This is a genomic window from Comamonas antarctica (assembly GCF_013363755.1).
GTDB classification, from domain to species: Bacteria; Pseudomonadota; Gammaproteobacteria; order Burkholderiales; family Burkholderiaceae_C; genus Comamonas; species Comamonas antarctica.
This window is the reverse complement of sequence record NZ_CP054840.1, coordinates 3,612,398-3,670,068: the sequence shown is the minus strand read 5'-3', so window position 1 is coordinate 3,670,068 and position 57,671 is coordinate 3,612,398. Positions and strand designations below refer to the sequence as shown.

General features: G+C 64.0%; 42 protein-coding genes, 2 tRNA genes and 5 rRNA genes (2 of these 49 running past the window's edge). 33 read left to right on the top strand and 16 right to left on the bottom strand.

All coding sequences use genetic code 11. The features are described 5' to 3' along the window. The 7 genes from HUK68_RS17050 to rrf (HUK68_RS17020) all read left to right on the top strand — a co-directional run. A 23S ribosomal RNA gene (locus tag HUK68_RS17050) occupies window positions 1–2,849 on the top strand (it extends 25 nt beyond the left edge of the window). Between the two features lie 124 nt (window positions 2,850–2,973). Continuing rightward, window positions 2,974–3,086: ribosomal RNA gene (rrf, locus tag HUK68_RS17045) — 5S ribosomal RNA — on the top strand. Between the two features lie 336 nt (window positions 3,087–3,422). Beyond that, window positions 3,423–4,955: ribosomal RNA gene (locus HUK68_RS17040) — 16S ribosomal RNA — on the top strand. A 75-nt stretch (window positions 4,956–5,030) separates the two neighbouring features. Beyond that, window positions 5,031–5,107: transfer RNA gene (locus HUK68_RS17035), tRNA-Ile, on the top strand. 132 nt (window positions 5,108–5,239) lie between these two features. Further along, window positions 5,240–5,315 (top strand) — tRNA-Ala (locus HUK68_RS17030). Between the two features lie 399 nt (window positions 5,316–5,714). Continuing rightward, window positions 5,715–8,590, top strand: a 23S ribosomal RNA gene (locus tag HUK68_RS17025). Window positions 8,591–8,715: 125 nt separating this feature from the next. Next, window positions 8,716–8,828, top strand: a 5S ribosomal RNA gene (gene rrf / locus HUK68_RS17020). The 16S, 23S and 5S rRNA genes sit together here with 2 tRNA genes alongside, the layout of an rRNA operon. A gap of 134 nt (window positions 8,829–8,962) precedes the next feature. On the opposite strand, the gene HUK68_RS17015 is transcribed toward rrf (HUK68_RS17020), so the two are convergent. From HUK68_RS17015 to HUK68_RS17005, 3 genes are all read right to left on the bottom strand, one after another. Continuing rightward, window positions 8,963–9,409, bottom strand: a complete 447-nt coding sequence (locus tag HUK68_RS17015) for a response regulator (RefSeq protein ID WP_175505274.1) — start codon at window positions 9,407–9,409, stop codon at window positions 8,963–8,965. A 16-nt stretch (window positions 9,410–9,425) separates the two neighbouring features. Beyond that, on the bottom strand, window positions 9,426–10,814 hold the full coding sequence (locus HUK68_RS17010; RefSeq protein ID WP_175505273.1) for an RAD55 family ATPase: 1,389 nt from the start codon (window positions 10,812–10,814) through the stop codon (window positions 9,426–9,428). A gap of 134 nt (window positions 10,815–10,948) precedes the next feature. After that, window positions 10,949–12,028, bottom strand: coding sequence for an MBL fold metallo-hydrolase (locus HUK68_RS17005; protein ID WP_175505272.1), 1,080 nt, complete (start codon window positions 12,026–12,028; stop codon window positions 10,949–10,951). A 102-nt stretch (window positions 12,029–12,130) separates the two neighbouring features. On the opposite strand from HUK68_RS17005, the gene HUK68_RS17000 reads away from it, so the two are divergent. The 11 genes from HUK68_RS17000 to HUK68_RS16950 all read left to right on the top strand — a co-directional run bounded on the left by HUK68_RS17000 (window position 12,131) and on the right by HUK68_RS16950 (window position 22,200). Further along, window positions 12,131–12,532 (top strand): MerR family transcriptional regulator, encoded by a 402-nt coding sequence (locus tag HUK68_RS17000; protein WP_175505271.1) that lies wholly within the window; start codon window positions 12,131–12,133, stop codon window positions 12,530–12,532. A gap of 81 nt (window positions 12,533–12,613) precedes the next feature. Next, entirely contained in the window at window positions 12,614–13,798 is a 1,185-nt protein-coding gene (locus HUK68_RS16995) for an isovaleryl-CoA dehydrogenase (protein ID WP_175505270.1), read from the top strand. 39 nt (window positions 13,799–13,837) lie between these two features. Next, entirely contained in the window at window positions 13,838–14,500 is a 663-nt protein-coding gene (gene can, locus HUK68_RS16990; RefSeq protein WP_175505269.1) for a carbonate dehydratase, read from the top strand. A gap of 24 nt (window positions 14,501–14,524) precedes the next feature. After that, on the top strand, window positions 14,525–16,342 hold the full coding sequence (gene aceK, locus HUK68_RS16985; RefSeq protein WP_175505268.1) for a bifunctional isocitrate dehydrogenase kinase/phosphatase: 1,818 nt from the start codon (window positions 14,525–14,527) through the stop codon (window positions 16,340–16,342). 48 nt (window positions 16,343–16,390) lie between these two features. Beyond that, a complete protein-coding gene (locus HUK68_RS16980; protein WP_175505267.1) occupies window positions 16,391–17,572 on the top strand; it encodes an acetyl-CoA C-acyltransferase in 1,182 nt (393 codons plus the stop codon). A gap of 47 nt (window positions 17,573–17,619) precedes the next feature. Next, the gene (locus HUK68_RS16975) at window positions 17,620–18,273 is read left to right on the top strand and encodes a pyridoxamine 5'-phosphate oxidase family protein (protein WP_175505266.1); all 654 of its coding nucleotides are present in this window, start codon (window positions 17,620–17,622) and stop codon (window positions 18,271–18,273) included. A 30-nt stretch (window positions 18,274–18,303) separates the two neighbouring features. Next, window positions 18,304–18,975, top strand: a complete 672-nt coding sequence (locus HUK68_RS16970; RefSeq protein WP_175505265.1) for an SDR family oxidoreductase — start codon at window positions 18,304–18,306, stop codon at window positions 18,973–18,975. Window positions 18,976–19,024: 49 nt separating this feature from the next. After that, window positions 19,025–20,152, top strand: a complete 1,128-nt coding sequence (locus HUK68_RS16965) for an acyl-CoA dehydrogenase family protein (protein WP_175505264.1) — start codon at window positions 19,025–19,027, stop codon at window positions 20,150–20,152. 114 nt (window positions 20,153–20,266) lie between these two features. After that, window positions 20,267–20,989 (top strand): DUF4197 domain-containing protein, encoded by a 723-nt coding sequence (locus HUK68_RS16960; protein ID WP_175505263.1) that lies wholly within the window; start codon window positions 20,267–20,269, stop codon window positions 20,987–20,989. A gap of 11 nt (window positions 20,990–21,000) precedes the next feature. Then, window positions 21,001–21,399: a YchJ family protein gene (locus HUK68_RS16955; RefSeq protein ID WP_244146195.1), complete on the top strand. Its 399-nt coding sequence runs from the start codon at window positions 21,001–21,003 to the stop codon at window positions 21,397–21,399. 135 nt (window positions 21,400–21,534) lie between these two features. After that, window positions 21,535–22,200, top strand: coding sequence for an HAD family hydrolase (locus HUK68_RS16950; protein ID WP_175505261.1), 666 nt, complete (start codon window positions 21,535–21,537; stop codon window positions 22,198–22,200). A gap of 6 nt (window positions 22,201–22,206) precedes the next feature. Here HUK68_RS16950 and HUK68_RS16945 read toward each other — a convergent pair whose 3' ends face one another. From HUK68_RS16945 to HUK68_RS16935, 3 genes are all read right to left on the bottom strand, one after another. After that, entirely contained in the window at window positions 22,207–22,893 is a 687-nt protein-coding gene (locus HUK68_RS16945; RefSeq protein ID WP_175505260.1) for a glutathione S-transferase family protein, read from the bottom strand. Window positions 22,894–22,958: 65 nt separating this feature from the next. Next, a complete protein-coding gene (locus tag HUK68_RS16940) occupies window positions 22,959–24,041 on the bottom strand; it encodes an AraC family transcriptional regulator (protein ID WP_175505259.1) in 1,083 nt (360 codons plus the stop codon). Between the two features lie 98 nt (window positions 24,042–24,139). Beyond that, window positions 24,140–25,885, bottom strand: a complete 1,746-nt coding sequence (locus HUK68_RS16935; protein ID WP_175505258.1) for a Na+/H+ antiporter — start codon at window positions 25,883–25,885, stop codon at window positions 24,140–24,142. Between the two features lie 103 nt (window positions 25,886–25,988). Here HUK68_RS16935 and HUK68_RS16930 point away from each other — a divergent pair, with 103 nt between their 5' ends. From HUK68_RS16930 to HUK68_RS16880, 11 genes are all read left to right on the top strand, one after another. Beyond that, on the top strand, window positions 25,989–27,596 hold the full coding sequence (locus HUK68_RS16930) for a carboxyl transferase domain-containing protein (RefSeq protein ID WP_175505257.1): 1,608 nt from the start codon (window positions 25,989–25,991) through the stop codon (window positions 27,594–27,596). Window positions 27,597–27,606: 10 nt separating this feature from the next. Next, a complete protein-coding gene (locus HUK68_RS16925; protein WP_175505256.1) occupies window positions 27,607–28,386 on the top strand; it encodes an enoyl-CoA hydratase/isomerase family protein in 780 nt (259 codons plus the stop codon). A gap of 29 nt (window positions 28,387–28,415) precedes the next feature. After that, window positions 28,416–30,428: an acetyl-CoA carboxylase biotin carboxylase subunit gene (locus tag HUK68_RS16920; RefSeq protein WP_175505255.1), complete on the top strand. Its 2,013-nt coding sequence runs from the start codon at window positions 28,416–28,418 to the stop codon at window positions 30,426–30,428. 59 nt (window positions 30,429–30,487) lie between these two features. Continuing rightward, window positions 30,488–31,408, top strand: a complete 921-nt coding sequence (locus tag HUK68_RS16915) for a 2-hydroxyacid dehydrogenase (RefSeq protein WP_175505254.1) — start codon at window positions 30,488–30,490, stop codon at window positions 31,406–31,408. Between the two features lie 51 nt (window positions 31,409–31,459). Beyond that, window positions 31,460–32,386, top strand: a complete 927-nt coding sequence (locus HUK68_RS16910; protein WP_175505253.1) for a hydroxymethylglutaryl-CoA lyase — start codon at window positions 31,460–31,462, stop codon at window positions 32,384–32,386. 43 nt (window positions 32,387–32,429) lie between these two features. After that, window positions 32,430–32,696, top strand: coding sequence for a DUF1289 domain-containing protein (locus HUK68_RS16905; RefSeq protein ID WP_175505881.1), 267 nt, complete (start codon window positions 32,430–32,432; stop codon window positions 32,694–32,696). A 156-nt stretch (window positions 32,697–32,852) separates the two neighbouring features. Further along, entirely contained in the window at window positions 32,853–33,497 is a 645-nt protein-coding gene (locus HUK68_RS16900) for a DsbA family protein (protein WP_175505252.1), read from the top strand. A gap of 186 nt (window positions 33,498–33,683) precedes the next feature. Further along, window positions 33,684–35,369, top strand: a complete 1,686-nt coding sequence (locus HUK68_RS16895; protein ID WP_175505251.1) for an MFS transporter — start codon at window positions 33,684–33,686, stop codon at window positions 35,367–35,369. Between the two features lie 212 nt (window positions 35,370–35,581). Further along, a complete protein-coding gene (locus tag HUK68_RS16890) occupies window positions 35,582–36,595 on the top strand; it encodes a porin (RefSeq protein WP_175505250.1) in 1,014 nt (337 codons plus the stop codon). A gap of 205 nt (window positions 36,596–36,800) precedes the next feature. Beyond that, the gene (gene uvrA / locus HUK68_RS16885) at window positions 36,801–42,806 is read left to right on the top strand and encodes an excinuclease ABC subunit UvrA (RefSeq protein WP_175505249.1); all 6,006 of its coding nucleotides are present in this window, start codon (window positions 36,801–36,803) and stop codon (window positions 42,804–42,806) included. Then, the gene (locus HUK68_RS16880) at window positions 42,806–43,135 is read left to right on the top strand and encodes a hypothetical protein (RefSeq protein WP_175505248.1); all 330 of its coding nucleotides are present in this window, start codon (window positions 42,806–42,808) and stop codon (window positions 43,133–43,135) included. The genes uvrA and HUK68_RS16880 overlap by 1 nt, the downstream gene beginning before the upstream one ends. Here the strand turns inward: HUK68_RS16880 and HUK68_RS16875 are convergent. Beyond that, on the bottom strand, window positions 43,132–44,025 hold the full coding sequence (locus HUK68_RS16875) for a LysR family transcriptional regulator (protein WP_175505247.1): 894 nt from the start codon (window positions 44,023–44,025) through the stop codon (window positions 43,132–43,134). The genes HUK68_RS16880 and HUK68_RS16875 overlap by 4 nt on opposite strands. Window positions 44,026–44,157: 132 nt before the next feature. Between HUK68_RS16875 and HUK68_RS16870 the strand changes: the two genes are divergently transcribed. Continuing rightward, a complete protein-coding gene (locus HUK68_RS16870) occupies window positions 44,158–45,150 on the top strand; it encodes a Bug family tripartite tricarboxylate transporter substrate binding protein (RefSeq protein WP_175505246.1) in 993 nt (330 codons plus the stop codon). Window positions 45,151–45,224: 74 nt separating this feature from the next. Continuing rightward, window positions 45,225–46,508, top strand: a complete 1,284-nt coding sequence (locus HUK68_RS16865) for a TolB-like translocation protein (protein WP_175505245.1) — start codon at window positions 45,225–45,227, stop codon at window positions 46,506–46,508. Between the two features lie 57 nt (window positions 46,509–46,565). Here the strand turns inward: HUK68_RS16865 and HUK68_RS23305 are convergent, their stop codons facing one another. Then, on the bottom strand, window positions 46,566–47,891 hold the full coding sequence (locus HUK68_RS23305) for a DUF2135 domain-containing protein (protein ID WP_244146194.1): 1,326 nt from the start codon (window positions 47,889–47,891) through the stop codon (window positions 46,566–46,568). Next, a complete protein-coding gene (locus HUK68_RS16855; protein WP_175505244.1) occupies window positions 47,884–48,438 on the bottom strand; it encodes a hypothetical protein in 555 nt (184 codons plus the stop codon). The genes HUK68_RS23305 and HUK68_RS16855 overlap by 8 nt, the downstream gene beginning before the upstream one ends. A 255-nt stretch (window positions 48,439–48,693) precedes the next feature. On the opposite strand from HUK68_RS16855, the gene HUK68_RS16850 reads away from it, so the two are divergent. Continuing rightward, window positions 48,694–48,891: a hypothetical protein gene (locus HUK68_RS16850; protein WP_175505243.1), complete on the top strand. Its 198-nt coding sequence runs from the start codon at window positions 48,694–48,696 to the stop codon at window positions 48,889–48,891. A 65-nt stretch (window positions 48,892–48,956) separates the two neighbouring features. Here HUK68_RS16850 and HUK68_RS23300 read toward each other — a convergent pair whose 3' ends face one another. The 7 genes from HUK68_RS23300 to HUK68_RS16815 all read right to left on the bottom strand — a co-directional run bounded on the left by HUK68_RS23300 (window position 48,957) and on the right by HUK68_RS16815 (window position 56,618). Next, window positions 48,957–50,093, bottom strand: a complete 1,137-nt coding sequence (locus HUK68_RS23300) for a DUF2135 domain-containing protein (RefSeq protein WP_244146193.1) — start codon at window positions 50,091–50,093, stop codon at window positions 48,957–48,959. Window positions 50,094–50,274: 181 nt separating this feature from the next. After that, window positions 50,275–50,817 (bottom strand): hypothetical protein, encoded by a 543-nt coding sequence (locus HUK68_RS16840; RefSeq protein WP_175505242.1) that lies wholly within the window; start codon window positions 50,815–50,817, stop codon window positions 50,275–50,277. 205 nt (window positions 50,818–51,022) lie between these two features. After that, on the bottom strand, window positions 51,023–52,309 hold the full coding sequence (locus HUK68_RS16835; protein ID WP_175505241.1) for a TRAP transporter large permease: 1,287 nt from the start codon (window positions 52,307–52,309) through the stop codon (window positions 51,023–51,025). A gap of 27 nt (window positions 52,310–52,336) precedes the next feature. Next, complete coding sequence (locus HUK68_RS16830; protein ID WP_175505240.1) at window positions 52,337–52,852, bottom strand: TRAP transporter small permease; 516 nt, start codon at window positions 52,850–52,852, stop codon at window positions 52,337–52,339. A gap of 149 nt (window positions 52,853–53,001) precedes the next feature. After that, window positions 53,002–53,988 carry a TRAP transporter substrate-binding protein gene (locus tag HUK68_RS16825; RefSeq protein ID WP_175505239.1) on the bottom strand — a complete coding sequence of 329 codons (987 nt, stop codon included), beginning with the start codon at window positions 53,986–53,988 and terminating at the stop codon, window positions 53,002–53,004. Window positions 53,989–54,165: 177 nt separating this feature from the next. Beyond that, a complete protein-coding gene (locus HUK68_RS16820; protein ID WP_175505238.1) occupies window positions 54,166–54,975 on the bottom strand; it encodes an HAD-IIB family hydrolase in 810 nt (269 codons plus the stop codon). A gap of 17 nt (window positions 54,976–54,992) precedes the next feature. Further along, complete coding sequence (locus HUK68_RS16815) at window positions 54,993–56,618, bottom strand: peptide chain release factor 3 (protein ID WP_175505237.1); 1,626 nt, start codon at window positions 56,616–56,618, stop codon at window positions 54,993–54,995. Between the two features lie 313 nt (window positions 56,619–56,931). Here HUK68_RS16815 and HUK68_RS16810 point away from each other — a divergent pair, with 313 nt between their 5' ends. Further along, on the top strand, window positions 56,932–57,671 hold the start of the coding sequence (locus HUK68_RS16810) for a hypothetical protein (protein ID WP_175505236.1). The gene runs 817 nt beyond the window's last position; 740 of the gene's 1,557 nt are visible here — the first part of the coding sequence; the start codon lies at window positions 56,932–56,934; its stop codon lies beyond the right edge, outside the window.

Below are 57,671 nucleotides of genomic sequence, written 5' to 3'. Positions count from 1 at the left end.
GGATGCCTTGGCGATTACAGGCGACGAAAGACGTGATAGCCTGCGATAAGCTTCGGGGAGCTGGCAAATAAGCTTTGATCCGGAGATTTCTGAATGGGGAAACCCACCCGCAAGGGTATCGCATACTGAATTCATAGGTATGCGAGGCGAACCGAGTGAACTGAAACATCTAAGTAGCTCGAGGAAAAGACATCAACCGAGATTCCGAAAGTAGTGGCGAGCGAAATCGGAACAGCCTTCTAGTGATACCTCGACTGTTAGCAAAGCGGCATGGAAAGGCCGACCATAGTGGGTGATAGTCCCGTATGCGAAAACAGACGAGCGGTACTAAGCTAGAGAAAAGTAGGGCGGGGCACGAGAAACCTTGTCTGAATATGGGGGGACCATCCTCCAAGGCTAAATACTCGTAATCGACCGATAGTGAACCAGTACCGTGAGGGAAAGGCGAAAAGAACCCCGGGAGGGGAGTGAAATAGATCCTGAAACCGCATGCTTACAAAAAGTAGGAGCCCGCAAGGGTGACTGCGTACCTTTTGTATAATGGGTCAGCGACTTACATTCAGTGGCAAGGTTAACCGAATAGGGAAGCCGTAGAGAAATCGAGTCCGAATAGGGCGAATCAGTCGCTGGGTGTAGACCCGAAACCAAGTGATCTATCCATGGCCAGGATGAAGGTGCCGTAACAGGTACTGGAGGTCCGAACCGACTAATGTTGCAAAATTAGCGGATGAGCTGTGGATAGGGGTGAAAGGCTAAACAAACTTGGAAATAGCTGGTTCTCTCCGAAAACTATTTAGGTAGTGCCTCAAGTATTACCTGCGGGGGTAGAGCACTGTTTAGGCTAGGGGGTCATGGCGACTTACCAAACCTATGCAAACTCCGAATACCGCAGAGTACAGCTTGGGAGACAGAGCACCGGGTGCTAACGTCCGGACTCAAGAGGGAAACAACCCAGACCGCCAGCTAAGGTCCCTAAAATTGGCTAAGTGGGAAACGAAGTGGGAAGGCTAAAACAGTCAGGATGTTGGCTTAGAAGCAGCCATCATTTAAAGAAAGCGTAATAGCTCACTGATCGAGTCGTCCTGCGCGGAAGATGTAACGGGGCTAAGCCAGTTACCGAAGCTGCGGATGTGCAATTCATTGCACGTGGTAGGAGAGCGTTCTGTAAGCCTGTGAAGGTGTCTGGTAACGGATGCTGGAGGTATCAGAAGTGCGAATGCTGACATGAGTAGCGTTAAAGGGGGTGAAAAGCCCCTCGCCGTAAGCGCAAGGTTTTCTACGCAACGTTCATCGGCGTAGAGTGAGTCGGCCCCTAAGGCGAGGCAGAGATGCGTAGCTGATGGGAAACAGGTCAATATTCCTGTACCGATCAATAGTGCGATGTGGGGACGGAGAAGGTTAGCTCAGCCAACTGTTGGATATGTTGGTTCAAGCCTGTAGTCGTGCCTGGTAGGCAAATCCGCCGGCTTAGATGAGGGGTGATAACGAGTCTGCTTGCAGACGAAGTGAGTGATACCCAGCTTCCAGGAAAAGCCACTAAGCTTCAGCTATTGACGACCGTACCGCAAACCGACACTGGTGCGCGAGATGAGTATTCTAAGGCGCTTGAGAGAACTCTGGAGAAGGAACTCGGCAAATTGATACCGTAACTTCGGGAGAAGGTATGCCGCAAGTAGGTGATCCTGTACAAGGGGAGCCCAAAGCGGTTGCAAAAAATCGGTGGCTGCGACTGTTTAATAAAACACAGCACTCTGCAAACACGAAAGTGGACGTATAGGGTGTGACGCCTGCCCGGTGCTGGAAGATTAAATGATGGGGTGCAAGCTCTTGATTGAAGTCCCAGTAAACGGCGGCCGTAACTATAACGGTCCTAAGGTAGCGAAATTCCTTGTCGGGTAAGTTCCGACCTGCACGAATGGCGTAACGATGGCCACACTGTCTCCTCCAGAGACTCAGCGAAGTTGAAATGTTTGTGATGATGCAATCTCCCCGCGGAAAGACGGAAAGACCCCATGAACCTTTACTGTAGCTTTGTATTGGACTTTGAACAGATCTGTGTAGGATAGGTGGGAGGCTTTGAAGCGAGGACGCTAGTTCTCGTGGAGCCAACGTTGAAATACCACCCTGGTGTGTTTGAGGTTCTAACCTAGGTCCCTTATCGGGATCGGGGACAGTGCATGGTAGGCAGTTTGACTGGGGCGGTCTCCTCCCAAAGCGTAACGGAGGAGTTCGAAGGTACGCTAGTTACGGTCGGACATCGTGACGATAGTGCAATGGCATAAGCGTGCTTAACTGCGAGACTGACAAGTCGAGCAGATGCGAAAGCAGGACATAGTGATCCGGTGGTTCTGTATGGAAGGGCCATCGCTCAACGGATAAAAGGTACTCTGGGGATAACAGGCTGATACCGCCCAAGAGTTCATATCGACGGCGGTGTTTGGCACCTCGATGTCGGCTCATCTCATCCTGGGGCTGTAGTCGGTCCCAAGGGTATGGCTGTTCGCCATTTAAAGAGGTACGTGAGCTGGGTTTAAAACGTCGTGAGACAGTTTGGTCCCTATCTTCCGTGGGCGCTGCAGATTTGAGGAAGCCTGCTCCTAGTACGAGAGGACCGGAGTGGACACACCTCTGGTGTATCGGTTGTCACGCCAGTGGCATTGCCGAGTAGCTAAGTGTGGAAGAGATAACCGCTGAAAGCATCTAAGCGGGAAACTCGTTTCAAGATGAGATCTGCCGGGGGCTTGACCCCCCTGAAGAGTCGTTCGAGACCAGGACGTTGATAGGTTGGGTGTGGAAGCGCAGCAATGCGTTAAGCTAACCAATACTAATTGCTCGTGAGGCTTGACCCTATAACTTTGATCCCAAAAGCGGATCGAAGACAGTTATGCCAGGCGCAATCAAAATATAATCTGATTTCTAGTCTATGAATTCGCTGAAGCGTCGACAAACTGAGCGCCAAGGCAAAAAGTTATGCCTGATGACCATAGCAAGTTGGCACCACTCCTTCCCATCCCGAACAGGACAGTGAAACGACTTTGCGCCGATGATAGTGCGGGTTCCCGTGTGAAAGTAGGTCATCGTCAGGCTCTTACAGCAAGAAACGCCCAGTCGAGCGACTGGGCGTTTTCTCTTCCCTTCAGAGGAACAACCAACTGGTTGATGCCTTCGAAGTGAAAAGAAAACGCAAGACGTTTGAGCGCAGTGAAAGCTGTGCTAGAATTCAAGGCTTCGCTGATCGCAGCGAGCCAGGTGAAAAGAAATTTTCACTGATCATTAAAAATATACAGCCGATAAGCGTGGGCGTTTGAAGGCGATTGCCAAGTTCTTTGGAACTAGTGCATTGCACTACAAATGCTCATGAAGAAGTGAAGTTCACTTCAATTCTTTTATGAGTCGCTCGAAAGAGCAAAAAAATCAAGATCGAACTATAGAGTTTGATCCTGGCTCAGATTGAACGCTGGCGGCATGCCTTACACATGCAAGTCGAACGGTAACAGCTCTTCGGAGGCTGACGAGTGGCGAACGGGTGAGTAATACATCGGAACGTGCCCGATCGTGGGGGATAACGGAGCGAAAGCTTTGCTAATACCGCATACGATCTACGGATGAAAGCAGGGGACCCTCGGGCCTTGCGCGAACGGAGCGGCCGATGGCAGATTAGGTAGTTGGTGGGATAAAAGCTTACCAAGCCGACGATCTGTAGCTGGTCTGAGAGGACGACCAGCCACACTGGGACTGAGACACGGCCCAGACTCCTACGGGAGGCAGCAGTGGGGAATTTTGGACAATGGGCGAAAGCCTGATCCAGCAATGCCGCGTGCAGGATGAAGGCCTTCGGGTTGTAAACTGCTTTTGTACGGAACGAAAAGTCTCGGGATAACACCCCGGGACCATGACGGTACCGTAAGAATAAGCACCGGCTAACTACGTGCCAGCAGCCGCGGTAATACGTAGGGTGCAAGCGTTAATCGGAATTACTGGGCGTAAAGCGTGCGCAGGCGGTTATGTAAGACAGATGTGAAATCCCCGGGCTCAACCTGGGAACTGCATTTGTGACTGCATAGCTGGAGTACGGCAGAGGGGGATGGAATTCCGCGTGTAGCAGTGAAATGCGTAGATATGCGGAGGAACACCGATGGCGAAGGCAATCCCCTGGGCCTGTACTGACGCTCATGCACGAAAGCGTGGGGAGCAAACAGGATTAGATACCCTGGTAGTCCACGCCCTAAACGATGTCAACTGGTTGTTGGGTCTTCACTGACTCAGTAACGAAGCTAACGCGTGAAGTTGACCGCCTGGGGAGTACGGCCGCAAGGTTGAAACTCAAAGGAATTGACGGGGACCCGCACAAGCGGTGGATGATGTGGTTTAATTCGATGCAACGCGAAAAACCTTACCCACCTTTGACATGTACGGAACTCGCCAGAGATGGCTTGGTGCTCGAAAGAGAACCGTAACACAGGTGCTGCATGGCTGTCGTCAGCTCGTGTCGTGAGATGTTGGGTTAAGTCCCGCAACGAGCGCAACCCTTGCCATTAGTTGCTACATTCAGTTGAGCACTCTAATGGGACTGCCGGTGACAAACCGGAGGAAGGTGGGGATGACGTCAAGTCCTCATGGCCCTTATAGGTGGGGCTACACACGTCATACAATGGCTGGTACAGAGGGTTGCCAACCCGCGAGGGGGAGCCAATCCCATAAAGCCAGTCGTAGTCCGGATCGCAGTCTGCAACTCGACTGCGTGAAGTCGGAATCGCTAGTAATCGCGGATCAGAATGTCGCGGTGAATACGTTCCCGGGTCTTGTACACACCGCCCGTCACACCATGGGAGCGGGTCTCGCCAGAAGTAGGTAGCCTAACCGCAAGGAGGGCGCTTACCACGGCGGGGTTCGTGACTGGGGTGAAGTCGTAACAAGGTAGCCGTATCGGAAGGTGCGGCTGGATCACCTCCTTTCTGGAAAACCGCAATCCAATTTGAACGCCCACACTTATCGGTTGTTGGAACAGTCCTCGTGACTGTCCGCAAAATGGGTCTGTAGCTCAGCTGGTTAGAGCACTGTGTTGATAACGCAGGGGTCGTTGGTTCGAGCCCAACTAGACCCACCATTTGCACCAACGAAGTAGAGGTTGAAACGATGGTTGGCTAGAGCCAAGTCCTGCAAGGCGCGAGGAGCGAAGCACACACCTCGTGTGTGAGCGACGAGCAACGCCGCAGGACGCCGGCTATAGACAACCAGCGGGGGATTAGCTCAGCTGGGAGAGCACCTGCTTTGCAAGCAGGGGGTCGTCGGTTCGATCCCGTCATCCTCCACCATTCGATTCGGGTTTGTTCTTAGCGTGCTTTTAGCATGCTATAATTTTTGACTCAACAAAAAAGCAGTTTTCAAAAAGACTGCTTTTTTGTTGATCGTTATCTAACGATCATCGGCTGTTCTTTAAAAATTCATAGAGTCGAAATCAGAGTTGTTAGCGGAAACTGCACATTCGTAAAGGTTTAGTGCAGACCGTGCCGCTAACGACATTTTTGATTGCGTCAAAACAAGATTTAACTTCTGTTATTTCTTAAGTAATGACGAATCATTCTCTAACAACCACCGAGCAATCGGTGGAAGCAAAAAGAATGTTCACATTACGGCATAACGCGCGAGGTGAGAGACCTCGCACAGTCTTTGATACAACCGCGATTGTCTTTAACGAGACGTCAAAGTTATAGGGTCAAGTGACTAAGAGCATGTGGTGGATGCCTTGGCGATTACAGGCGACGAAAGACGTGATAGCCTGCGATAAGCTTCGGGGAGCTGGCAAATAAGCTTTGATCCGGAGATTTCTGAATGGGGAAACCCACCCGCAAGGGTATCGCATACTGAATTCATAGGTATGCGAGGCGAACCGAGTGAACTGAAACATCTAAGTAGCTCGAGGAAAAGACATCAACCGAGATTCCGAAAGTAGTGGCGAGCGAAATCGGAACAGCCTTCTAGTGATACCTCGACTGTTAGCAAAGCGGCATGGAAAGGCCGACCATAGTGGGTGATAGTCCCGTATGCGAAAACAGACGAGCGGTACTAAGCTAGAGAAAAGTAGGGCGGGGCACGAGAAACCTTGTCTGAATATGGGGGGACCATCCTCCAAGGCTAAATACTCGTAATCGACCGATAGTGAACCAGTACCGTGAGGGAAAGGCGAAAAGAACCCCGGAGGGGAGTGAAATAGATCCTGAAACCGCATGCTTACAAAAAGTAGGAGCCCGCAAGGGTGACTGCGTACCTTTTGTATAATGGGTCAGCGACTTACATTCAGTGGCAAGGTTAACCGAATAGGGAAGCCGTAGAGAAATCGAGTCCGAATAGGGCGAATCAGTCGCTGGGTGTAGACCCGAAACCAAGTGATCTATCCATGGCCAGGATGAAGGTGCCGTAACAGGTACTGGAGGTCCGAACCGACTAATGTTGCAAAATTAGCGGATGAGCTGTGGATAGGGGTGAAAGGCTAAACAAACTTGGAAATAGCTGGTTCTCTCCGAAAACTATTTAGGTAGTGCCTCAAGTATTACCTGCGGGGGTAGAGCACTGTTTAGGCTAGGGGGTCATGGCGACTTACCAAACCTATGCAAACTCCGAATACCGCAGAGTACAGCTTGGGAGACAGAGCACCGGGTGCTAACGTCCGGACTCAAGAGGGAAACAACCCAGACCGCCAGCTAAGGTCCCTAAAATTGGCTAAGTGGGAAACGAAGTGGGAAGGCTAAAACAGTCAGGATGTTGGCTTAGAAGCAGCCATCATTTAAAGAAAGCGTAATAGCTCACTGATCGAGTCGTCCTGCGCGGAAGATGTAACGGGGCTAAGCCAGTTACCGAAGCTGCGGATGTGCAATTTATTGCACGTGGTAGGAGAGCGTTCTGTAAGCCTGTGAAGGTGTCTGGTAACGGATGCTGGAGGTATCAGAAGTGCGAATGCTGACATGAGTAGCGTTAAAGGGGGTGAAAAGCCCCCTCGCCGTAAGCGCAAGGTTTTCTACGCAACGTTCATCGGCGTAGAGTGAGTCGGCCCCTAAGGCGAGGCAGAGATGCGTAGCTGATGGGAAACAGGTCAATATTCCTGTACCGATCAATAGTGCGATGTGGGGACGGAGAAGGTTAGCTCAGCCAACTGTTGGATATGTTGGTTCAAGCCTGTAGTCATGCCTGGTAGGCAAATCCGCCAGGCTTAGATGAGGGGTGATAACGAGTCTGCTTGCAGACGAAGTGAGTGATACCCAGCTTCCAGGAAAAGCCACTAAGCTTCAGCTATTGACGACCGTACCGCAAACCGACACTGGTGCGCGAGATGAGTATTCTAAGGCGCTTGAGAGAACTCTGGAGAAGGAACTCGGCAAATTGATACCGTAACTTCGGGAGAAGGTATGCCGCAAGTAGGTGATCCTGCACAAGGGGAGCCCAAAGCGGTTGCAAAAAATCGGTGGCTGCGACTGTTTAATAAAAACACAGCACTCTGCAAACACGAAAGTGGACGTATAGGGTGTGACGCCTGCCCGGTGCTGGAAGATTAAATGATGGGGTGCAAGCTCTTGATTGAAGTCCCAGTAAACGGCGGCCGTAACTATAACGGTCCTAAGGTAGCGAAATTCCTTGTCGGGTAAGTTCCGACCTGCACGAATGGCGTAACGATGGCCACACTGTCTCCTCCAGAGACTCAGCGAAGTTGAAATGTTTGTGATGATGCAATCTCCCCGCGGAAAGACGGAAAGACCCCATGAACCTTTACTGTAGCTTTGTATTGGACTTTGAACAGATCTGTGTAGGATAGGTGGGAGGCTTTGAAGCGAGGATGCTAGTTCTCGTGGAGCCAACGTTGAAATACCACCCTGGTGTGTTTGAGGTTCTAACCTAGGTCCCTTATCGGGATCGGGGACAGTGCATGGTAGGCAGTTTGACTGGGGCGGTCTCCTCCCAAAGCGTAACGGAGGAGTTCGAAGGTACGCTAGTTACGGTCGGACATCGTGACGATAGTGCAATGGCATAAGCGTGCTTAACTGCGAGACTGACAAGTCGAGCAGATGCGAAAGCAGGACATAGTGATCCGGTGGTTCTGTATGGAAGGGCCATCGCTCAACGGATAAAAGGTACTCTGGGGATAACAGGCTGATACCGCCCAAGAGTTCATATCGACGGCGGTGTTTGGCACCTCGATGTCGGCTCATCTCATCCTGGGGCTGTAGTCGGTCCCAAGGGTATGGCTGTTCGCCATTTAAAGAGGTACGTGAGCTGGGTTTAAAACGTCGTGAGACAGTTTGGTCCCTATCTTCCGTGGGCGCTGCAGATTTGAGGAAGCCTGCTCCTAGTACGAGAGGACCGGAGTGGACACACCTCTGGTGTATCGGTTGTCACGCCAGTGGCATTGCCGAGTAGCTAAGTGTGGAAGAGATAACCGCTGAAAGCATCTAAGCGGGAAACTCGTTTCAAGATGAGATCTGCCGGGGGCTTGACCCCCCTGAAGAGTCGTTCGAGACCAGGACGTTGATAGGTTGGGTGTGGAAGCGCAGCAATGCGTTAAGCTAACCAATACTAATTGCTCGTGAGGCTTGACCCTATAACTTTGATCCCAAAGCGGACCAAAGACAGTTATGCCAGGCGCAATCAAAATATAATCTGATTTCTAGCTCTATGAATTCGCTGAAGCGTTCGACAAACTGAACGCCAAAGCAAAAAGTTATGCCTGATGACCATAGCAAGTTGGCACCACTCCTTCCCATCCCGAACAGGACAGTGAAACGACTTTGCGCCGATGATAGTGCGGGTTCCCGTGTGAAAGTAGGTCATCGTCAGGCTCTTACAGCAAGCAAACCCCCAGCGCCCCAAAGGCCTGGGGGTTTTGTTTTTTCCGGCGCAATCGCCGAACTTCCATGAAGACAAAAAAAGAGAGCGCTGCGCGCTCTCTTTTCATGGATGGGATTGCCTGCCGTCAGTCTTCGCTTGGCATGTGGATGCCCTTGAGCAAATGCCGCAAGGATTGCTCCACCTGAACGGTGCCTGGCTTGACCGGGCTGGTCTCGGTCAGCAAGCGGTTCATGACACGCAGCAGCGAGTCGAATTCAATAGGCTTGGCCAGGAAGGCGTCGTAGCCTGCATACGCGCGCCGCACAATGTCCTGGCTGGTGGCACTCATGAAGACAAATGGAATCTGGTTCAACGCCGGGTCTTGGCCCACCGCCTGCCCGAACTCGCCGCCATTCATGATCGGCATCATGAAGTCCGACAGTATCAACGCAGGTTTTTCGCCCGTCCTGAGAATTTCCAGCGCTTCCTTTCCGTTGGATGCCACAGCCACCCTGTAGCCTTCGGCTTCCAGCAGGAGCTGCAGGATCTCGGCGTTTCCATATTCGTCCTCGACGATCAGAATCAATTTCATCGGGACGTTCTTTCCTTTATTCAGTGAAGGGCGTATTGGCCCGGGAAGGCAAAACAAAGATATCTACCGAATTCTGGGCGGTTCCACGGGCCCGGACCTTGGCAATCGTCAGGATACGCTGGTTTACATTCCTGTTGCCAGCATCCTCGGGTGCAAAGCTCAAGACGTTGTCGAACCAACCCGTCACGCCATCGGCCAGGGACGTGCCGGCTGCAGCAGCCAGCGCGCCCGGATCGACGGTAAAAACAGAGGTTACCCCACGCCGGCGCAGTTCCACAAGAAGGCGCCCCAGAAAGCGATAACCGCGCTCGGGGAATGCCAGGGTGTCGGCCAGTCCTGCGAGGCCGTCGACGACTAGCCGCCGGATCTTCAGTTCATCGACCAGGCGCAGCAGTTTGTGGCCCATCTCGTCCATGGACTCGTCTTCCTGTCCGAGATTCTTGATCGACAGTGCACCCGAAGCCATGGCTGCCTCGATGGGCAGGCCCATCTCGGTGCCAAGCCGGCGCAGGTCTGCGCTGGATTCCGCGCAAGAAAGTATCAGCCCGGGCGCGTCGATTTCCGAGGCGGCGGCAAAAGCCAGTGCCAGCGTGGTCTTGCCGGTTCCGGTGAAGCCGACGATGGCGGTTGCGCTGCCCGATGTTAGGCCGCTGCCGTGCAGGGCATCATCGATTGCATGAAATCCGGTGGACAGGGTGTCGGTGCCCAGCTTGGCATTGCCTTCGGGCAAAGGCAGGCTTTCCAGGCGCGGAAAGAACTGCACCCCCTGCGTCGAGATGCAAAAGGTATGCTGGCCGCGGATCACCTGGCTGCCGCGGAATTTGCGCACCTGCATGCGACGCTCGGCGCGCCAATGGAAGCTGTGGTCCTCGAAAGCAAAGATGCCGTCCACCATGGTCTGCTCTGCGCTCAGGACATTGCCATGGCCGCTGGTGAGCACCAGGCCGGTGCAGGACATGGCGCTGACCAGGCTTTGGAGCTCGTGCACGAATTGGCGCACCGAGTCGTTGGTCATCGACTCCAGGCTGCCGACCACCAGGCCATCGATGACCAGCAGGGAGGCGCGGTGGCGCACCAGCTCCCCGCGCAGCAGGCTGACCACGGCCTTGAGCCCGCCCTGCTCCAGTTCGCGATAGCCACTGACGTAGAAGACCTTGGCACTGACCTCCTGCTGATCGAAGAAGATCTGCTGCTCCATGTGCTGCAGCATGCGCGCATGGGATTCCGCCAGCATGGTGACGTAGAGCGTGCGCGCCTCGCGTCGCGCCAGCGTGTAGGCGATCTGGTTGGCCAAGGTGGTCTTGCCCGCACCCGGTGGCCCTTCGAAGATATAGACACCGCCCTCGAACAGCCCGCCGTTGAGGATCTCGTCAAGGCCTTCGACAAGGGTTGGCAATCTTTTCATTTTTATCGCGATTCCAGAAAGCAGATGGCGGCAAGGCCACTGGGCGCGGCGGTGCCGCGGAACCCATGATTCTAGGGGAGGCGAGCCTGGTTTTCCGGCCGGTGCCTGGCCAGCGGCACGGCGTTTTCCGCCCCTCAGTCAGCCGTCAACGTGAATGTGCAGCGCCCGTCGACTTCATGGCGCGCGATCTCGCCACGGCGCCAGAGATAGTTCAGGTGGGCCAGGGCTTCGCCGAGCGCAAACGTCTGTTCGTGCGGGTTGAGCGGACGGCGGAACATGGCATGCATCACCTGGGCGGCATTGGTCGGGCCTTGGGCGCAGGCGGCGCGTACCTCGTCGAGCCGCTCGGCGTGGTGGTCGCCGAGTTGCCGTATGCGCGTGTGCAGGCCCTGGAAAGGCTTGCCATGCGACGGCAATACCAGCGCGTCCTCCGGCAGCGGCAGATAGCGCTGCAGGGAGTCGAGAAACCAGCCCAGGGGATCGCCCTGGGGCTCATGGGCATGCACGCTGACGTTGGTGGAAATGCGCGGCAGCACCATGTCGCCGCTGATCAGCACATTCAACTCGGCGCAGTAAAAGGCCATGTGCTCGGGCGCGTGGCCGTAGCCGACGATGCATTCCCAACTGCGGCCGCCGATCTGCAACCGCTCCCGGTCCATCAGGCGGCGGTAACTGCCGGGCAGGTCGGGCACCAGTTGCGCATAGTAGGCCGTGCGTTGCAGCACATGCTGCTGGAACTCGGCGTCGTCCAGCCCATGCTGTGCATAGAAGGCCGCGTACCGTGCGCCGCCCTCGGCATTGTGGTCTGCAGGTGGCTTGCAGGCCACGAGCGCCGCGTGGTAGTCGGTGGCACTGATCCACAGCGGTACCTGCCAGCGGCTGCAGATCCAGTGCGCGAGCCCGATGTGGTCGGGGTGCATGTGGGTGACGATCACGCGCACGATCGGCAGGCCTTCGAGCTCCCCGGCAAAGATCTGCTCCCATTGGGCACGGCTGCTGTCGCTGGCCACGCAGCAGTCGATCACGGTCCAGCCGTCGCGCGCGCCGGCGCCGTCATCGAAGCGGTCGCGCAGCAGCCAGAGGTTGATGTGGTTCAGCGCGAAGGGCAGGCCCATGCGTATCCATTTGACGCCCGGCGCCACCTCCAGGCACTTGCCCGGGCCCGGCATGACGTCCGCGAGGGGGTAGTGGATTTCGTGTTCAAGCAGATTCATGGTGCGGGCCGGGAGTTATGTTAACGTTGACGTAAACGTCAACTTTGCATTCTAGGGATTCACGCCCGCGCGCATGTCACTTGCGCGGCTCCCGCCCGTTCTATGTCCACCACCTACACCATCAGCGACCTCGCCAAGGAGTTCGACCTGACCACGCGCGCCATGCGTTTCTACGAGGACATGGGGCTGCTGCAGCCCGAGAGAAGCGGGCCCGCGGGGCGCAACCGCATCTACAGCGCGCGCGACCGTGCGCGGCTGCGCCTGACGCTGCGTGCCAAGCGCCTGGGGCTGTCGCTGAGCGAGGCCAAGGACATCATCGACGTCTATGACAGTCCGCGCGATACGGGCGCCCAGTTGCGCAAGTTCCTTGAGGTGCTGGGGCAGCATCGCCAGCAGCTCGAAGACCGGATGGCGGACCTGCAGATGAATCTGGACGAGGTGCGCGAGCATGAGGAAGAGGCCCGTCAGCTTCTCGCCAAGGTCGAAAGCGAAAATCATCCATAATTGACGTTTACGTAAACGTAATGCACGACGTATAAGATGCGCCGGCATGCCGGCCACCGCCATTCCAACGGAGACAAAACCATGACCGCTGACCTTCCAGGCCTCAATTTCCAGCTGGGCGAAGACATCGATGCGCTGCGCGATGCCGTGCGCGAGTTTGCACAGCGCGAGATTGCGCCGCGTGCCGCCGAGATCGACCGCAACGACCAGTTCCCCATGGACCTTTGGGAAAAGTTCGGCGCGCTGGGCGTGCTGGGCATCACCGTGCCTGAAACCTGGGGCGGTGCACAGATGGGCTATCTCGCGCACATGGTGGCCATGGAGGAGATCTCGCGCGCCAGCGCCTCGGTGGGCCTGTCGTATGGCGCGCACAGCAACCTGTGCGTGAACCAGATCAACCGCAATGGCACGGACGAGCAGCGGCGCAAGTACCTGCCGCGACTGATCAGCGGCGAGCACGTGGGGGCGCTGGCCATGAGCGAGCCGGGCGCAGGTTCGGACGTGATCAGCATGAAGCTCAAGGCCGAGGACAAGGGCGGCTACTACCTGCTCAACGGCAGCAAGATGTGGATCACCAACGGCCCCGATGCCGACACGCTGGTGGTCTATGCCAAGACCGAGCCGCAGATGGGCGCACGCGGCGTCACGGCGTTTCTGATCGAGAAGGGCATGCCCGGTTTCTCGGTCGCGCAGAAGCTCGACAAGCTGGGCATGCGCGGCAGCCATACGGGCGAGCTGGTGTTCGAGAATGTCGAGGTGCCCGCGGAAAACGTGCTGGGCGGCCTGAACAACGGCGCACGCGTGCTGATGAGCGGGCTCGACTACGAGCGCGCCGTGCTGACCGGCGGCCCGCTGGGCATCATGCAGTCCGTCATGGATGCGGTGGTTCCGTATATCCACGACCGCAAGCAGTTCGGCCAGAGCATCGGCGAGTTCCAGCTCATCCAGGGCAAGGTCGCGGACATGTACACCGTGCTGCAAGCAGGACGTTCCTTTGCCTATACGGTCGCTAAAAACCTCGATCTCCTCGGAAGCGAGCATGTGCGCCAGGTGCGCAAGGATTGCGCCAGCGTGATCCTGTGGTGTGCCGAGAAGGCCACCTGGATGGCGGGCGAAGGCGTCCAAATCTATGGCGGCAATGGGTATATCAACGACTACCCCCTGGGCCGGCTGTGGCGGGATGCGAAACTCTATGAAATCGGCGCGGGTACCAGCGAAATCCGCCGCATGCTCATCGGCCGCGAATTGTTTTCCGAGACCTGCTGAGCGGCCCGCGCCTGTCTTTTTGTTTAACAGGAATTCCACATGACGACCACTTCCATCGACGAACTCTTTGCCCACAACCGCGCATGGGCAGCCCAGGTGGAACACGAACGGCCCGGCTTCTTCACCGGGCTGATGGCCCAGCAGAAGCCGCGCTACATGTGGATCGGCTGCTCGGACAGCCGTGTGCCGGCCAACCAGATCACCGGCCTCGAGCCCGGGGAGGTGTTCGTGCACCGCAACGTGGCCAATGTGGTGGTGCCCAGCGATCTGAACTGCCTGTCGACCATCCAGTACGCCGTCGATCAGTTGCATGTCGAGCACTTGATGGTGGTCGGGCATTACGGCTGCGGCGGCGTGCTGGCCGCGCTCAACGACCTGCGCATGGGGCTGGTCGACAACTGGATCCGCCATGTGAAGGATGTGCGCGACAAGCACCGCGAGCTGCTCGAGTCGGTGCCCGCGGCCTGGCGCCACGATGCGCTGTGCGAACTGAACGCCATCGAACAGGTGATGAACATCTCGCACAGCACGGTCATGCAGGACGCCTGGGCGCGCGGCCAGAAGGTCACGCTGCATGGCTGGTGCTATGGCCTCAAGGACGGCCTGATCAACAACCTGCAGATGACGCTGCCGGGGGTCGAGGGCGCCGAGGCGGCTTATCGGCAGGCGGTGGCCCTGGTGGCCAGCCGCGAGCGCGGCTGATCCTGCCAAAAGGCAGCCTGCGCCATGTTTCCCCAGCGTCTCGATGCGCCGCAGGCGTTTGGCATTGCCCAGGCGATGATGGATGGTTTCAACCGCCATTACCGCCTGTTCCGTTCGGAGTCGGCGCGTGCCAAGCACCGCTTCGAGACCGCCGACTGGCATGGCCAGCAGCGCGCGCAGCGTGAGCGCATCGAGTTCTATGACCTGCGCGTCAAGGAATGCACGCGGCGCCTGGAAAAGGAGTTTGCCGCGGGCGGGCTGCCGATGGCGGTGTGGCAGCAGGTCAAGCTGCATTACATCGGGCTGCTGGTCGGCCATTTCCAGCCGGAACTGGCCGAGACCTTCTTCAACTCGGTGACCACGCGCATCCTGCACCGCACGCATTTCCACAACGATTTCATTTTCGTGCGGCCCGCGATGAGCACCGAGTACATCGAAAACGATGACCCGGGCGCGCGGCCCACCTATCGCGCCTACTATCCCGCGCAGCAGACGCTGGCCGGGGCGCTGCGGCAGATGGTCGAGGATTTCGGCTTGCAGCGCGCGTTCGAAGACCTGCCGCGCGACCTGGCGGCCGTGCAGCAGGCGATTGCCGCGCAGGGCATCCTGGAGCGCCAGCGCACGAATTTCCAGATCCAGGTGCTGTCGAGCCTGTTCTTCCGCAACAAGGGCGCGTACCTGGTCGCCAAGCTGATCAACGGCTATGCCGAGCTGCCGCTGGTGCTGCCGCTGCTGCACGGGCCGCGCGGCGGGCTGGTGATCGATGCGGCGCTGTTCGGCGAGGACGACCTGCAGGCGCTGTTCAGCTTCGCGCGCGCCTATTTCATGGTCGACATGGAGATTCCCAGCGGCTATGTGCATTTCCTGCGCAGCCTGATGCCGCGCAAGCCGCGCGCCGAGATCTATACCGCGCTGGGCCTGGCCAAGCAGGGCAAGACGCTGTTCTACCGCGACTTCCTGCACCACCTGCGCTTTTCCAGCGACCAGTTCCGCATTGCGCCCGGCATCAAGGGCATGGTGATGCTGGTGTTCGACCTGCCAAGCTTTCCCTATGTGTTCAAGCTGATCAAGGACCACTTCCCGCCGCAGAAGGAGACCACGCGCGAGCAGGTCAAGGCCAAATACCAGCTGGTCAAGCAGCACGACCGCGTCGGGCGCATGGCCGATACGCTCGAGTACAGCCTGGTGGCCTTCCCGCGCGAGCGCTTCGGCGACGCGCTGATTGCCGAGATCGAGAAGTTCGCGCCCAGCCAGCTCGAGATCAGCGACCGCGACGGCGACGGCCGCTGCGAGGTCATCATCCGCCACCTCTATATCGAGCGGCGCATGCTGCCGCTCAACCTGTACCTGCAGGAAGCGCTCGAAGCCGGGCCGCAGGACGAGCGCGCGCAGGCGCAGCTCGCGCGCAGCGTGGTCGAGTACGGCAATGCGATCAAGGATCTGGTCGCGGCCAATATCTTTCCCGGCGACATGCTCTGGAAGAACTTCGGCGTGACGCGCCACGGCAAGGTGGTGTTCTACGACTACGACGAGATCGAGTACCTCACGGACTGCAACTTCCGCGAGGTGCCCAAGCCGCGCAACGAAGAGGACGAGATGAGCGGCGAGATCTGGTATCCGGTCGGCCCGCGCGATGTCTTCCCGCAGAGCTTTGCACCCTTCCTGCTGGGCCACCCGGCGGTGCGCGAGGTGTTCATGCAGCACCATGCCGACCTGCTCGAGCCGGCTTTCTGGCAGGCGCACCAGCAGCGCATCCGCGCGGGCCATGTGCACGATGTCTTTCCCTATGAGCGCGAACGGCGCTTCGCGTGGAATGCCGAAGCCGAACTTCCCGCGCACTGAGCGCGGCCCCGACCCATCCGATTTTCAAACCAAGAGGAGACAAGAGAGATGACCGAAGCCATTGTGATCGTGGGCGCTGCCCGCACCCCCATGGGCGCCTTCCAGGGCGATTTTTCCGATCTCGCGGCGCATGACCTGGGCGGCGCGGCGATCCGTGCGGCCGTCGAGCGCGCCGGCGTCGCGCCCGAGAAGGTCGAGGAAGTGCTGTTCGGCAACTGCCTGATGGCGGGCCAGGGCCAGGCGCCCGCGCGCCAGGCCGGCTTCAAGGGCGGGCTGCCGCAAAGCACCGGCGCGGTGACGCTGTCGAAGATGTGCGGCGCGGGCATGGAGGCGACGATCCTGGCGCATGACCAGCTCGTGGCCGGCAGCCGCGACGTGATGGTCGCCGGCGGCATGGAAAGCATGACCAACGCGCCCTATCTGCTGAAGAAGGCGCGCGGCGGCTACCGCATGGGCCATGACAAGATCTTCGACCACATGATGCTCGACGGCCTCGAGGATGCCTACGAGCCGGGCCGCTCGATGGGCACGTTTGGCGAGGACTGCGCGGCCAAGTACCAGTTCACGCGCGAGCAGCAGGATGCGTTTGCCATCGCCAGCGTGCAGCGGGCCCAGGCGGCGGCGCAAAGCGGGGCATTCGATGCCGAGATCACGCCGGTCACCGTCGCCACGCGCAAGGGCGAGGTGGTGGTGAGCGTCGACGAAGGCCCGGCCAAGGCGCGCCTGGACAAGATCGCCAGCCTCAAGCCGGCGTTCAAGAAGGACGGCACGATCACCGCGGCCTCGAGTTCCAGCATCAACGACGGTGCCGCGGCGCTTGTGCTGATGCGCGAATCGACGGCCAAGGAGCTGGGCTGCAAGCCGCTGGCGCGCATCGTGTCGCATGCGAGCTTTGCGCAGGCGCCCGAATGGTTCACCACGGCCCCCGTGGGCGCGACGCAGAAGGCGCTGAAGAAGGCCGGCTGGAGCGTGGCCGATGTCGACCTGTGGGAAATCAACGAGGCGTTTGCCGTCGTGCCGCTGGCGCTGATGGCCGAGCTGAACGTGCCGCATGACATCGTCAACGTGCATGGCGGCGCCTGCGCGCTGGGCCACCCGATCGGCGCGAGCGGCGCGCGCATCCTGGTCACGCTGCTGCATGCGCTGCAGACGCGCGGCAAGAAGCGTGGCCTGGCCACGCTGTGCATCGGCGGCGGCGAAGCCACGGCGATGGCCATCGAACTGGTTTAAGCTGGCCGCGGGCCCGCGCACCGCGGGCCGTAGAGAGGAAACACGACGTGATCACCAATGAGGAGCAGCTGCGCGCGCTGTATGACGCGCCGACGGAGCGGGCCCTGCTCAAGCAGCAGGTGGATCTGGACCGCTACTGCCTGCGTTTCATCGCGCTGTCGCCGCTGTGCATCTTGTCGACCGCGGGCAGCGACGGCGCGCTGCTCGATGCGTCGCCGCGTGGCGGCAAGCCCGGTTTCGTCAAGGCGCCGGACAAGAACACGCTGCTGCTGCCCGATGCCGGCGGCAACAACCGGCTCGACAGCCTGAGCAATCTGCTGCGCGACCCGCGCATCGGCCTGCTGTTTCTGGTGCCCGGGTTCGACGAGACGCTGCGCGTCAACGGCACGGCGCGGCTGCGCGACGAGGCGCATTACACGGCGCTGTTTCGCAGCGACAGCGCGCGCACGCGGCTGGTGATCGAAGTGAGCGTGCAGGAAGCCTACCTGCACTGTGCCAAGGCGCTGATGCGCTCGCGCCTGTGGAGCCCGCAGGCGCAGGTGGCGCGCACGGCGATGCCCAGCATGAACCAGATGGTGCATGCACAGGTGGGCCTGCAGGCGCCGGCCGAAGCGCAGGAAGTCATGGTGGCGCGCTATGCCCATCAGATCGCGCAGGAGCAGGGTCCTGCACAGCTGGGCGAGGCCAGCGAAGCGCGCTGAGGCGCAGGCGTTTTTTACAGGGAGGGCGCCATGGCGCAGGTATTGGTGATTGGAGCGTCGCGCGGCATTGGTCACGAGCTGGCGCGGCAGTACATCGACAACGGCGACCGCGTGATTGCGACCGTGCGCCGCGCCGAGGACCGCGACGGGCTGCTGGCGCTGGGCGCGGCGGCGGTGCATCTGGTCGATGTGGCGCAGCCGCAGTCGGTCAGCGGACTGGCCTGGCTGCTCGACGGCGAGAAGTTCGACTATGCCTGGTATGTGGCCGGGGTGCTGGACCATCAGCGCTCGGCCAATCCGCCGACGCAGCAGGAATTCGACCGCGTCATGCACACCAATCTGCTGGGTGCGATGCAGGCCTTGCCGCAGGTCGCGCCCATGGTCGAGGCGGCGGGCGGCAAGTTCGCGTTCATCTCCAGCAGCATGGCCCAGATCGGCCATGTGGACAACGACCATTCCTGGCTTTATCGCTGCAGCAAGGCGGCGCTCAACATGGCCGTGGCCACGGCCCAGCACGGCTGGCCCGGCGCGCTGCTGCTGACCCTGGACCCGGGCTGGGTGCGCACCGCGATGGGCGGCGACAGCGCGCCGCTGTCGGTCGAGGAAAGCGTGCAGGGCCTGCGCGCCACGCTGGCTGGCGCACAGCCAGCCGATGCGGGCCGGCTGCTGCACCACAACGGAACGCGCGCCGACAGCTGGTGAAGCACGGCGGAGCTGAAACAACACAAGACACATAACGGAGACGAACGACATGCTGCTGACCCCCGACCAGGAAATGATCCGCGATGCGGTGCGCGATTTCGCGCAGACCGAAATCTGGCCGCATGCGGCACGCTGGGACAAGGAGCACCACTTTCCCAAGGAAATGCACCAGGGCCTGGCCGCGCTGGGCGCCTATGGCATCTGCGTGCCCGAGGCCTATGGCGGCGCCGGGCTCGACACGCTGAGCCTGGCGCTGGTGCTCGAGGAAATCGCGGCCGGCGACGGCGGCACCAGCACGGCGATCAGCGTGACCAACTGCCCGGTCAATGCCATCCTGATGCGCTACGGCAGCGAAGCGCAGAAGCAGCAGTGGCTGGTGCCGCTGGCGCGCGGCGAAATGCTGGGCGCGTTCTGCCTGACCGAGCCGCATGCGGGCTCCGATGCCTCGTCGCTGCGCACCACGGCGCGCCGCGACGGCGACGACTATCTCATCGACGGCGACAAGCAGTTCATCACCAGCGGCAAGAACGGCCAGGTGGCGATCGTGATCGCGGTCACCGACAAGGCCGCGGGCAAGAAGGGGATGAGCGCGTTTCTCGTGCCGACCAGCGCGCCGGGCTATGTGGTGGCACGTCTCGAGGACAAGCTGGGCCAGCACAGCAGCGATACCGCGCAGATCCGCTTCGAGGGCTGCCGCATTCCCGCTGCCAACCGGATTGGCGAGGAAGGCGAAGGCTACAAGATCGCGCTGTCGGCGCTCGAAGGCGGGCGCATCGGCATTGCGGCGCAAAGTCTGGGCATGGCGCGCAGCGCCTTCGAGGTGGCGGTGCAGTACGCCAAGGAGCGCGAAAGCTTCGGCCAGCCCATCCTGCAGCACCAGGCCGTGGGTTTCCGGCTGGCCGACTGTGCCACGCAGCTCGAAGCCGCGCGGCAGCTGATCTGGCATGCGGCCAGCCTGCGCGATGCGGGCCGGCCGTGCCTGCAGGAGGCGGCCATGGCCAAGCTGTTTGCGAGCGAAATGGCCGAGCGCGTGTGCAGCGCGGCCATCCAGACGCTGGGCGGCTATGGCGTGGTCAGCGACTTTCCGGTCGAGCGCATCTACCGCGATGTGCGCGTGTGCCAGATCTATGAAGGCACGAGCGATGTGCAGAAGATCATCATCCAGCGCGCGCTGTAAGCGCAGGGCGTGACGCCTTGGCGAACGGGGTCGCATGCGCGCAGGCAAAATGGCGGCTGGACTGGCAGAGCCCGGCCAGGCCGGGCCAGGCCGCAATTTGAAGAAGGTTCCAGCATGCATATCTCCCCTGTTCTCGTGACGCGCCGCACCTGCCATCGCTGGAGCGCTGGCGCGACAGCGGCGCTACTGCTGGGTAGCTGGCAGCAGGCCCAGGCGCTGTCGCTGGCGCAGTTGTCGACCACCGATGCGAACAATGGCATCAAGCTGGCGCTGAGCAAGGGCGCCGAAACGGCGGTGGCGCTGCTCGGACGGCCCGATGGCTTTCTTGGCAACCCCCAGGTGCGCATTCCGCTGCCCGGCTATCTCGACGATGCGGCCAAGCTGATGAAGCGCTTTGGCCAGGGCAAGCGCATCACCGAACTCGAGACGGCCATCAACCGCGCGGCCGAAGCCGCCGTGCCCATGGGCAAGGACCTGCTGGTCAATGCGGTGCAGTCCATGAGCGTCACCGATGCCAGGAAAATTCTGGCGGGGGGCGACAACTCGGTGACGGCGTTCTTTGCCGAAAAGACCCGGGCGCCGCTGAACACGCGTTTTCTGCCGGTGGTGAAAAAGGCCACCGACGACGTGGGCTTGATACAGCAATACAACCAGTTCGCGGGCAAGGCCGCGGGCCTCGGCCTGATCAGCGCCCAGGATGCCGATCTGCCGCAGTATGTGACCGGCAAGACGCTCGACGGCCTGTTCCTGATGATTGGCGAGGAAGAGCGCAAGATCCGCAGGGACCCGGTGGGCACGGGCAGCGCGCTGCTGCAGAAAGTGTTCGGGGCGCGTTGATGGACCAGCGGATGGCAGCTGCCTGTCCCTGCGGGCGGCTCGACGGCAAGAAGCGTGCGTTGTCTTATGCGGATTGCTGCGCGCGCTTTGTGGCGCATTTCGAGACCACGCCCGCGCCCGATGCCGAGCATCTGATGCGTTCGCGCTATAGCGCGTTCGTGCTGGAGGAGGCGGATTATCTGCAGGCCACCTGGCATGCGAGCGAACGGCCGGCGACGCTGGATTTCGAGCCGGGCGTGCGTTGGCTGGGGCTCAGTGTGAAGCATTTTCAGGTCACGGGCGAGGACCGCGCCGAAGTCGAGTTCGTTGCGCGTTACCGCGTGGCCGGGCGGGCGGTGCGGCTGCATGAGCGCAGCCGTTTCGTGCGCGAGCAGGGGCGCTGGTTCTATGTGGATGGGGAGCAGTTTTGAGCGGGCCGTGCTGACTGCTTCAGGACAGGCCGTTCATCCTTCGACGGGCTCAGGACGAACGGGATACGGGCGCAACACGCACGGTTGGGAATTTTGAATCTCCATGGAAAAGGCCGGTCTCAGCCGGCGCAAGCAATGCAATTTGACGCGATTCTTTTTGACTGCGACGGCGTGCTCGTCGACAGTGAAGCCATTACCAATACGGTGCTGTGCACCATGCTCAACGAGTCGGGCTGGCCGATTTCGGCCGAGGAGTGCATGCGGGTCTTCATCGGCCGCACGGTGCGCAGCGAGGCCGCGCGCATCGAGGCGGCGACCGGGCGGCCGTTGACCGATGAGTGGATGGCCGCGTTCTATGCGCGGCGCAACGACCAGCTGCGCGCGCAGCTGGTGGCCATCGACGGTGCGCTGGGCGCGGTGCAGGCAGTGCATGCGCAGCTCCAGGGGCGGATTGCCGTGGCTTCGGGCGCCGACCGTTTCAAGGTCGAGATGCAGCTGACGCAGGTGGGCATGGCGCCGTACTTCACGGGCCGGGTGTTCAGCGGCCATGAGACGCCACGCTCCAAGCCGTTTCCCGATGTCTACCTGGCCGCGGCCGCGGCGCTGGGCGTGGCGCCCGAGCGCTGCCTGGTGATCGAGGATTCGATGCCGGGCATCCAGGCCGGCATTGCCGCGGGGGCCACGGTCTGGGGCTATTGTCCCGATCCCATCCTGCATGCGACGCCGCAGATGCTGCAGGAGGCGGGCGTGGCGCGCGTCATGCGCTCGATGGCCGAGTTGCCGGCCTTGCTTGGCGCCTGAAGCGCGTCAGGGCCGCAGCAGCGGCGACGGCGTGACCGGCACGCCTTGCGCCAGCGCCGCGCCCTGCTCGGCCGCGAGCGCGCGCGCAAAGGCTGGCCGGGCCTGCAGGCGCTGCCAGTACGCCGTGGTGGCCGGTCCCCATTGGGCTGCGAGTTCCAGGTGCGCGGCCAGCATCAGCGCATAGCCCACGGCCACATCGGCGGCGGTGAAGCGTGCGCCGCACAGCCAGTCGTGGTGCTCCACCGCGGCTTCCACGGCGCGCAGCCGCGCCAGGAACCAGCGTGCATAGTCCTGCGCCACCTGCGGCTGCTGGCGCTCGGGCGGCTCGAAGTGGGTGTAGCGCAGCACCAGCGTCTGCGGGAAGGTCAGCGTGGCGTCGCTCATGTGCAGCCAGTTGAGATAGTCCGCAAAGCCGTCCTCGTGCGGGCCCACCGCCAGCTGCGCCTGCGGGTGGCGCGCGGCCAGGTATTCGCAGATCGCCGCCGATTCGGTCAGCTGCGCCGCGCCATGGCGCAGCAGCGGCACCGTGCCCAGGGGATTGAGCGCGAGATAGCTGCGTTCCAGCGCGCGCGGCGGAAACGGCAGCATATGCAGTTCATAGGCTTGCTCAAGCTCTTCCAGCATCCAGAGCGCGCGGAACGACCGGGCGCTGACGCAGTGGTGCAGCTGGTAGGGGATGGAGGTGGCGGGCATGCCCCAGTCTAGAAAGCCGCGGGGCACACAGCGCGCCGCAAAGGGTGCGGATTGCGCCAGCCTGCTCAGCCGGGCAGGGCGCTGCTGCGGCGCCGGTATTGCGCCGGCGTCTCCCCGGTCCATTGGCGGAAGGCGCGCATGAAGCTTTTCTCGCTGGCAAAGCCGCAGGCCAGCGCCACGCGCTTGATGGGCTGGCTGGTGCGGTGCAGCAGCGCCAGCGCGCGTTCGCGCCGCACGCCGTCCTTGAGGGCCTGCAGCGAAGTGCCTTCGTCCTTGAGCTGGCGGTGCAGGCTGCGGGCCGACAGGTGGAGTTCCCCGGCCAGCGTCGCGGCCGTGTGCAGCGATTGCGCATCCGCGATCAGCAGCCGGCGCACGCGCTGCAGCAGCCGCCGCTCGCGCCGGTAAGGGCGCACCGTGAGCGGCAGCGCGCGCTGCAGCATCTGCTGCAACGCGGCCTCGTCGCGCGCCAGCGGCAGCGCGAGGCAGCGCGCGTCGAAGCGCAGCGAGGCCCGGGCCGCGCCAAAGCGAACGCCCGCGGGCGCGGCCACGGGAAACAGTACCGGGTAGACATCGGCATGCGCGGGCGCGGCAAAGGGAAAGCCGGCTTCGAGCAGCGGCAGGCGCGCATCGATCATCCAGCTGGCCAGGCCATGGATGTTGCGCAGCACCGAGACCAGGCAGAACTCGCGCATCGCGCCCAGCGGACGCTGCTCGGTGATCGCCAATTCGGCCGTGTCGCCCTGGGTCTGCAGGCGCAGCGCGATGTCGTCGGCCAGCAGGCCGTGGTGGCGGCACCAGCGCGCGAGCGCCAGGCCCAGCGTGGCGCTGCTGATCGAGGCGCGCGCCAGCATGCCGTAGCTGCCCCAGGGCAGGCGCCGGCTGAACCAGCCCAGGGCCTCGTCGTCAAGCTCGCGCATGGCCGCATCCGACAATGCCTCCATCTGCATGGCGGTGATGCGCGCGGCTGGGTCGGCAACGCAGCGTGGCGCAATTTGTGCCTTGCGCAGTGCCGCGTCGGCGCTCATGCCGCGGTCGGCATAGGCCTGCACCACGGCCTGCACGAAGGCCATGGGCGTCAGCGCAGGGTGGCCGCCAGCCGCGTGGGCGGCCAGGGGCTGGGGTGGGCGGACAAGAGCCGGTGTGGACATGGTGCTGGCAATTATTGCAACCTTTGTGGCCTGATCGGCGCAAGCTGCAAGCTTATGCTGGCATCATGCCCCGCCCACCGACCGCCACCCTGCGCCGCTCAATGCGCGGAATGCCCTGCGACCGCCTCGCCGTCGGCCAGCGGCAGCCCGGCGGCGCGGCGGGCCACGGCCAGGCGCTTGCGCAAGGCGACTTCGGAGAGGTCGATTTCATTGACCAGGCTGCGCAGCGACTCGTCGTTGATGCGGTGCGCCTGGCGTTCGGCGTAGAGCACCTCGCGCTCGCGCTGCAGGCAGTGGATGCGCATGTCCAGTTCCATGACGTAGCGCAGCTTGCGCTGGCGCACCAGTTCGGGCGATTCGCTCTGCGCCTCGACCGACGAAGCCGAGGTGCTGCTGTCGTCGAGCAGGTTCAGCCGGTTGCGGTATTCCTGCGCCAGCCGGCCGACGACTTCCTGGCGCTGCGCCAGCCAGTCGGCGTCGTGCTGCGCGGCCTGTTCCTCGGTCAGCATCATGCTGCCCAGGGCGGCCTGGCTGGCGGCAATGCGCGCCAGGCGTTCCTCGCGCACGGTCTCGGGCTCGGGCGCCGGCGGCATGTGGCGCAGTATCCAGGGAAGCGCGATGCTGGCCAGCACCAGCGTGAACAGGATGGTGCCCGTGGCCAGGAAGATCAGCAGGTCGCGCGCCGGGAACGGCTGGCCGTTCTTCAGCAGCAGCGGCACGGACAGCGCGGCGGCCAGCGACACCGCGCCGCGGATGCCGGCCACGGTGGTGGCCAGCGTCAGCAGGCGCGAGGGTTTCTCGGCCATCTTGCCCTCGTGGTGGGCCAGCCGCAGGCTGCCCTGCACGCCCAGCATCAGCCAGACCCAGCGCATCAGCAGCAGCGCCGTGGAGATCACCACGACATAGCCGACCAGAATCCACCACTCGTCACCCGCTGCCACCAGCGTGCTGCCGATGATGGACGGCAGCTGCAGGCCCAGCAGCAGGAAGATCGCGCCGTTGAACGCGGCCTCGACCATCGACCAGGTGGCGCTGCTTTGCATGCGCTCGGTGATGAAGTTGCCGCGGTCGAGGTCGGCGAAATTGGTGGCCACGCCCGCGGCCACGGCGGCCAGGATGCCCGAGACGCCGATCTGCTCGCCGACGATGTAGGCGGCAAACGGCAGCAGCAAAAGCAGCAGCACCATCTGCGTGGCGGCCACGTCGCCCAGGCGGCGCGTGATGGCGCTGCGCGCATAGCTGAAGCCCCAGCCCAGCGCCGCGCCCACGCCCAGGCCGCCGACGGCCATCCAGGTGAATTCCTTGGCGACGTCGCCCCACGAGAAGAACCCGGTCAAGGTCGCGGCCACGGCGAACTTCAGCGCCACCAGGCCCGAGGCATCGTTGAGCAGCGATTCGCCCTCCAGCACATGCATGGTTTTCTCGGGCATGCCCAGATTGCGCGTGATGGCCGACACGGCCACGGCATCGGTGGGCGAGATCACCGCGGCCAGCGCGAAGGCCACCGTGAGCGGCATGACGGGAATCATCCAGTGGATCAGATAGCCCAGGCCCAGCACCGTGAACAGCACCAGCACCAGCGCCAGCTTCAGGATAGGCTTGTAGAGCGCGAAGAACTCGCGTTTGGGAATGCGCGCGCCGTCGGAAAACAGCAGCGGCGGAATGAACAGCAGCAGAAACAGTTCCGGGTCGAACGCAATGTGCAAGCCCTTTTGCGGCCACGCAATCAGTGCACCGAGCGCAATTTGAATCAGGGGCAGCGGAATGGCGCGGACATATCTGGCCGCGATGCCGGTCAGGGCCCCGAGCATCAGTACCAGCAAGACGGTTTCAACAGTGTGCATCCAGGCATTGTCCCCAGCGGCCATGGGCGCAGACGGTTGAATGGACAAAAAAACCCCGTTTGCCGCTAGGGCAAACCAGACACAACCAGAAACAGGGCAAGTCATGGGCATTCTCGAATCTCGACTCAACTCCCGCTCGGCGGATTTCCTGGCCAATGCGGCCGCCATGCAAGCCGTGGTGCAGGACCTGCGCCGCCAGGTCGACAAGATCCTGGCCGGCGGCGGCGAGGCCGCGCGCGCCAAGCATCTGGCGCGCGGCAAGCTGCTGCCGCGCGAGCGCGTGCAGCAATTGCTCGATCCGGGCACGCCATTCCTCGAAGTCGCGCCGCTGGCCGCGCTCGACATGTACGACAACGCCGCGCCGGGCGCGGGCCTGATCGTCGGCATCGGCCGGGTCAGCGGCATCGATTGCATGATCGTGTGCAACGACGCGACGGTGAAGGGCGGCACCTACTACCCGATGACCGTGAAGAAGCACCTGCGCGCGCAGGAGATCGCGGCGCAGAACCGCCTGCCCTGCATCTACCTCGTCGACTCGGGCGGCGCGAACCTGCCCAACCAGGACGATGTGTTTCCCGACCGCGAGCATTTCGGCCGCATCTTCTACAACCAGGCCAACCTGAGCGCGCAGGGCATTGCGCAGATTGCCGTGGTGATGGGCTCGTGCACGGCCGGCGGCGCCTATGTGCCGGCCATGAGCGACGAGTCGATCATCGTCAAGGAGCAGGGCACGATCTTTCTCGGCGGCCCGCCCCTGGTCAAGGCGGCCACCGGCGAGGTGGTCAGTGCCGAGGACCTGGGCGGCGGCGACGTGCATACCCGGCTCTCGGGCGTGGCCGATCACCTGGCGCAGAACGACCTGCATGCGCTGGCGCTGGCGCGCACCGCGGTCTCGCACCTCAACCGCAGCAAGCAGCCCGACGCCGCCGATGCTGCGCCGGTGGCGCCGCGCTTTGCGGCCGAGGAGTTGTATGGCGTGATTCCGGTCGATACGCGCAAGCCCTTCGATGTGCGCGAGATCATTGCGCGCATCGTCGACGACAGCCGCTTCGACGAGTTCAAGGCGCGCTTCGGCAGCACCCTGGTCTGCGGCTTCGCGCGCATCGAGGGCATGCAGGTGGGCATCATCGCCAACAACGGCATCCTGTTCAGCGAGTCGGCCGTCAAGGGCGCGCATTTCATCGAACTGTGCTGCCAGCGCAAGATCCCGCTGGTGTTCCTGCAGAACATCACCGGCTTCATGGTCGGGCGCAAGTACGAGAACGAAGGCATTGCGCGCCACGGCGCCAAGCTGGTGACGGCGGTGGCGACGGCGGCCGTGCCCAAGTTCACGATCATCATCGGCGGCAGCTTCGGCGCGGGCAACTACGGCATGTGCGGGCGCGCGTTCTCGCCGCGCTTCCTGTGGATGTGGCCCAACGCGCGCATCTCGGTGATGGGCGGCGAGCAGGCGGCGAGCGTGCTGGCGACGGTCAAGCGCGACGGCATCGAGGGCCGCGGCGGCCAGTGGAGCGCCGAGGAGGAAGAAGCGTTCAAGGCGCCGATCCGCCAGCAGTACGAAGACCAGGGCCACCCCTATTACGCCAGCGCCCGCCTCTGGGATGACGGCGTGATCGACCCGGCCGACACGCGCCGCGTGCTGGCGCTGGGCCTTTCGGCCGCGCGCAACGCCCCGATCGAGGACACGCGCTTTGGCGTGTTCCGCATGTAAAGGAGCCTCCATGTCTACGCTTCACATCACCTATGACGCCGGCGTGGCGCGCATCACGCTGGCGCGCCCCGAGATCCGCAACGCCTTCAGCGATGTCGCGATTGCCGATATCACCCAGGCCTTCCTGACGGTGGGCGCGCGCGCCGATGTGCTGGCCGTGGTGCTCGCGGCCGAAGGCCCGGCGTTCTGCGCCGGCGCCGACCTGAACTGGATGCGCCGCATGGCCGACTACACGCGCGACGAGAACCGCGACGACGCCGGCAAGCTCGCCGAGATGCTGCGCGTGATCTACGAATGCCCCAAGCCGACGCTGGCACGCGTGCAGGGCGATGTCTACGCCGGCGGCATGGGGCTGGTGGCGGCCTGCGACATGGCGGTGGCGGCCGACACCGCGGGCTTTTGCCTCAGCGAAGTCAAGATCGGCCTGATCCCCGCGACCATCAGTCCGTATGTGATCCGCGCGATGGGCGCGCGCGCCGCGCACCGCTACTTCCTCACCGGCGAGCGCTTCGACGCGGCCGAGGCGCATCGCATCGGCTTCGTGCATGAGGTCGCCGGCGCGGGCGCGCTGGATGAAAAGGTCGACGCCATGCTCAAGCCGCTGCTGAGTGCCGGCCCGGCCGCGGTGCGCGCCTGCAAGCAGCTGGTGATCGACGTGGCCGAACGCGAGATCGAGCCCGGGCTGATTGCCGCCACCGTGGAGGGCATCGCCACCATCCGCGCCAGCGCCGAGGGCAAGGAAGGCGTGCAGGCCTTTCTCTCCAAGCGCAAGCCTTCCTGGCTCGCATGAGCGCAGACAACGAAATTCCGGGAGACAGAATGTTCAGCAAGATCTTGATTGCCAACCGCGGTGAAATCGCCTGCCGCGTGGCCGCGACGGCGCGGCGCCTGGGCGTGCGCACGGTGGCCGTGTACTCCGATGCCGACGCGCGCGCCAAGCATGTCGCGGCCTGCGACGAGGCCGTGCACATCGGCGGCAGCGCGCCCAAGGACAGCTACCTGCGCTGGGAGCGCATCCTGGCCGCGGCCCAGGCCACGGGCGCGCAGGCCGTGCACCCGGGCTATGGCTTTCTCAGCGAGAACGAGGAGTTCGCCCAGGCCTGCGCCGACGCCGGCCTGGTGTTCATCGGCCCGCCGCCGTCGGCCATCGAGTCGATGGGCCTGAAGGCCGGCTCCAAGCAGCTGATGGAAAAGGCCGGCGTCCCGTTGGTGCCGGGCTACCACGGCAGCGACCAGGACCCGGCGCGGCTGCAGGCCGAGGCCGACCGCATCGGCTATCCGGTGCTGATCAAGGCCAGCGCCGGCGGCGGCGGCAAGGGCATGCGTGCCGTGGACCGCAGCGAGGACTTCGCCGCCGCGCTGGCCAGCTGCCAGCGCGAGGCGATCAACAGTTTCGGCGACGATGCAGTGCTGATCGAGAAATACGTGCAGCGCCCGCGCCACATCGAGATCCAGGTGTTTGGCGACACCCTGGGCAATTACGTCTATCTGTTCGAGCGCGACTGCTCGGTGCAGCGGCGCCACCAGAAGGTGCTGGAGGAAGCACCTGCGCCCGGCATGACCGAGGCGCTGCGCGCGCAGATGGGCGCAGCCGCCGTGGCCGCGGCACGCGCCGTCAACTACGTCGGCGCGGGCACGGTGGAGTTCATCGTCGAGCAGCGCGAAGGCGGCGCGATGGACTTCTTCTTCATGGAGATGAACACCCGGCTGCAGGTCGAGCACCCGGTCACCGAAGCCATCACCGGCGAGGACCTGGTCGAGTGGCAGCTGCGCGTGGCCAGCGGCGAGCCGCTGCCCAAGCGCCAAGACGAGCTGCGCATCATCGGCCATGCGATCGAGGCGCGCATCTGCGCCGAGAACCCCGACAACCAGTTCCTGCCGTCCACCGGCACGCTGCAGGTCTACCGCAAGCCCGCGGCCAGCAGCTTCAGCGTGGCCGATGTGCGCATCGACGACGGCGTGCGCGAAGGCGATGCCATCAGCCCGTTCTACGACTCGATGATCGCCAAGCTGATCGTGCGCGGCGACAACCGCGCGCAGGCGCTGGCGCGGCTCGATGCGGCGCTGGCGCAGACGCAGATCGTCGGCCTGGCCACCAACGTGCAGTTCCTGCGCCAGGTGCTGCGCTCGCCCTCGTTTGCGCAGGCGCGGCTCGATACCGCGCTGATCGAGCGCGAGAAGGACGTGCTGTTCCACCAGGACCCGGTGGGCGTGCCGCTGGCCGTGGCCGCGGCCACCGCCAGCGCGCTGCTGGGCGAGCAGGCGCAGCAGGGCGCCGATCCGTTCAGCCGGCGCGATGGCTGGCAGTCGCATGGCACGACCGGGCGTGCCTGGTCCTGGGTGATCGAGGGCGCGACCGTGAATGCGCGCCTGCGCTACCTGCCCGGCGGCGCGCTGGTGCTGGCGCTGGAAGCGCAGGAGGACCTGCCGGCGGTGGAGGCACCGCTGGTGTTCTCCTTGGCCGACGGCGTGCTGGACCTGGAGTTCGCGGGCCAGCGCACGCGCGCGCAGGTGCACCGCCTGGGCGAGCAGTTCCACGTGTTCACGCCGCGCGGCGCGCAGACGCTGACCGGCATCGACCTGCTGGCGCATGCGGGCGAGGAGCACGCCGAAGGCGGGCGCCTCACCGCGCCGATGCCGGGCAAGCTGGTGTCGTTTGCCGTCAAGGCCGGCGACAGCGTGGTGGCCGGACAGGCCCTCGCGGTGATGGAGGCGATGAAGATGGAGCACACCATTGCCGCGCCGCATGACGGCGTGGTCGAGGAACTGCTGTACCAGCCTGGCGACCAGATCGGCGATGGCGCCGAACTGCTGCGGCTGGCGCGCGCGTAAATGCACAAAACCAGGGCTTTTGGCGGGCGCGGCGGCAAGCCGCGTTACGCTCCACGTCCATGAAGATCACCTTTTGCTGCGCCGACACCCATCCCCGTGCCTGGATCGAGGGGCTGCGCGCCGCGCTGCCCTTGGCCGAACTGTCGGTCTGGCAGCCCGGCGACCCGCAGGCCGACTACGCCGTGGTCTGGACGCCGCCGCAGCAATTCATGGACGAGCAGCCCGGCCTCCAGGCCATGTTCAACCTGGGCGCAGGGGTCGACGGCCTGCTGCGGCTGAAGCTGCCCGCGGGCGTGCCGGTGGTGCGCATCGAGGATGCGGGTATGGCGGTGCAGATGGCCGAGTATGTGTGCCATGCGGTGATCCGCCACTTCCGCGAACTCGATGCCTATGCGGCCGACATGGCGCGTGGCGAATGGACCTTTCGCAAGCCGCGCCAGCGGCGCGACTTTCCGGTCGGCGTGATGGGTCTGGGCGTGCTGGGCCAGCGCGTGGCGCAGGCGCTTGCGCATTTCGAGTTCCCGGTCAACGGCTGGAGCCGTTCGCCGCGCCAGCTGGCGGGCGTCACGACCTACAGCGGCGCCGAGAGCCTGGAGGAATTCCTCGGCGCGAGCCGGGTGCTTGTCAATCTGCTGCCGCTGACCCCCGATACCCGCGATATCCTCAATGCCGCAACGCTGTCGCGATTGCAGCCCGGCGCCTATGTGATCAACGTCGCGCGCGGCGCGCACCTGGTCGAGGAAGACCTGCTGGCCCAGCTGGAATCGGGCCATGTCGCGGGCGCCACGCTCGACGTGTTCCGCACCGAGCCGCTGCCGGCCGACCACGCCTTCCGGCGCGATCCGCGCATCACGCTCACGCCGCACACCTCGGCGCGCACGCTGCGCGAGGACTGCCTGGCGCAGATCGTCGGCAAGATCGCCGCGCTCGAGCGCGGCGAGGCGCTGACCGGCGTGGTCGAAGGCACGCGCGGCTATTGACCCCGGACGCCTCGCCGCCGCATCACAACAACTACCTACGGAAACAAAACCATGCCCTATCCCTCCCGCGTCAAACTGGTGGATGTCGGCCCGCGCGACGGGCTGCAGAATGAAAAACAGACGGTGCCCGCGGCCGTGAAGATCGAACTGGTGCACCGGCTGCAGGCCGCGGGCCTGCGCGAGATCGAGGTGACGAGCTTCGTCAGCCCGAAATGGGTGCCGCAGATGGGCGACAACGCCGAAGTCATGGCCGGCATCGAGCGCCAGCCCGGCGTGCGCTATTCGGTGCTGACCCCCAACCTGCGCGGCTTCGAGTCCGCGCTGGCCAGCCGCCCCGACGAGATCGTGGTGTTCGGCGCGGCCAGCGAGGCCTTCAGCCAGCGCAACATCAACTGCTCCATTGCCGAGAGCATCGAGCGCTTCGCCCCCGTGGTCGAGGCCGCGCGCGCGGCCGGCATCTACGTGCGCGGCGCGATGTCCTGTACCGTGGGCTGCCCCTATGAAGGCGAGATCGCGCCCGAGCGCGTCGCTTACCTCGCGGGGCTGATGAAGGGCATTGGCGTGCAGCATGTGGGCGTGGCCGACACGATTGGCGTGGGCACGCCGCTCAAGGTGCAGCGCGCGCTCGAGGCCACGCTCGCGCATTTCGCGCTGGACGATGTTTCGGGCCATTTCCACGACACCTACGGCCAGGCATTGGCCAACACGCTGGCCTCGCTCGAGATGGGCGTGTGGCAGTACGACACCTCGGTGGCCGGCCTGGGCGGCTGCCCCTACGCCAAGGGTGCGACCGGCAATGTCGCCACCGAAGACGTGGTCTACATGCTGCACGGCATGGGCATCGACACCGGCATCGACCTCGATGCGCTGATCGACGCGGGCCAGTACATCAGCGATTTCCTGGGCCGCCCGACGCAGTCGCGCGTGGCCAAGGCCTTGCTGGCGAAACGGGAGGCGAGTGTCTGTGACGCTGTCTGACATTCCGGTCGTCGCGGCACCGGCCGTGGCGGACAAGCCGCTGATCGACATTCCGGTCGCGCTGGCACGGCGCGCGGCGCAGGTCGCGGCCGAAGGCGGCTTTGCCGCGGACTTCGACGGCGTGGTCACCTCGCCCTGCATCAGCGTCTGCCGCATGACGGCCGACCGCAGCCATTGCCAGGGGTGCTTTCGCACGCTGGAAGAACTGCGCGCCTGGGGCAAGGCGGATGCGGCGACGCGGCAGGCGATCTGGGTCAAGCTGCTGGAGCGGGCGGGGGTGGCGCATCCGGCGCAGGTGGTTTCCAGCTAGAGATTGGCCCTTCATCCTTCGACAAGCTCAGGACGAACGATAAAAGCCATGGGAGCCGTCGACAGCCTTGGCACGAGGGTTCAACCGTTCGTGCTGAGCCCTGGGCCTGTCGAAGGGCCGAAGCATGGACGGCCGGCCTCGCAATTAGGACCGAACATGAAACACATCACCTTCCACCTCGATTTCGTTTCCCCCTATGCGTGGCTGGCCTTCGAGCGCATGCCCGAAGTGCTCGAGGGCCTGAGCTACACGGTGCAATACCGCCCGGTGCTGCTGGGCGCGCTGCTCCAGCGCGATGGCAATCCCGGGCCGGCGGGCATTGCGGCCAAGCGGGAATGGACCTATCGCCATGTGCATTGGCTTGGCCAGTCGCTGGGCGTGCCGCTGGACATGCCGGCGGAGCATCCGTTCAACCCCCTGCCGCTGCTGCGGCTGGCGCTGCAATGCAGCGATGACGGCAGCATCAACCGCTTTGTCGCCGGCACGCTGCTGCGCCATGTCTGGCAGGGCGGGCAGCCGGCGCTCGACGCACAGCGCCTCGAGGGGTTGCAACAGCAATTGCAGGGCCAGCTGCGCACCGACGACCAAGCCGCACAGCGCGCCAAGGACTGGCTGCGCGCCAATACCGACGCGGCCGCAGCGGCGGGCGTGTTTGGCGTGCCCGCATGGGAGGTGGATGGCAGGATTTTCTGGGGGCTTGACGGTCTTCCCATGCTGCGCGACTACCTGGCGCAGGCGCCCTGGTTCGATGCCGCGCATTGGGAGGAACTGCCGCGCACGCCGTCAGGGCTCAAAGGCTGAGGCGGGCCGCAACGCCGCAATTTTCATATCCCAAAACGCGGGCCAAGGGTTGGACCCGAGAATGTCAGCGCTGCGTCAGTTTGGCGCAAGCTCCTGTTGGTTTGGTGTCAGAGAGGGGTCAGTGGCGTCTCCAAGAATGGGGGTGACCGCCGCAGGCGGCACCCATAACCAACAGGAGACAACAGCATGGCCATCAACGCTTCACCCGGCGCGGGTGTCAAGGGCGCGGCACCGCGCCCGATGACATCCGAAGAGCGCAAAGTGATCTTTGCATCATCCCTCGGCACGGTTTTCGAGTGGTATGACTTCTACCTTTACGGTTCGTTGGCGGCCATCATTGCCAAGCAGTTCTTCAGCGGCCTCGACGAAGGTTCGGCCTTCATCTTCGCGCTGCTGGCGTTTGCCGCGGGCTTCATCGTGCGTCCGTTCGGCGCGCTGGTGTTCGGCCGGCTCGGCGACATGATCGGACGCAAGTACACCTTCCTGGTGACGATCCTGATCATGGGCCTGTCGACCTTCATCGTCGGTATCCTGCCGACCTATGCGTCGATTGGCGTGGCCGCGCCCGTGATCCTGATCATCCTGCGCATGCTGCAGGGCCTGGCACTGGGCGGCGAGTACGGCGGCGCTGCCACCTATGTCGCCGAGCACGCGCCGCATGGCCGCCGCGGCGCCTACACCTCGTGGATCCAGACCACGGCGACGCTGGGCCTGTTCCTGTCGCTGCTGGTGATCCTGGGCGTGCGCACCTCGGTGGGCGAGGCCGCCTTCGTCGACTGGGGCTGGCGCATTCCCTTCCTGGTGTCGATCCTGCTGCTGGGCATTTCGGTCTGGATCCGCATGACGCTGTCCGAATCGCCGGCGTTCCAGAAGATGAAGGCCGAGGGCAAGACCTCCAAGGCGCCGCTGGCCGAGTCGTTTGGCCAGTGGAAGAACCTGAAGATCGTGCTGCTGGCGCTGTTCGGCCTCACCGCCGGCCAGGCCGTGGTCTGGTACACGGGCCAGTTCTATTCGCTGTTCTTCCTGACGCAGCAACTCAAGGTCGACGCGGTCACCGCCAACCTGATGATTGCCGCTGCGCTGCTGATCGCCACCCCGTTCTTCGTGGTGTTCGGCACGCTGTCGGACCGGATTGGCCGCAAGCCCATCATCATGCTGGGCTGCGTGCTGGCCGTGCTGACCTACTTCCCGGTGTTCAAGGCGCTGACTGCTGCCGCCAACCCCGACCTGGCCGCGGCGCAGGAGCGCAACAAGGTGGTGATCGTTGCCGACCCGGCCGAATGCTCGTTCCAGTTCAATCCGACCGGTACCGCCAAGTTCACCAGCTCGTGCGACGTGGCCAAGCAGGTGCTGGCTTCGGCTTCGGTCAGCTATGACGCCGTCGATGCGCCTGCGGGCACCCCGGCGGTGATCAAGATCGGCACGACCGAGATCCCCAGCTTCTCGGCCAAGGGTCTGACAGCGGAGGAAGCCAAGGCAAAGGACGTGGCGTTCAAGAAGTCGGTCGCCGATGTGCTCAAGGCCGACGGCTATCCGGCCAAGGCGGACCCGGCGAAGATGAACAAGGTGATGATGGTCGTGATCCTGACCTACCTGGTTCTGCTGGTGACCATGGTCTATGGTCCCATTGCCGCGATGCTGGTCGAGCTGTTCCCGACGCGCATCCGCTACACCTCGATGAGCCTGCCGTACCACATCGGCAACGGCTGGTTCGGCGGCCTGCTGCCGACGATGTCGTTTGCCATCGTGGCGCAGACCGGCAACATGTACAGCGGCCTCTGGTATCCGATCATCATTGCCGGCATGACGGCGATCGTCGGCACGCTGTTCGTGCGTGAGACCAAGGACATCGATATCTACGCCGGCGATTGACCCTGGGCGTCGCGGCCCCTGTGCACTCTTGCGGTGCAGGGGCCGTACATGCACCAATATGTTGCAAAAAAGCATCAAATGATGGCTGTCATGGGCCTGAAGCTTTTTTCTCGCAGATGGGCATCCTAGAATTTTGCCTATGGTCGAAGTAGGTCGACTCCTACGAGTCTTGCTTGATTACTTCGAACTGAATTCAAAATCTAGGAACTCCCATGAACAACACTCAACGCGCATTGCTGGCCGTCCTGGCCATCGCTGGCACCTCGGCCGCCATGGCCCAAAGCAGCGTCACCATCTACGGCCGCGTGAACACTACGGTCGAACGCCAAAAGCTCGGCGACGTCACGCGCTCCGCCATGGAAAACAACGCCTCGCGTTGGGGCATCGTGGGTTCGGAAGACCTGGGCGGCGGTCTCAAGGCCGGTTTCCAGCTCGAGAGCGGTTTCGCTTCCGACACGGGTGTGACCTCGCCCCAGTTCTTCGGCCGCCAGAGCGAAGTGAACCTGTCGGGCGCTTTCGGTGCCGTGCGTCTGGGTAACTTCATCTCCGATTCGTACTACGCCACCGCTGACTACATCAGCATGCACAACCACGACACCGGTACTTCGGCCGACGCGCTGTATGCCTACGTGATGCGCGATGTGAACAAGATCGGCTACCGCTCGCCCAAGTTCGGCGGCTTCAGCGCCGAAGGCGCTGTCTCGCTGAGCGAAAAGGCGCCCGGCGCGAAGAACGCTTTCGACCTGTCGGCCAACTACAACGCCGGTCCCCTGGGCCTGGGCCTGGGCTACACCAGCAACAAGGCCGTTGAAGGCGTGTTCGGTGCCTTCTCCGGCGAAGCCGAGCAGATCGCCCTGCGCGGTTCCTATGCTGTGGGTGCCTTCACCCTGGGCGCGTACTACCAGTACGCCACGCTGGACAACGTCAACGGCACGACCGCCGATGCCAAGCGCCACGCCTACCGCCTGGCCGGCATGTACACCCTGGGCGCTTCGGAATTCCACGCCAACTTCGGCCGTGCCGAAAAGATCAAGGTCGGTGGCAACACCCTGGACGGCACCGCTGCCAACCAGTGGACCCTGGGCTACAACTACAACCTGAGCAAGCGCACCAAGGTCTACGGCTACTACACCAAGATCGACAACGGTTCGAACATCAGCTACGTCGGCGGCCCCATCGGTGCCGACTTCAGCTCGCTGGCTGTGGGCGTTCGCCACAACTTCTGATCGCCTGACGGCCTGAGCCCGGCCCCCGGGTCGGGGCTTGCAAGCTGCAACCTCCCTGCGCTTCGGTGCCGGGAGGTTTTTTTTTGCCTTGGCGCAGCCGTTACTGAATAAATACACAGTGATTGCCAGGCAATGTTTTGTCCGACAGCAGGCCCCTCGGGTCCAGTCCTAGAATGGTCCGCCACCATTCAGAAAGACTGCCTGTATGTCCCAGGGACTGATCCGCATCCGCGGCGCGCGCCAGCACAATCTCCAGAACGTCGACCTCGATATCCGCACCGGTGAATTGACGGTCGTCACGGGGCCCAGCGGTTCGGGCAAGTCGAGCCTGGTGTTCGATACGCTGTATGCGGAAGGCCAGCGCCGCTATGTCGAGACCTTCAGCGCCTATGCGCGCCAGTTTCTCGACCGCATGGACAAACCCGCCGTCGACCGCATCGACGGCGTGCCGCCGGCCATTGCCATCGACCAGACCAACCCGGTGCGCAATTCGCGCTCCACGGTCGGCACGATGACCGAGCTCAACGACCATCTGAAGCTGTTGTTCGCGCGTGCAGCGCATCTGCACGACCAGGTCACGGCGCTGCCGGTGCGCCACGACACGCCGGAATCGATCTATGAGGAGTTGGCGCAGCGCAGCGCGGCCGCGGGCGATCCGCGGCTGGTGGTCACGTTCGCGGTCGAGCTGCCGGTCAACACCACGGCCGAGGAGGTCGAGCAGTGGCTGTCGGCCAGCGGCTTCACCAAGGTCCAGGCCGAGCGCGAGGTCGAGCATGCCGCAGCCGAAGCCGCGAAGGGCAAGGGCAAGAAGGGCGCGGCCGCACCGACGCGCGTCAAGCTCCTCGATGTGGTGGCCGACCGTTTCCGCTTCAGCCGCACCGAGCGCGCGCGCGTGATCGAGGCCATCGAGGTGGCGCTCAAGCGCGGCAGCGGCCATATGACCGTCTACAGCCTGCCCGAAGAAGGCGGCGAGCCCGAGCTGTGGCGCTTCTCGCTGGGGCTGCACTGCCCGGAAAGCGGGCTTTCCTATACCGCGCCCATGCCATCGCTGTTCTCGTTCAACTCCGCCGTGGGCGCCTGCGAGGCCTGCCGCGGTTTCGGGCGCGTGATCGGCGTCGACTGGGGCCTGGTGATTCCCAACGAGAAGCTCACGCTGCGCACCGGCGCCGTGAAGGCCATCCAGACGCCGGCATGGAAGGAAATCCAGGACGACCTGATGCGCCATGCCGAAGCCGAAGGCATCCCGCGCGACACCGCCTGGGCCAAGATGAGCGCCGAGCAGCAGGCCTGGGTGCTGGACGGCTCGCCGAAGTGGAACGGCAAGTGGAACCAGACCTGGTACGGCATCAAGCGCTTCTTCGAGTACCTTGAGAGCAAGGCCTACAAGATGCACATCCGCGTGCTCTTGTCCAAATACCGCAGCTATACCGAGTGCCCGACCTGCCGCGGCGCGCGCCTCAAGACCGAGAGCCTGCTGTGGCGCCTGGGCACCAAGCAGGGCGCGGATGCGGTGCTGCCGCCGGCGCAGCGCTTCATGCCCGCGGGCGTGTCGTGGAGCCGCGAACAGCTCGAGGCCCTGCCCGGGCTGTGCCTGCATGATCTGATGCGCTTGTCGATCCACCGGCTGCAGCAGTTCTTTGCGACGCTGATTCCCAGCGAGCAGCCGCAGATGTCGGATGGCGAAGCCCAGGCGCTGAAGATGCTGCACGCCGAAATCGACACCCGGCTCAAATACCTCGTGGACGTCGGCATTGGCTATCTCACGCTGGACCGGCAAAGCCGCACGCTCAGCGGCGGCGAGGTGCAGCGCATCAACCTGACCACGGCGCTCGGGACCTCGCTGGTCAATACCCTGTTCGTGCTGGATGAGCCCAGCATCGGCCTGCACCCGCGCGACATGCTGCGCATCACCGAAGCCATGCAGCGCCTGCGCGACGCGGGCAACACGCTGGTCGTGGTCGAGCACGACCCGGCGGTGATGTTTGCCGCCGACCGCATGATCGACATGGGCCCGGGCCCGGGCGCGCGCGGCGGACAGATCGTGTTCGACGGCACGCCCGATGCGCTGCGCCATGCCGACACGCTGACCGGCGCCTACCTCGGCGGGCGCAAGCAGGTCGGCTTCGGCTTCAAGCGCATGGTCACCGAATCCACGCCGCGGCTGATTCTCGAGGGCGCACGCGAGCACAACCTGCGCCACCTCGATGTCGATTTCCCGCTGCAGCGCCTGGTCACCATCACCGGCGTCAGCGGCTCGGGCAAGTCCACGCTGATCCAGGACGTGCTCGCGCCCGCGCTGCTGCGCCACTTCGGCAAGCCCACCGACGCCGCGGGTGCGTTCGACCGCCTGATGGGCGCGGACCATCTGAGCGATGTCGTGTTCGTCGACCAGTCGCCGATCGGCAAGACCGCGCGCTCCAACCCGGCCAGCTATGTCGGCGCCTGGGACAGCATCCGCGAGCTGTTCGCGGTCGCGCCGCTGGCGCGCCAGCGCGGCTATACCGCGGCGAAGTTCAGCTTCAACAGCGGCGACGGCCGCTGCCCGACCTGCGGCGGCTCGGGCTTCGAGCATGTCGAGATGCAGTTCCTGTCCGATGTCTACCTGCGCTGCCCCGACTGCGACGGCCAGCGCTACCGCCCGGAAATCCTCGAGGTGCATATCGAGCGCCACGCGGTGGGCGAGCTGCAGCCGCGCCGCCTGAACGTGGCCGATGTGCTGGAACTCACGGTGAGCGAGGCCGCGCAGCTGTTTGCGCAGGACCGCGAGGTGCTGCGCGCGCTGCAGCCCATCGTCGATGTCGGCCTGGAGTACATGAAGCTGGGCCAGCCCGTGCCCACGCTCAGCGGCGGCGAGGCCCAGCGCCTCAAGCTGGCGGGTTTCCTGGCCGAGGCCGCCAAGACCGCGGCCAAGTCGCGCCAGGCGCTGGCACGCAAGGGCACGCTGTTCCTGTTCGACGAGCCGACCACGGGGCTGCATTTCGACGACATCGCCAAGCTGATGCGCGCGCTGCGCAAGCTGCTCGAAGCCGGGCATTCGCTGATCGTCATCGAGCACAACCTCGACGTGATCCGCGCCAGCGACTGGCTCATCGACCTCGGCCCGGAAGGCGGCGAGGGCGGCGGCCTGGTCGTCGCACAAGGCACGCCCGAGGACGTGCGCCAGCACCCGGGCTCGCATACCGCGCAGGCGCTGCGCGAGTACGACCTGGCGATGGGCGTGGGCGGCCAGTTGGTCACCGAGGTCGCGCCCATGCTTTACCCGAGCGCGGGCCACAAGGCGCATACGCAGCCCGAGAAGGACGTGATCGAGATCGTCAACGCACGCGAGCACAACCTCAAGCAGCTGTCGGTCGAGATTCCTCGTGGCAAGTTCAACGTGGTCACGGGCGTGAGCGGCTCGGGCAAGTCGACGCTGGCGTTCGACATCCTGTTCAACGAAGGCCAGCGCCGCTACCTCGAATCGCTCAACGCCTATGCGCGCTCCATCGTGCAGCCCGCGGGCCGTCCCGAGGTCGACGCGGTCTACGGCATCCCGCCCACGGTGGCCATCGAGCAGCGGCTGTCGCGCGGCGGGCGCAAGTCCACCGTCGGCACGACCACCGAAGTCTGGCATTTCCTGCGCCTGCTCTACGTGAAGCTGGGCGTGCAGCATTGCATCCATGATGGCGCGGCGGTGCAGCCGCAGACCCCCGACAGCATTGCCGCCCAGCTGATGACGCAGTTCCGCGGCCAGCATATCGGCCTGCTGTCGCCGCTGGTGGTCAACCGCAAGGGCGTCTACACCGAGCTGGCCGACTGGGCGCGTCCGCGCGGCTACACCCATCTGCGCGTCGATGGCGAATTCCTGCCGACCACGGGCTTCCCGCGGCTCGACCGCTTCAAGGAGCACAGCATCGACCTGCCGATCGCCAGCATCGAGGTCTCGCCGCGCAACGAAGCCGAGCTGCGCCTGCATCTGGCGCAGGCGCTCGAGCTGGGCAAGGGCGTGGTGCATGTGCTCAGCGGCATCGACGACCTGGCCGCGGCCATGGCCGGCGGCCAGAGCACGGCCGGCGTCGGCAAGCTGCAGGCGTTTTCCACGCAGCGTGCCTGCCCGGTCTGCGCGACCAGCTATGCCGAGCTCGATCCGCGGCTGTTCTCGTACAACAGCAAGCATGGCTGGTGCCCCGACTGCGTGGGCACGGGCGTGCAGCTGACCAAGGACCAGCGCCAGGTCTATGACGACACGCTGCTGGCCGAGGACAACCGCGGCCGCGAGGTCAAGTTCGAAGGCCAGGAGGTCGAGGAGATCGCCGAGGTCACCTGTCCCTGCTGCGCGGGCACGCGGCTCAACGCCACGGCGCGTGCCGTGCGCTTCCACGACGTGGGCATCACCGACATCGCGCGGCTCTCGGTCACCGACGTGCGCGTGTGGGCGCAGGCGCTGAGCTTGAGCGGTCGCGAGGCCGGCATCGCGCGCGACCTGCTGCCCGAGATCCAGGGCCGGCTTGAATTCCTCGAGGAGGTCGGCCTGGGCTACCTGACGCTGGACCGCGGCGCGCCCACGCTCAGCGGCGGCGAGGCCCAGCGCATCCGCCTGGCCGCGCAGCTCGGCAGCAACCTGCAGGGCGTGTGCTATGTGCTCGACGAGCCCACCATCGGCCTGCATGCGCGCGACAACCAGATCCTGCTCAACGCGCTGCACAAGCTCGGCGACAAGGGCAACACGCTGGTCGTGGTCGAGCATGACGAGGACACCATTCGCCGTGCCGACCATGTGATCGACATCGGCCCGAGCGCGGGCAAGCGCGGCGGCCGGCTGGTCGCCCAGGGCACGCCCGAGGACGTGATGCAGTCCGAGGAATCATTGACCGGCCGCTATCTGCTGCATGCAATGCGCCATCCGTTCCAGCCGCGCCGTCCCGTGGTCTGGCCGCCTGTGGCGCAGGCCGCCGTGGCCGAAGCCGTCGAAGCACCGAAGAAGCGCACGAAAAAGCAGCAGGCGGCCGATGCACTGGCCGCGCGCGAGGCCGACAGCGCGGCCGCCAACGCGGCGCTGACCCAGCCGGCCGTGCGCGGCGGCAGTGGGCCGCAGCGCTGGCTCACGGTGCTGGGCGCCGATCTGCACAACCTGCAGCGCGTCGATGCGCATGTGCCGTTCAAGCGCCTGGTGGCGATCACCGGCGTCAGCGGCTCGGGCAAATCGACGCTGGCGCGCGACGTGCTCTGGACCAATGTCGCGGCCTGGGTCGGCCAGCGCAGCACCTTTGCCGGGCGCGAAGCCATGGATGCGGGCCAGGCGCCGGCGCTGGTCGGTTGCGCCGGCCTGCGCGGTTTCGAGACGATCGACCGGGTGCTGGAAGTCGACCAGACGCCGATCGGCAAGACGCCGCGCTCCTGCCCGGCCACCTACATCGGTTTCTGGGACACCATCCGCAAGCTGTTTGCCGATACGCTCGAAGCGCGTGCGCGCGGCTACGGTCCGGGCCGGTTCTCGTTCAATACCGGCGAAGGCCGCTGCCCGACCTGCGAAGGCCAGGGCGTGCGCACCATCGAGATGAGCTTCCTGCCCGACGTCAAGGTGCCATGCGATACCTGCCACGGCGCGCGCTTCAATCCCGAGACGCTGGCCGTGACCTGGCGCGGCAAGAGCATCGGCGACGTGCTGCAGATGGAGGTCGACGAAGCCGTGGACTTCTTTGCCAGCATGCCCGGCATTGCGCACCCGCTGCAGCTGCTCAAGGATGTGGGCCTGGGCTATCTGACGCTGGGCCAGCCCTCGCCCACGCTCAGCGGCGGCGAAGCCCAGCGCATCAAGCTCGTGACCGAACTCACCAAGGTGCGCGACGACATCGCGCGCCGCGGCAACAAGGCGCCGCATACGCTGTATGTGCTCGATGAGCCCACGGTGGGCCTGCACATGGCCGACGTGCAAAAGCTCATTGAGGTGCTGCACCGTTTGGTCGATGCCGGGCATTCGGTGATCGTCATCGAACACGACCTGGATGTGATTGCCGAAGCCGACTGGGTCATCGACCTGGGCCCGGAAGGCGGCAACGGCGGCGGCCGCATCGTCGCCGCGGGCACGCCCGAGACGCTGGTGGAGCAGGGCACGCATACCGGCAACGCGATTGCGCCGGTGCTGGCGCGCGGCGTGGCGACGCCCGGCGTAGCGACGCCCGGCGTGGCGACGCCCGACGCAACGGCGCCCGACGCAACGGCGCCGGCCTGATGCGCGAATACGCTGTCCATTGGCATGCGCAGGCGCCGGCCAAGCCGGCGCTGGGCGCGCCCTGCAATGGCTGCGGCCTGTGTTGCCTGGCCGAACCCTGCCCCATGGGCATGCTGGTCTCGCGCCGGCGGCAAGGCGCGTGCAGCGCGCTGCGCTGGGACGAGACCGGCGCGCATTACCGCTGCGGCGTGCTCGAGGATGCGAAGGCCCTGGCTGCATCGCCCGGCCGCTGGCAGCGCTGGCGCGGGCGACTTTGGCTGCGCGCCGCAAGGCGCTGGATTGCGGCCGGCGTGGGCTGCGATGCCGATCTGCAGGTGGAGAAAGCCTAGCGCTCCTGCAACTGCTGCTGCAGCAGTTGCACGAAGGAATCGGCGCGCGCCGAGGGCGCACGGTGCAGCGGCAGGGCCAGCGCGATCTCGACCGGGCATTGCGGCAGCAGCGGCCGCACTGCCAGCTCCGCGGCGAACTTGTGGGCCACGTAGGGATTGACCACGCCTATGCCCGTGCCTTCCGCGGCGAGACAGCAAATCGTCGATGAATAGGTGGTCTCGATGGTCGAGCGCGCCTGTACGCCATGGCGCTGCATGGTCTGCTGCAGTTGCCGGCAGATGTCGTCGTCGGCGTTGAGCGTGAGCAGCAACTGATCGGCGAGATCGCTCACATGCAATTGCCCGCGCTGCGCCAGCGGGTGGGCGGGATGCATGACGCAGACCGCCTGGCTATGGTGCAGCACGCTGGCGCTCAGGTCGGGCGCATCGATGGCCATGGTGCTGACCACGAGATCGAATTGTCCCAGCTGCAGGCCTTCGCGCAGATGCGCGGTGCCCAGGGTTTGCAGGCTGATGGGCGTGCCCGGGTGCTGCTGCACGAATGCATGCACCACGGCCGGCAGCACCGACAGGCCCAGCGCGGGCGTGCAGCCGATGCGCAGCGTGCCCGCGCCCGACATCCGCAGGCCCTGCAGCTCGCGCTCGATGCGCTCCAGGCCGACGAAATGCTGTTGCACCGTGGCATGCAGGTCCAGTGCTTCGGGCGTGGGGCGCAGCCGGCCCTTGTGCATGTCGAAAAGCTTGAGTCCGGCACCGGCCTGCATCTGCGATAGCAGGCGACTCACCGAAGGCTGGGTGGTATGCAGCAGTTGCGCCGCGGCAGTGGTGGTTCCGGCCTGCATCACGGCACGGAAGGCTTCGATTTCGCGAAAACTCAGAGGGCGGGGCATGGCGCGAAGGGTATACCAATCCTGTATGGACAGAGCGGAAAAATGCATTTTGCTGCGTAGGTTGAGCTCCCTACACTCGCTTCATACGAGACAAGGCCGCCCCAGGCCACAGCATTTTCCAAGGACCTGCACATGACACACATCGCGCGCCGCCACTTCGGCCTGACGGCACTTGCCGCCACCCTCATCGGCTGCTCGGCCAGCGCCTGGTCCAGCGACGCGGCCTATCCGAATCCCGCGCGCCAGGTGCGCATCATCGTGCCGTTCACCGCGGGCGGCAGCTCGGATGTGCAGGCGCGCATGCTCGCCGACAAGCTCGGCCGTCTCTGGGACCAGCCGGTCGTGGTCGAAAACAAGCCCGGCGCGGGCGGCCACCTGGGCGGACGCTATGTCGCGGACCAGCCCGCCGACGGCTATACGCTGATGGTCGGCTCGATCGGCCTGCACGCGGCCTATGGCATCTACAAGAAACTGCCGTACAACCCGGCCACCGATCTGCGGGTGGTGACGGTGCTGGCCGAAATGCCGCATGTGGTCGTTGCCGCGCCAGCGCTGCCGGCCAGCGACATGCAGCAATTGACGGCATTGGCCAAGAAGGCGCCGGGCACGGTGAACTTCGGTTCCGCCGGCGTGGGCTCGTCGGTGCACATGATGGGCGAACTCTACAAGCTGCAGTCGGGCGCGCCCATCGTGCATGTGCCTTACCGCGGCAGCTCGGCCGCGCTCAATGACCTGCTGGGCAACCAGATCCAGCTGATGTTCGAGAACCCGCCGACGGTGCTGGGCCACATCCGCGCCGGCAAGATGAAGGCGCTGGCCGTGACCGGCAAGCAGCGGCTGGCGGCACTGCCCGATGTGCCCACCGCTGCCGAAGCCGGCATCCAGGGCTTCGAAGCCACGTCGTGGACCACGGTGGCGGTATCGGCCAAAGTGCCGCCAGCGATTGTCGAGAAGATCAGCGCCGACGTGCGCAAGGTCATCAACACGCCCGAGTTCCGCAAGGGTCTTGAGGAGCAGGGCATGACGGCCGTGGCCAACAGCCTGCCCGATGCACAGCGCTTCGTGGCCCAGGAGAAAGTCCGCTGGGACCGCGTGATTCTCGAGGGCAAGGTCTCGGCCGACTGAGGCCGGACCGGCGCACGCCTGCATTTCCCTGTCCGGGCCCCCGGCCCGCTTCCTTCCAGCCTTCCACTTCCCGCATGACCGAGTCCGCCAATCCCGCTTCCTATGTCTCCTGCCGCCGCGTGGGCGACGGCCACCAGCACCATTTCTTTGGCTACTACAACAAGTCGAACTGGGACCGGACCAACCGCCTGATCGCAGGCCAGCGCACCCCGGCCATGGACCAGTACCTCACGCCCGACGCCAAGGCGACCGTAGGCTATTTCGACACGCTGGACGGCGACCGCTTCCATGCCTTGGGCGAGACCGGCGCCTGGAACTGGCAGATGGGTAGCCAGCTGCAGTGGCTCGACGGCGCTCCGGGGCGGCAACTGGTCTACAACGACCGGACGGGCGACAGCGCGGCGCGCTACCCGGGCTTTGGCGCCGTGGTGGTCGATGTCGACACGCTCGCGCGCCGCGTGCTGCCCATGCCGGTCTACGTGGCCGCGCCCAGCAGCCAGTGGGCGCTGTCGGTCGACTACCGGCGCCTGTATGTGACGCACGAGACGATTGGCTACAGCGAAACCGGCGGCCCGTTCGCGCTGCCGCTCGCGCCCGCGGACGACGGCATCTGGCGCATGGACCTGGCCACGGGCGCGGCCGCGCTGCTGGTCAGCTATGCGGGCCTGAAAGCCTTCCACCCCCGGAAGTCGATGGAGAAAGCCATCCACTGGGTCAGCCACATCGAAGTCAATCCGGCTTCGTCGCGCATCCTGTTCCTGCACCGCTGGACCGAGCGCGTGAAGGATGAAACCTGCTTCCTGCACCGCCTGATCACCATGAACCCCGACGGCTCGGAAATGCGCCTGCTCGAATGCTCGGACCACCCGCTGCCGCAGCTTGCCGCCGACTTCGACCCGGGCGCCGTGGGTACGTTCGACTACGAGAAATCCGAATATCAGATCTCGCACCCGCTGTGGCAGGACGACAGCCACATCATCGTCTGGGGCCCGCATGCGGGCGAGATCCACTACCACCTCTACCATGACATCGAGGGCGGCGCGGTCGAGGTCATCGGGCGCGAGGTGCTGGTCGAGAACGGCCATATGAGCTTCTCGCCGGTGAGCACGCGCTGGCTGCTCAGCGACACCTACCCTGACGACCAGACGCACGAGCGCTTCCTGTTCCTGTTCGACATGCACACCGGCGCGCGCCGCAACCTGGGCAGCTTCTACGCCACGCCCGACCTGAGCAAGGAAAACCGCTGCGACCTGCACCCGCGCTGGAGCCGCGACGGGCGCCAGGTCTGCATCGACTCGGTGCATGAGGGGCAGCGCCAGATGTATGTGCTGGATGTGTCGGCGATCGTCGGCGCCTGAGCCTGAAACGAAAAAAAGGCGGTCCCTCGGGACCGCCTTTTTGCGTGCCGGCAGCGCTTACTGCGCCGTCGCGACGAGCTTGCCGTTGGCGTCCTTGGCCACATTCACGGTCAGCACCGGGATCGGCGTGCTGTTGCCGCCGTTGCCGCGCTCCGCGCCCACGCCCAGCACCCGGGTCACGGGCTGGCCGCCCTGCGCAAAGGTCACCTGCACCGTGGCCGTGCGGCCGGTGGCGCGCGCATAGTTGTTGATGCCGATGCGGTAGGTGCCTTCCTGCAGCACCGCAGGATCGCAGGACGCATAGTAGTGCTCCGGACCATTGGCGACGACGTTGTCGACATCGAGCATGCCGACCTGGCCGCGCATGTTCGAGTAGTAGACATGCGCGCCGCCGGGCTCGAAGGTATGCAGGTCGACATCACCTTCGCCATCCCAGGTCAGCATGGTCGTGAAGAAGCCGCGGCTGCCCAGCGCCGTGGGCGTGGCCAGTGCATACAGGCTTTGCTCGGCCATCTGCTTCACGCGCGCACGGCCGGCGCGACGTGCGTCGAGGTAGGTGTCGATCAGCGTGTGGCCGCTCAGGTCCTTGTCGGCCGCGGGCAGCGTCAGATTGATCTCGGGCACGCTGCTCCAGCCGAACGCACGCAGGCCGTTGATCACCAGGTCGATGTCCGCGAGCACGTGCGGGCCGCGCAGCGTGAGCGACGCCGGTGCGATATGCGTGACCGCGACGCTGTCCGTCGCGTACTTCGACTTGGCGTAATCGTAGGCCGGGTTCACGAACAGATTGCCTTGCGAGTGCGCGACAAACAGCAGCTTCTGGCCTTCGGTGGCCAGCGTGTCGATGGTGAGGCGGTGCTGGGCGTAGTTCAGCGCGGTGGGCGGGTTGCTCAGCAGGCTGGCCCAGGTCGCGGCCACCTTCAGCGAGATCGCCGAGTAGATGCCTTCGACGAGCACCGCGGGCGCGCTCATGACGTCGCGCAGCCGGGTCAGCAGCGGACGCTGGGTGTCGCTGGCGGCATCCCACAGGTACTCGAAGCGCTGGGCCAGTTCGCCGCTGGCATCGAACTCGTTGGCGCGCTGCATGAACACCTCGGCAATGTCCTGGGCCATGGTGGCATCGTTGCTCGCGCCGGTGGTGTTGTAGAAGTTCTCGAACTCCACGGGTTCGCCGTTGTACTCCTCGTCCAGCAGTTCCTGCAGCGCCATGCGGCCGTCAATGGCCTGCGGCAAGGTGTTCCAGACCCCGTTGAAGAAACCGACGGTATAGCCGCGTGCCGCGCAGATGTTCTCATTGGCGGCATGCGCCGGGAATGCCGCGGCCAGCAGCAGGACGGCCGGCAGGCAGGCGGCGCGCAGCCGCGCATAAGTGCGTTCAATCACAGTTCACCGTCCTTTCGTTCTTCAGCACGCTGCCGTCCATGGCAGAGTTGAATTTCATGTAGGCCTCGTAGCGGGCCCGCGTATTGACGGTCAGCTTCTCGATCTCGCGCACCATGGGCGATGCGGACCCGGACGGGTAGGTCTTCCAGATGCAGGTCACCGATGTGTTCATGCTGTTGGCCACGCTGCGCAGCGCGTTCTGGTCCTGCGTGTCGACCGTCATGGCTGTGCTCAGCGAGCGGCTGAAGGACTTGAGGCTGTTCTTCTGCGGCTGGGTATCCGACTTGCTGTCGATGTGGCGTTCGATATCGTCGCGCACGCCATCGGCATTCGCGTCGGTGCCGGTCAGGCTGGCACTGCGGTCGAGCACCGGCAGTTCGCCCGATGCCTCGAGCTTGGCAAAGGCCTGGCTGACCGTGAGCGGTGCCGTGGAACCGCCACCGCCACCGCCACCGCCGTTGTCGCCACCGCCGCCTCCGGCAGTGCCGTCATTGTTCCCGCCATCCCCGCCACAGGCCGAGACCATGGCGGCTGCCAGGATTGGCAATCCCCATTTCCTTAGTTGCTTCATGTCGATCTCCTTACGTCCGGAAATGCTAACGAGGTACATATATACAGATGTAAGGATGTGTCGCAGGGGCGCATGGAAATGTAAAGAACTGCATTCCCATTTCCATTCCCATTTCATTTTTTCAGAGTGGAACCACTTGGTTCGAGCCGTGTCCAACTCATCGACAGCGCGGAACGGTGTTCCGGCCGGCACGGCGCAGCCGCCCCCTGGGCCTCATCAAATGGAAATGCAATGGCTCTGAAAGACAAACCACGGGAGTCAGCCGCACCGCAGACTCCGGAGACTGACAGCGTCTCCACAGGCGACATCGTGAAACTGACCTTCAATGTCCCCAAGTCCACGCGCCAGCACTGGAAGCAGGCGGCGTTGCACCGCCACATGACCGTGACCGACCTGATTGTCGAGGCCATGGAAAAGCATCTTTCATGACCGGCGCGCGCAAAAAAGCTGCCCGCAGGCAGCTTCCTGTTGCTGGGTCGCCGCCGTGACCTGGTTCAATGCGCCGTGGCCTGGAACTTGCCGTTGGCGTCCCTGGCGACGCTCACCGTCAGCACCGGGAGCGGGTCATGGTTGCCGCCGGTGGCGCGTTCCGCGCCGACCGCGAGCTCCCGAGTCACGGGCTGGCCGCCCTGTGCGAACGTGACCTGCACCGTGGCCGTGCGCCCGGTGGCGCCAAGGTAGTTGTTGATGCCGAAGCGGTAGCTGCCTTCCTGCAGCTGGGCCGTGTTGCAGGAAGCGTAGTAATGCTCGGGTCCGTTGGCGACGGTGTTGTCGAGGTCCAGTGCACCGACCTGGCCGCCCGGGTGCGAAAAGTAGACATGGGCGCCGCCAGGCTCGAAGGTGTGCAGGTCGACATCGCCGGAACCATCCCAGGTCAGCATCGTCGTGAAGAATCCGCGGCTGCCCGCCGCGTTGGGCGTCACCAGCGAGGCCAGGCCCTGTTCGGCCATTTGCTTGACACGCTCGCGGCCCGGACGGCTTGCGTCGAGATAGGTGTTGAACAGCGTGTGGCCGCTGGGGTCCGTATCGGACGTCGGCAGCACCAGGTTGATTTCCGGCACGCTGTTCCAGCCGAAGAGGCGCAGGCCGTTGATCACCAGGTCGATATCGGCCAGCAGGTGCGGGCCGCGCAGCGTGAGCGAGGCTGGCGCGATATGCGTGGCGGCGATGCTGTTGGTGCCAAGCCGGGTCTTGGCATAGTCGTAGGCCGGGTTCAGGAACAGATTGCCTTGCGAATGCGCGACAAACAGCATCTTCTGGCCTTCGGTGACCAGCGTGTCGACGGTCAGGCGGTGCTGGGCCTGGTCCAGCGCCGTCGGCGGGTGGCTCAGCAGCGTGGCAAGGCCCGCAACCAGCTTGGTGGAAATCGCGGTATAGATATTTTCCAGAAGCGCGACGGGAATGCTCAGTGCATCGCGCAGCTGCGTCATCAAGGGGCGCTTCGGGTCGGTGGCGGCATCCCAGAGATACTCGAAGCGCCGCGCCAGCTCGCCGCTGGTGTCGATTTCATTGGCGCGCTGGATGAATACCTCGGCAATGTCCTGCGCCATGGTGGCGCCGTTTTCCGTGCCGGTGGTGTTGTAGAAGTTCTTGTATTCAACGTGCTCGCCGTTGTAATCGTTCCCCAGCAACTCCTTCAGGAAATATCGCCCATTGATGGCCTTCCGAGTGGTATTCCATACACCGTTGAAGAAGCCCACCGTATAACCGCGAGCTTCACAGATATTGCCTTCGACAGCCTGAACAGGTAACGTCGTGGCCAGCAGCAGGGCGGCCCAAAGACAGGTGGCGACCGACCGTGCGCAAATGTGTTTAGTCACAGTGCAACTCCTTGTCTTCGCTGATCACCGAGCCGTTCATCGCAGAGTTGAATCTCATATAGGCGTCATAGCGAGCCCGCGTGTTTACCGTCAGCTTTTCGATTTCGTCCCCTAGGGGTGAGGCCGCGCCGGCGGGATAAGCCTTCCACATGCAACCTACCGAAGTGTTGAGGCTGTTGGCCACACTTCGCAGCGCGTTCGGGTCCTTGGTATCTACCGTCATGGCCTGGTTCAAGACCCGGCTCAAGGCCTTGAGGCTGTTTTTCTGCGCCTGGGTGCCGGGCTTGCTGTCGATATAGCGGTCTATATCGTCGCGCACGCCATTGGCGTTGATGTCAGGACCTGCGAGGCTGTCGCTGCGGTCGAGGATGGGCAATTTCCCCGCATTCTCGAGCTTGGTAAAGGCTTCTTTGAAGTTGGCAGGCGCTGGCGCGCCGCCGGCAACGCGGTCCGAGCCTTTGCCATCTCCGCTACAGGCCGAGATCATGGCGACCACCAGCACGCCGGGCCATCCCCATTTCCAAAGTTGCTTCATGTTCATCTCCCTGCGTGAGGAAATGCCGAGGGTGGGGCAGCAGCAATGCGCGCAATGGCCGTGTCCCTGACGCGATTGTGAAACTGCCAATCCAACTCCCGAAGTCCATATTTCAGAGACGGAAGCAAGCTCACTCGCGCCTGGCGATGCGGCATGAAAAAGGCCCCGACATGCGGGGCCTTGCAGGGCGAGCTTTGCGTGCGGCTTACTGGAAGCCCAGCGAATGCGGCAGCCAGGTGGACAGTTCGGGAATGAACGTCAGCAGGATCAGCACGGCGAGATGGGCCAGCAGGAACAGCGGCATCTCGCGCGTCAGGTCGGTGATCGACACGCGCGTCGCGACCGCGGTCACGAACAGCAGGCCGCCCACGGGCGGCGTGATCATGCCCAGCGTCAGGTTGACGATCACGACCATGGCGAAGTGCGTCGGATCGATGCCCAGGCTGAAGGCAATCGGCGCCAGGATGGGCACCAGGATCATCACGCCGGGCAGCGGCTCCATGAAGATGCCGAACACCAGCAGCAGGATATTGACCGCCACCAGGAACAGCGCCGGCGACAGCTCCCAGCTGATGATCAGCTGCGACAGGTACTGCGGTATGCCTTCCACGGTGAGCACCCACGCAAACGCGGCCGAGGTGGCCATGACCAGCAGCACCGAAGCCGTGAGCATCGCCGAGCGTGCGGTGATGCCGGGAATCGCCTTCCATTCAAGCGTGCGGTAGATCCACTTGCCGCAGACCAGCGCATAGAACACCGCGACCACCGAGGCTTCCGTCGGCGTGAAGATGCCGAAGCGGATACCGACCACGATCAGCACGATGAGCATCAGCGCAGGAATCGCCTTGAAGCTGGTGACCCACATCTCGCGCGCCGAGGGGCGCGGTTCGGACGAATGGTAATTGCGCTTCTTGCAGACCCACCAGTTGACGCCGGCCATGGCCAGCGCGATCAGGATGCCGGGAATGAAGCCGGCCATGAACAGCCCGCCAACCGAGACATTCTCGTCCTGCATCGCATAGATGATCATGCTCACCGAAGGAGGAATGATGGGCCCGACCACCGCCGTGCTGGCGGTGAGCGCGGCCGAGTAGGGGCGCGCATAGCCGGCCTTGTCCATCATCTTGACCATCATCGAGCCCGGGCCCGCGGCATCGGCCAGGGCCGAGCCGGAAATGCCCGAGAACAAGGTCAGCGACAGCACGTTGGCATAGCCCAGGCCGCCGCGCAGGTGGCCGACGAACTGCGCCGCGAAGCGCAGCAGCACATGCGTCAGCGCGCCACCCGACATCAGTTCTGCCGAGAGGATGAAGAACGGCACGGCCATCAGCGGAAAGCTGTCGATGCCGGTGAACATTTCCTTGAACACGACCAGCTGCGGATAGCGGCCGCCGACCAGCACGGCCAGCGCGGCCGAGATGGCCAGCGCGAAGGCCACCGGAAAGCCCAGCACGAGCAGGACGATGATGGCAATGAAAAGGGTGATACCCATGGTGCTTGAACCTCTTTTGATGGGTCTTCAGATGGACGCGGCAGCGTCCGCATTCATCTCGTCGGACTGGGCGTAATCGCCGGCCGTGATGTAGTTGCGGGCGACAAACAGCAGGTGCACCAGCATCAGCACGAAGCCCACGGGCATCGCGAGATAGATATAGGAAATCGGGATGTCGGTGGCGGCCGTGGTCTGGAAGCGTGTGGCCCAGACGTAGAGCACCGAGAAATAGGTCATGAACACGCAGAAGCCCGCAATGCCAAGCACCACGACGGCGCGCAGGAAGCGCGCGCTGCGGGTGCTCACGGCGCGGTGCAGGTTGTCGATGGCGACATGGCCGCCAAAGCGCAGCACCAGGCCCGAGCCCAGGAAGGTGACCCAGATCATCATGTGGCGCGCGACTTCTTCGGCCCAGACGATGGAGTCGCCGGTGGTGTAGCGCAGCACCACGTTGGCAAAGACAATGCAGGCCATGGCCAGCAGCAGCACGATGAGCAGCCAGCGGTTGCAGGCGACCAGAGCGCGTTCGATTCGTTCAAGCATAGGCATATCGGCTGTCATGGCGCGTGCCGGGAGGCACAGGCGCAGCCGCTTTCTGAAAAGGAATCACCCCTGGGGGTGCGCGCCCGCCGGAACGCTCCGGCAGGTGCGATGCACAGCGCGGGCCGCGGCGGGCCCGGCTGCGCCGAGGCTCACTTGGTATTCGAGATCGCGTCCAGGGTCTTCTGGCCGAACTTGGTGGCGTATTGCTTGTAGGCCGGCTCGAGGGCCTTGCGGAATGCGGCCTGGTCGACTTTTTCCACGACCTGCATGCCGTGCGACTTGGCTTCCTCGACACCCTTCTTCTCGACGGCGTCGACAAACGCGCGCGAGGCCATCGCACCGCTCTTGGCGCCTTGCGTGAACGCGGCCTTCTGCGCGTCGTTCAGGCTGCCCCAGAAGCTGGGCGAGACGATCAGCGCCACGGGCGCGTAGACATGCGCGCTCAGCGTCAGGTGCTTTTGCACTTGCCACAGCTTGGCCGACGACAGCACCGAGATCGGGTTTTCCTGGCCGTCGATGGTGCCCTGCTGCAGCGCGCCGATCACTTCGGGCCAGGACATGGGCGTGGGCGAAGCGCCCAGGGTGCGGAAGGCGGTGATGTGCACCGGGTTTTCCGTCACGCGGATCTTCAGGCCCTTGAGGTCGGCCACGTTCTGCACCGCGTGCTTGTTGTTGGTCAGGTGGCGAAAGCCCTGTTCGCCCCAGGCCAGCGCGATCAGGCCGCGCTTGTGGAACTTGCCCAGCAGGTCCTGGCCGAAGGCGCCGTCCAGCACGGCACGCGCATGGGCGGTGTCGCGGAACAGGAAGGGGATGTCGACCACGCCGACGTCGGGCACGAAGTTGCTCAGCGCGCCGGTGGAGACGATCACCGCCTCGACCGTGCCCAGCTGCAGGCCTTCGATCAGCTCGCGCTCGCCGCCCAGGGCCGAGGCCGGGAACTGCTTGAACTTGAACGCGTTGCTGGTGCTCTTTTCCACCGAGTCGGCCCAGGCCTGGGCGGCCGCGCCATAGTGCGAGTTGATTGCCAGCGCGTAACCGATCTTGACTTCCTTGGACTGGGCAAGGGCCGGCATGGCAGCGGCAGCAGCGGCGGCCGCAACGCAGGTGGCAACAAAGGAACGGCGAATCAGGCGCATGGCATTGTCTCTTGTGGGTAAGGAATAGGAACGGGAATGCTGGCGCATTTTAGGTGCTGTTGCCTTGGAACAAGAGGCCATTGCACGGGCGTTGTCGGACATTGCCGACATTCGTGCGACAGCCCATGCGCCATTGGCGATGGATGCCATCGCCAATGGCGCGGGCTATGGTCTGCGTCAAGCGTTGGCGGTGGCCAGGATCGCCCTGGAGAGTTCGACGAAACCGTCGCCGCGCTCGCTGGGCGTTACGTAGCGCGGCAGGTGGGTGAGCTGGGGCACGAAGCGTGCGATGTTCGCCACGCCAAAGCTGTGGCCGAAACGCTCGAACATCAGCTGGTCATTGGTGGAGTCCCCGATGTAGACCCAGCGGTCGAGTTCGCCGGCCAGGTCGCGGCCGAACAGCGTGCGCACGATCCACTGCGCGCCTTCCCACTTGTTGTGCGCGCCAAACCAGCCGTTGATGTGGATCGAGCTCACGGTGGCATTCATGCCGGCGGCGCGCATGATGGCCACGCATTCGTCGATCTGTGCCTGGGGCAGATGGGTGAACTCGCTGTGGTCGACGGCAATGTCGCATTCGCGGCCGGCCGAGTCGGTGGCGCGGCGCGCACCGGGTACCTGAGCCTCGATCTGTTCGAGCACCTGCTGCATGCGCGCGTAGTTCGCGCGGCGCGTGGCTTCATCCTGTTGGTACAGCTTGTCGAGGCCGCCTTGCGCGTTGCGGCGCAGCGCCACGGCACCGTTTTCGGCCACGATCGCATCGACCGGCCAGACGCGCGCGAACGGCTCGCTCCAGCCCACCGGGCGGCCGGTGATGGGCACGATCTTCAGGCCGGCGGCGTGCAGCGCGGCCATCGATGCGACCACATGTTCGGGCACTTCGCCCTCGGTGGTCAGCGTGTCGTCGATATCGGTGAGCACACCGAGCAACTGGCCCGCAGCAGGGCGGGGCCACTGCGCCAAAGGCAGCAAATTTTCCTGGGACATCAAAACGGCAATCTCAATCAGCTGTTGCTCAGCGACAAGCCCGCGTGCTCGCGCAGCGGATGGAAGTGGATCTTGGGGAAACGCTCCTGGGCCAGGCGCACGTCGTAGGGCGAGGTGCACAGGTAGGCCAGGGTGCCGGCAGCGTCGTGCGCCATGCGTAGCACATAGGCGTTCTCGAATTCGCGCAGCTCGGCCGGGGTGTCGGCGGTGATCCAGCGCGCGCCCGTGTACTGGCAGGCTTCGAGGCGGATGTCGGCGTCGTACTCGGCCTTGAGGCGGTGCTGCACGACTTCGAACTGCAGCTGGCCGATCGCGCCCAGCAGCATGTTGCCGCCGGCATCGGGCTTGAACACCTGGATCGCGCCTTCCTCGCCGAGCTGGGCCAGGCCCTGCTGCAGCTGCTTGGTGCGCAGCGGGTTCTTCAGCACCACGGTCATGAACATTTCGGGTGCGAAGAACGGCAGGCCGGTGAACTGCAGCGCCGCGCCATCGGTGATGGTGTCGCCGAGCTGCACGCCGCCATGGATGGTGAAGCCGATGATGTCGCCCGCATAGGCTTCCTCGACGGCTTCGCGGCGCTGGCTCATGAAGGTCACGACCGAGGTCGGGCGCATGTCCTTGCCGGTGCGCTGCACGCGCAGCTTCATGCCCGGCACATAGCGGCCCGAGGCCACGCGCACGAACGCGATGCGGTCGCGGTGGTTGGCGTCCATGTTGGCCTGGACCTTGAACACCACGCCCGAGAAGCCCTTGTCGTCGGGCTCGATGGTCTTGACCACGGGCTGCTTGTTGACCACCAGCGTGCTGGTGCGCGGACCCGGCGGGGGCGACATGTCGACCAGTGCATCGAGCACTTCCATCACGCCGAAGTTGTTCACGCCGGAGCCGAAGAACACCGGCGTCAGCTTGCCGGCGAGGAATGCCTCATGGTCCCATTCCGGCGATGCGCCCACGGCCAGTTCCATGCTTTCCATCGCGGTGTCGAAGGTGTCGCCGAAGCGCGCGCGCAGCTTGTCGACATCGCTCAGTGGAATGGTCTCGAAATCCTGCGGACGGCGCTCGCTGCCCGATTCGAACACCGTCATGGTGCGCGTGCGCAGGTTGATGATGCCGCCGAAGCTCTTGCCCTGGCCCACGGGCCAGGTCATGGGGCAGCAGGGCATGCCGAGTTCGCGCTCGACCTCGTCCATGATGTCCAGCGGGTCGCGCACTTCGCGGTCCATCTTGTTGACGAAGGTGATGATGGGCGTGTCGCGCTGGCGGCAGACCTCGATCAGCCGGCGCGTCTGGGCTTCGACGCCGTTGGCCGCATCGATGACCATCAGTGCCGAGTCGACGGCCGTCAGCACGCGGTAGGTGTCTTCGGAGAAGTCCTTGTGGCCCGGGGTGTCGAGCAGGTTCACGACATGGTCGCGGTACGACATCTGCATGACCGACGAGGCCACCGAGATGCCGCGCTGCTTTTCGATTTCCATCCAGTCGGACGTGGCATGGCGGCTGGCCTTGCGGCCCTTGACGGCGCCCGCGATCTGGATCGCGCCCGAGAACAGCAACAGCTTTTCGGTCAGCGTGGTCTTGCCCGCGTCCGGGTGGGAAATGATGGCGAACGTGCGGCGGCGCCGGGTTTCAGAAGCGTAGGACACTTTGGTACGGGTGCGTGGCCGCTCGCGGCAAAGCGTGCGGCAGGGAGGCGGACAGGCGCGCATACGTGCGGGGCGCTGGTACAGCGCCGGCAGACGGGGCCCGGGGAAGACCAGGATTTTAGCGACCACAGCGCAGCAATGGGGCGCGGCGGGAATAAACGCGGCCGCCATGGGGCATGCGCGATGCGGCGTTGATGGCATGCCGACATCTGCATGGATGGCATGGCCGGGCTCCGGCTTCTGGGACCATCGAGTCGGCGGCATGCAACGCGGAACCATCGACGCGCGCTGCCGCCAACGAGGAGGCTGTGCGATGAAAACCATTCTGGCGCTGGCCGCGCAACGCAAGGAGCGTCTCGCTGCCCACCCGTTCTTCAGCTGGATCCGCGACCCCCGCGTGCCTGCGCACATCAAGCTCGACATTGCGCCGATCATGGCGAACTTCGTCATGAACTTCCGCGACATGAACCTGTGGTTCATCCGCTTTGCCGGGGTATCCAACCAGTTCGAGGAAGTGATCAACGGCAATACCGAAGAGGATGAAACCCACTCGCGGCTTTTCATCGAGGATTGGCGCAAGCTGCATCTCGACGAGAAGCTGGGCTGGCGCGCATCCGACACGCTGTGGTGGCTGTTCCAAGCCGCCGAAACCGAGCCGTTCCGGGGCTATGCGTTCGACTTTGCGCGCCTGGCCATGGACGACACTGGTGATCCCTTGCTCAGGTTCGCCCACTCGGAGGCCGGCGAAGCCTGCGGCAACGCCTTCTTCAGCGCCATCTGCCCGATCACGGCCGCGCTGCGCCAGCAGACACAGGTCGAATACCGCTATTTTGGCGATTACCACCTGCAGCGTGAACGCGGACATGTGATTGCGTCCGAAGGCATCTTCGACCGCCAGGAACTCGACCCGGTGCGGCGCGAGAAAGGCCTGGCGCTGGCCAATGCGATGTTCGATATCTTCTTCGGCATGCATGACTGCTTCCACGGCTATGCGCGCAACTACGTCGAGCGTGGAATCGTGCCGCAGCGCACGCGCGCGCCGCTGCCGCCGAT

Bases quoted from the DNA above. Each gene is read 5' to 3' on its own strand.
- HUK68_RS16850 (WP_175505243.1), top strand. From the start codon at position 48,694: ATGGCTCTGAAAGACAAACCACGGGAGTCAGCCGCACCGCAGACTCCG.
- HUK68_RS16995 (WP_175505270.1), top strand. From the start codon at position 12,614: ATGACCGCTGACCTTCCAGGCCTCAATTTCCAGCTGGGCGAAGACATC.
- uvrA (WP_175505249.1), top strand. From the start codon at position 36,801: ATGTCCCAGGGACTGATCCGCATCCGCGGCGCGCGCCAGCACAATCTC.
- HUK68_RS16865 (WP_175505245.1), top strand. From the start codon at position 45,225: ATGACCGAGTCCGCCAATCCCGCTTCCTATGTCTCCTGCCGCCGCGTG.
- HUK68_RS16830 (WP_175505240.1), bottom strand. From the start codon at position 52,852: ATGCTTGAACGAATCGAACGCGCTCTGGTCGCCTGCAACCGCTGGCTG.
- HUK68_RS16940 (WP_175505259.1), bottom strand. From the start codon at position 24,041: ATGTCCACACCGGCTCTTGTCCGCCCACCCCAGCCCCTGGCCGCCCAC.
- HUK68_RS16825 (WP_175505239.1), bottom strand. From the start codon at position 53,988: ATGCGCCTGATTCGCCGTTCCTTTGTTGCCACCTGCGTTGCGGCCGCC.
- HUK68_RS16880 (WP_175505248.1), top strand. From the start codon at position 42,806: ATGCGCGAATACGCTGTCCATTGGCATGCGCAGGCGCCGGCCAAGCCG.
- HUK68_RS16980 (WP_175505267.1), top strand. From the start codon at position 16,391: ATGACCGAAGCCATTGTGATCGTGGGCGCTGCCCGCACCCCCATGGGC.
- HUK68_RS16835 (WP_175505241.1), bottom strand. From the start codon at position 52,309: ATGGGTATCACCCTTTTCATTGCCATCATCGTCCTGCTCGTGCTGGGC.
- HUK68_RS17005 (WP_175505272.1), bottom strand. From the start codon at position 12,028: ATGAATCTGCTTGAACACGAAATCCACTACCCCCTCGCGGACGTCATG.
- HUK68_RS16955 (WP_244146195.1), top strand. From the start codon at position 21,001: ATGGCAGCTGCCTGTCCCTGCGGGCGGCTCGACGGCAAGAAGCGTGCG.
- HUK68_RS16870 (WP_175505246.1), top strand. From the start codon at position 44,158: ATGACACACATCGCGCGCCGCCACTTCGGCCTGACGGCACTTGCCGCC.
- HUK68_RS16925 (WP_175505256.1), top strand. From the start codon at position 27,607: ATGTCTACGCTTCACATCACCTATGACGCCGGCGTGGCGCGCATCACG.
- HUK68_RS17000 (WP_175505271.1), top strand. From the start codon at position 12,131: ATGTCCACCACCTACACCATCAGCGACCTCGCCAAGGAGTTCGACCTG.
- HUK68_RS16840 (WP_175505242.1), bottom strand. From the start codon at position 50,817: ATGAAGCAACTTTGGAAATGGGGATGGCCCGGCGTGCTGGTGGTCGCC.
- HUK68_RS16960 (WP_175505263.1), top strand. From the start codon at position 20,267: ATGCATATCTCCCCTGTTCTCGTGACGCGCCGCACCTGCCATCGCTGG.
- HUK68_RS16965 (WP_175505264.1), top strand. From the start codon at position 19,025: ATGCTGCTGACCCCCGACCAGGAAATGATCCGCGATGCGGTGCGCGAT.
- HUK68_RS16945 (WP_175505260.1), bottom strand. From the start codon at position 22,893: ATGCCCGCCACCTCCATCCCCTACCAGCTGCACCACTGCGTCAGCGCC.
- HUK68_RS17015 (WP_175505274.1), bottom strand. From the start codon at position 9,409: ATGAAATTGATTCTGATCGTCGAGGACGAATATGGAAACGCCGAGATC.
- HUK68_RS16970 (WP_175505265.1), top strand. From the start codon at position 18,304: ATGGCGCAGGTATTGGTGATTGGAGCGTCGCGCGGCATTGGTCACGAG.
- aceK (WP_175505268.1), top strand. From the start codon at position 14,525: ATGTTTCCCCAGCGTCTCGATGCGCCGCAGGCGTTTGGCATTGCCCAG.
- HUK68_RS16930 (WP_175505257.1), top strand. From the start codon at position 25,989: ATGGGCATTCTCGAATCTCGACTCAACTCCCGCTCGGCGGATTTCCTG.
- HUK68_RS16820 (WP_175505238.1), bottom strand. From the start codon at position 54,975: ATGTCCCAGGAAAATTTGCTGCCTTTGGCGCAGTGGCCCCGCCCTGCT.
- HUK68_RS16875 (WP_175505247.1), bottom strand. From the start codon at position 44,025: ATGCCCCGCCCTCTGAGTTTTCGCGAAATCGAAGCCTTCCGTGCCGTG.
- HUK68_RS16900 (WP_175505252.1), top strand. From the start codon at position 32,853: ATGAAACACATCACCTTCCACCTCGATTTCGTTTCCCCCTATGCGTGG.
- can (WP_175505269.1), top strand. From the start codon at position 13,838: ATGACGACCACTTCCATCGACGAACTCTTTGCCCACAACCGCGCATGG.
- HUK68_RS16895 (WP_175505251.1), top strand. From the start codon at position 33,684: ATGGCCATCAACGCTTCACCCGGCGCGGGTGTCAAGGGCGCGGCACCG.
- HUK68_RS17010 (WP_175505273.1), bottom strand. From the start codon at position 10,814: ATGAAAAGATTGCCAACCCTTGTCGAAGGCCTTGACGAGATCCTCAAC.
- HUK68_RS16935 (WP_175505258.1), bottom strand. From the start codon at position 25,885: ATGCACACTGTTGAAACCGTCTTGCTGGTACTGATGCTCGGGGCCCTG.
- HUK68_RS16920 (WP_175505255.1), top strand. From the start codon at position 28,416: ATGTTCAGCAAGATCTTGATTGCCAACCGCGGTGAAATCGCCTGCCGC.
- HUK68_RS16915 (WP_175505254.1), top strand. From the start codon at position 30,488: ATGAAGATCACCTTTTGCTGCGCCGACACCCATCCCCGTGCCTGGATC.
- HUK68_RS16890 (WP_175505250.1), top strand. From the start codon at position 35,582: ATGAACAACACTCAACGCGCATTGCTGGCCGTCCTGGCCATCGCTGGC.
- HUK68_RS16910 (WP_175505253.1), top strand. From the start codon at position 31,460: ATGCCCTATCCCTCCCGCGTCAAACTGGTGGATGTCGGCCCGCGCGAC.
- HUK68_RS16950 (WP_175505261.1), top strand. From the start codon at position 21,535: ATGCAATTTGACGCGATTCTTTTTGACTGCGACGGCGTGCTCGTCGAC.